Raw genomic sequence first — 41697 nt, 5'->3', positions numbered from 1 at the left:
CCGGCCGCGGACGCGCCGGCGCCGCCGGCCGCCGACGAACCCGCGCCCGCCGCCTCGCCCGAACCGGCGCTGCCGCGCCCGCGCGCGCCGCTGTCCTTGCGCATCCTCGCCGCGCTCGCGGTCGGCTTCACCTTGTGGGCGGCGCAGGAGCTGATCCTGCCGATCCTGCTCGCCGCCTTCTTCGCCCTGGTCGGCAATCCGATCCTGCGCCTGCTGCAGAAGCTGTACCTGCCGCGCTTCGTCGGCGCGGTGCTGGTGCTGGCCGGCGGCCTGGCCGTGTCCGGCGTGCTGGCGCTGCAGTTGGCCGAGCCGGCCGGCGAATGGGTGCGGCAGGTGCCGCGCGAGATGAAGCAGCTCGCGCCCAAGCTGCGGCAGATGACCAAGCCGATGCAGGACGCCAACCGCGCCGCGCAGAACATCGCCCGCGCCGCCGGCGGCGAGAGCACCGCCAAGCCGGTGCAGGTGGTCAAGACCGAGCTCAACGACCCCTATCGCTCGCTGACCGCGACGCCGAAGTACCTGGCGCAGGTGCTGGCGGTGATCCTGCTGACCTTTTTCTTCATGGTGTACGGCGAAACACTGCAGCGCAACGCGATCGCGCTGCTGCCCGGGCCGCAGCAGAAGAAGCTGACCATCGACATCCTGCATTCGATCGAACGCGAGATCTCGCGTTACGTGCTGACCATCAGCCTGATCAACACCGGCCTGGGCCTGGCCCTGGCCGGCGTCCTGTACGCGCTCGGCGTGCCGCTGCCGGAGTCGCTGCTGTGGGGCACGATGGCGGCGATCCTCAACTTCGCGCCCTTCGTCGGCCCGCTGATCGGCATCGTCATCATGCTGTTGATGGGCTTCGTCGCCTTCGACGAGCTGTGGCCCTCGCTGCTGCCGGCCGGCGTCTACCTGCTGCTGCACACGATCGAGTCGCAGGCGGTGACGCCGATCGTGCTCGGCCGGCGCATGCGCCTGTCGCCGTTGGTGCTGATCCTGGCGCTGATGCTGTTCGGCTGGCTGTGGGGCATCGTCGGCCTGTTGCTGGCGGTGCCGCTGCTGGTCTGCGTGAAGCTGGTGCTGGCGCGGATCGACGGCCTGGAGGGCTGGTCGCGGCTGCTGGAATGAATGCGGCGCCGGACTTGCCGAAGCGGGCCGGCCGGCTGGCCCGCACGGGCGCCTGAGGCCACGACCGCGCCGGTCCGCGACCGCGGTGCCGGCCGCCGCGGCCGGGCGCGTTAAACTGCCGGCATGAGCTTTCCCGTCCGCGCCATCACTCTGGACCTCGACGACACCATCTGGCCGATCGCGCCGGTGATGGTGCGCGCCGAGGCGGCCCTCGACGACTGGCTGCGCCGGCACGCGCCGGCCACCGCGGAGCGTTTCCCGGTCCACGCCATGCGCGCGCTGCGCGATCGCATCGCCGCCGAACGCCCGGACCTGGCCCACGATTTCACCCAGCAGCGCCGGCTGACCCTGGAACACGTGCTGCGCGAATCCGGCGACGACGTCGCCCTGGTCGACGCCGCCTTCGACGCGTTCTTCGCCGCGCGCTGCGAGGTCGAGCACTACCCCGACAGCGAGGCCGCACTGGCGCGCCTGGCCGGGCGGGTGCCGCTGGCCGCGCTCAGCAACGGCAACGCCGATCTGCACCGGATCGGGCTGATGCCGCTGTTCCGCTTCCAGCTCGGCGCGCGCGAGCACGGCCGGGCCAAGCCCGACCCGAGCATCTTCCTGGCCGCCTGCGAACGCCTCGGGGTCGAGCCGGCGCAGGTGCTGCACGTCGGCGACGACATCGAGCTGGACATCGTCGGCGGCGCACGCGCCGGGCTGCGTACTTGCTGGATCAACCGCGAAGGCCGCCACTGGCCCCACGCCGGGCTGCGCCCGGACCTGGAATTCACCACCCTCGCCGCGTTGGCCGATTGGCTCGACGCGGGCCACCGCACGGATACCGCTGCCGCATGACTCTGCCCCTGGGTTTCACCGACGACGCCAGCGACGCCCTGCCGCTGGTCCTGGTCAGCCGCAACAGCCTTAAGGCCTGGCGCGAATCGCTGGCCGATACCGCCGCCGCCTGGCTCGACGGCCAGGGCTTCGACGGCTCGCCCGGCACCGCCGCCACCCTGCCCGGCAGCGACGGCCGCATCGTCGCCGGCGTGCTCGGCATCGGCGACCCGCTGGACCCGTATTCCTACGGCCACGCCCCGTTCGCGCTGCCGGCGCGGCGCTGGCGCGCCGAAGGCCAGTACGACGCCGCCACTCTGGATGCGCTGCGCATCGGCTGGGGCCTGGGCAGCTACCGTTTCGACCGCTACAAGGCGGCGCCGCGCGCGCCGGCGCAATTGCTGGTCGAAGCCGGCGCCGACCACGGCGAAAGCTTCGCCCTCATCGCCGCCAGCCTGCGCGTGCGCGACCTGGTCAATACCCCGACCGAGCACATGGGCCCGGACGAGCTGGAAGCGATCGCGCGCGAGATCGGCCAGCGCCACGGCGCCGCGGTCGAAGTGTTCGCCGGCGACGAGCTGCTGAAGCGCAATTTCCCCGCGATCCACGCGGTCGGCCGCGCCTCGCACCGCGCGCCGCGCCTGATCGCGCTGCGCTGGGGCGACGAACGCCATCCGCACATCGCCCTGGTCGGCAAGGGCGTGTGCTTCGACACCGGCGGCCTGGACCTCAAGCCGGCCGACGGCATGCGCTGGATGAAGAAGGACATGGGCGGCGCCGCGCACGCGATCGCCCTGGCCGAGCTGATCATGGCGCGCAAGCTGCCGCTGCGCCTGACCCTGCTGGTGCCGGCGGTGGAGAACGCGGTCGGCCCGAACGCGTTCCGCCCCGGCGAAGTCATCGCCACCCGCCAGGGCGTCAGCGTCGAGATCGACAACACCGACGCCGAGGGCCGGGTCATCCTGTGCGACGCCCTGACCTACGCCGCCGAACAGGCGCCGGAGCTGCTGCTCGACTTCGCCACCCTGACCGGCGCGGCGCGCATCGCCCTGGGTCCGGACCTGCCGGCGCTGTACGCCAACCGCGACGAAGTCGCCGAAGCCTGGCTGCAAGCCGGCCAGACCCAGCGCGACCCGCTGTGGCGGATGCCGCTGTGGCGTCCCTACCTGCGTTACCTGACCAGCCACATCGCCGACCTCGCCAACGGCGGCCCGTCGAAGATGGCCGGCTCGGTGACCGCAGCGCTGTATCTGGAGCGTTTCGTCCCGGCCGAACTGCCGTGGGCGCATCTGGACGTGTACAGCTGGAACGACGCCGACCGCCCGGGCCGTCCCGCCGGCGGCGAAGCGCAGGGCCTGCGCGCCGCGTACGCGATGCTCAAGGCGCGCGCGGCGGTCTAAGCCGCGGGCCGCGGTCACCGGTCGCAACCGCCGGGAACCGCCCCCGCTCTTGCTGTTCCGCTCTTGCTGTTCCTCTTTTGCTGTTCCCCCTTGAAAGAGGGGGCCAGGGAGGATTCGCTTTCCGCCCCTCCCGCGGCAAGCGAATCTCCCTCGCGTCCTCCCCCTCGGAAGCACACTGGGGCCGCGCACCGCTCCCTCGTCCCAACGAGACGGGGTTTCGCGCACGCAACGCGACCCACCCGGCTTCCGCCGTTCCTCCTTGGAAGGGGGCCGGAGAAGTTTGGCTTCTGACCGAGCCCGTTGCGTGACAGATGTCATGAAAAACCGACGACTGCAGGACTGACAGAACCTGACTTTTCACAGGTTGGCGGGTCACCGCGCCGCGGTCACACTAAGCCGGTTCTGGCGTCTTGGTTGAGATCATGAGTGCATCGGCTGATCTGCTGAAAGAACTTCGCATCGACCGCAACCGTCCGCCGGAGCGATCCGGCCCGGGACGCGGCCTGGTCATCGGCCTGATCGGCCTGGTCGTGCTGGTGCTGGGCGTCGCCGCCTGGGCGCTGTTCGGGCGCAATGCCGCGACCCCGGTGGACACCGCCACGGTCACCGCGATCGGTGGCGGCGGCGGGGCCGGCGCCTCGGTGCTCGACGCCACCGGCTACGTGGTCGCGCGGCGCATGGCCACGGTCTCGGCCAAGATCACCGGCAAGGTGCGCGAAGTGCTGATCGAGGAAGGCCAGCGGGTCGAGGAAGGCCAGGTCATGGCCACCCTGGACCCGATCGACGCCAACGCCCAGCGCGAACTCAGCGCCGCCCAGCTCGGTGCCGCGCAGAGCGAAACCGCGCGCGTGCAGGCCCAGCTCAAGGAGGCCGAAGCCAACGCCAACCGCCTGGCCACCCTGGCCAAGCAGCAGTTGGTGTCCAAGGCCCAGTACGACCAGGCGGTGGCCACGCGCGACGCGCTGCGCGCGCAGCTGCTGACCGCGCAGCGCAACGTCGAGGTGTCCGGCGACAGCCTGCGCATCGCCGACATCGGCGTCGACAACACCGTGGTGCGCGCGCCGTTCGCCGGCGTGGTCACCGCCAAGGCGGCGCAGCCGGGCGAGATCGTCTCGCCGCTGTCGGCCGGCGGCGGCTTCACCCGCACCGGCATCGGCACCATCGTCGACATGGACTCGCTGGAGATCGAAGTCGACGTCGGCGAGGCCTACATCGGCCGGGTGAAGCCGAAGATGCCGGTCGAAGCGGTGCTCAACGCCTACCCGGACTGGAAGATCCCGGCCGAGGTCATCGCCATCATCCCCGCCGCCGACCGCGGCAAGGCCACGGTCAAGGTGCGCATCGCGATCAAGCTGCGCGACGCGCGCATCGTCCCCGACATGGGCGTGCGGGTCAGCTTCCTGGAAGCGGCCAAGCCGGTCCAGGCGGTGCAGGCCAAGCCCAGCGCGATGGTGCCGGCCGCGGCGCTGGCCCAGCGCGACGGCCGCGACGTCGTGTTCGTGGTCGAGGGCGAAAAAGCCCGCCAGACCGCGGTGACCCTGGGCCGCAAGCTCGGCGAGGACCGCGAGGTGACCCAGGGTCTGAGCGGCGGCGAGACCGTGGTACTGACGCCGCCCGACCGTTTGAGCGACGGCGCTGCGGTGCGTGTCGAAAACGCCGACTCCGGTTCGTCGGACAACAGCGACTGATCGCAATCGATTCACGCGGACGGCGCGGCAAGCGCGCCCCGCTTCCTTCTCCGCAACATGCACGAGGACTTCGACGATGGCCGACACCTTGGTTTCGATCCAAAACCTCACCAAGACCTACCAGCGCGGGCCGGAAAAGGTCGAAGTCCTGCACGGCATCGATCTGGACATCGCCAAGGGCGATTTCGTCGCCCTGATGGGGCCGTCCGGCTCGGGCAAGACCACCCTGCTCAACCTGATCGGCGGCCTGGACACGCCCAGCAGCGGCGAGATCACCGTCGAAGGCGAGCGCATCGACCGCATGAGCGCCGGCCAGCTATCGCAGTGGCGCAGCCGCCACGTCGGCTTCGTGTTCCAGTTCTACAACCTGATGCCGGCGCTGAACGCGCAGAAGAACGTCGAACTGCCGCTGCTGCTGACCCACCTCGGCGCCGCCCAGCGCCGCCGCAACGCCGAGATCGCGCTGCAGCTGGTGGGCCTGGCCGAACGCGGCAAGCACCGCCCGAACGAACTGTCCGGCGGCCAGCAGCAGCGCGTGGCGATCGCCCGCGCGATCGTCTCCGACCCGACCCTGCTGATCTGCGACGAACCCACCGGCGACCTCGACCGTCATTCGGCCGAGGAAATCCTCAACCTGCTGCAGCTGCTCAATCGCGAACACGGCAAAACCATCGTCATGGTCACCCACGACCCGAAGGCCGCCGAGTACGCCACCCACACCCTGCACCTCGACAAGGGCACCCTGGTCGAGCAGCAGGCGCACGCGGCCTGAGGCAGGAGCGTCCGAGATGAAATACTTCCATCTGATCTGGGCGGAGCTGATGCGGCGCAAGACCCGCACCGCGCTGACCCTGATGTCCATCATCGCCGCGTTCCTGCTGTTCGGCCTGCTCGACGGCGTGCGCGAAAGCTTCGAACAGGCCGGCCAGAGCGCCAACGGCGCCAAGCGCCTGCAGACCGGCTCGCGGCTGTCCTTCATCCAGACCCTGCCGCAGGCCCTGCACGGCCGCATCGGCCAGGTCGACGGCGTCAAGCAGGTCACCTACGCCAACTGGTTCGGCGGCGCCTACCAAGACCCGCACAACCAGATCTTCAGCTTCGCCGTGGCCGACAACTACCTGGACCTGTACCCGGAGATGAGCGTGTCCAAGGCGCAGCGCGCGGCCTTCGCCCAGACCCGCACCGGCATCCTGGTCGGCGAGGGGCTGATGAAGCGCTTCGGCTGGAAGGTGGGGCAGAAGATTCCGCTGCAGTCGACCATCTTCCCCAACCGCGACGGCAGCAAGAACTGGAGCTTCGACATCGTCGGCACGCTCGCCGTCACCGACAAGAAGTCCGGCGGCTGGTACGACCAGATGCTGCTGATGCACTGGAAGTACTTCGACGAGTCCACGCCCTACAACCGCGGCACGGTCGGCTGGTACGTCAGCGAAGTCGCCGACGTCAACCGCGCCGACCGCGTGGCCAAGGCGATCGACGCGCTGTCGGCCAACTCCGACCACGAGACCAAGACCCAGACCGAGCAGGCCGCGACCGCCTCGTGGATGAAGCAGATGGCCGACATCGGCCTGATCGTCGGCTCGATCATGGGCGCGGTGTTCTTCACCCTGGTGCTGCTGACCGGCAACACCATGGCCCAGGCGGTGCGCGAACGCACCTCCGAGCTGGCGGTGCTCAAGACCATGGGCTTCCCCGACCGCAGCGTGCTGCTGCTGGTGCTGGCCGAGTCGGTGCTGCTGATGCTGATCGGCGGCGTGATCGGCGTGGCCATCGCCGGCGCGCTCGGGCCGATCGTCGCCACGATCAGCGGCGGCGCGATCAACGTGCCGCCGATCGGCCTGGGCAGCTGGACCCTGGGCCTGGGCCTGATGCTCGGCATCGGCGTGCTGGTCGGGCTGTTGCCGGCGATCCGCGCGATGCGCCTGAACATCGTCGACGCGCTGGCCGGACGCTGAGGAGAACGCACTCATGAAGAAGCTCAAATCCCTGCTCCGCGGCGCCCTGACCGGCCTGATCCTGGCGATCGCCCTGGTCGCCTGGTCGCTGCTGCCCTGGCCGGCCCTGCTCGGCCTGGCCGTCGCCTTCGCGCTGTGGATGCTGCTGACCCGCAGCGGCCGCCAGGCGGCCTCGGTCGCCGGCGTCGGCATCAGCACGCTGAGCCAGCGCCTGGGTTCGTCGTCGGTGGTGGTGATCGGCATCGCCGGCGTGGTCGCGGTGCTGGTGGCGATGCTGTCGATGGCCGAGGGCTACCAGGAAACCCTGCGCCGCACCGGCAGCGACGACAGCGTGATGGTGTTGCGCGGCGCGTCCGCGGCCGAGGTGATGTCGACCCTGGACCTGGCCAGCATCAACGTGATCGAACAGGCCCCGGGCATCGCCCGCGGCGCCGACGGGCGGCCGCTGGCCTCGCCGGAAACCGTGGTCGCGGCCAACCTGCCGATCAAGGGCGGCGCCCCCGACGAAGACGGCAGCGTGCAGTTGCGCGGCGTCGGCGACCGTGCCTGGCAGGTGCGGCCGCAGGTCAAGATCGTGCAGGGCCGACGCTTCGAAACCGGCAAGCGCGAAGTGGTGGTCGGCAGCGGCGCCCAGCGCCAGTTCGCCGGCCTGGAGGTCGGCAAGCAGATCCGCCTCGGCAACGAACGCTGGACCGTGGTCGGCGTGTTCAAGTCCGGCGACGCGATGGACTCGGAAGTGTGGGCCGACGCGCAGATGGTCGCGGCCACCTACGGCCGCGGCGCTTCGCGCAACTCGGTCGTGGCCAAGCTGTCCGACGCCAAGCAGTTCAAGGCGTTCAAGGCCGCGCTGGCCGGCGACCCGCGGCTGCAGGTCGACACCACCACGACCGCCGAGTACTTCGCCAAGCAGAGCGAGGCGATGACCAAGGTGATCCGCATCATCGGCATCGTGGTCGGTTCGATCATGGCCATCGGCGCGGTGTTCGGCGCGCTCAACACCATGTTCGCCACGGTCGCCACCCGCGCCCGCGAGATCGCCACCCTGCGCGCGATCGGCTTCCGCGGCGTGCCGGTGGTGGTGGCGGTGATGCTGGAGACCATGCTGCTGGCGCTGCTCGGCGGCCTGATCGGCGGCGCCCTGGCCTGGCTGGTGTTCAACGGCTACACCGCCTCGACCATCGCCGGCGGCGTCGGCCAGCTGACCTTCGACTTCCAGGTTACCGGCGCGCTGCTGTGGAGCGGGCTGAAGTGGGCGCTGGCGATCGGCTTCGTCGGCGGCCTGTTCCCGGCCCTGCGCGCGGCGACCCTGCCGGTGACTACGGCGCTGCGCGCGCTGTAAGCCGCAGCGCCGCATCGGTTCGGCATCGGGGCCCTCTTCGCCGGAAGAGGGCCTTGTTGTTTGCGCACAGGCATCGGCCGACCGGCGGCGACGAAACGCGGGGCGGAAGCCAAACCCGATCCCCTGCCTCGTTTTTCCAGCGGAAGCGGCTGTTACTGCAGGACGGGTTGCAGCGGGGGATCGTTGCCGCGCTGCTGGCCGCCCAGGTCCTGGCGCGCGCCGGCTTCGAAGGCCTGCTCGGCTGAGCCGAACGAGCCGCGCGGCTCAGGCCGCCTGCGCCGCCGCCGCGAGCCGGCGCGAGCGCAGCATGCCCTCGCCGACGAACACGATCAGGCCCAGCCAGATGATCGCAAAGCCTATAGCGCGGGTTTCGTCGAACGGCTCGCGCAGCAACCACACGCCGATCAGGAACTGCAGCGACGGCGCCAGGTACTGCAGCAGGCCGATCGCGGTCAGCGACACCCGCCGCACCGCGTAGGCGAAACCGATCAGCGGCAGCGCGGTCAACGCGCCGGCGATCACCAGCAGCAGGTCGGTGCCCAGGCCCCATGCGCCGAAGAAACCGCCCTGGCCGTGGCTTTCGCCCCACAGCATCAGGCCCAGCGCGGGCAGGAACAGGTACACGTTCTCGACTCCCAGGCCGGTCACCGCCTCGACCGCGACCAGCTTGCGCACCAGGCCGTAGATCGCGAACGACACCGCCAGGCCGAGCGCGATCAGCGGCGGCTGGCCGTAGCGCAGGGTCAGCCACAGCACCCCGGCGAAGGCCAGCGCGATCGCGACCCACTGCACCGCGCGCAGGCGTTCGCCGAGGAACAGCACGCCCAGCATCACGCTGACCAGCGGGCCGATGAAGTAACCCAGGCTGCCTTCGAGCACGTGGCCGGCGTTGACCGCCCAGATGTACAGGCCCCAGTTGAACGCGATCAGCACGCCGCTCAGCGCCAGCATCGCCGCCTTGCGCGGCTGCGCCAGCACTTCGCGCAGCCAGTGCCGGCCGACCTTCCAGCACAGCCAGGCGGCGACCAGCAGGGTGCTCCAGACGATGCGATGGGCGACGATCTGCAACGACGGCACCGACTTGAGCAGATGCCAGTACAAGGGCATCACGCCCCACAGCGCGAACGAAGCGATCGCGATCCACAGTCCGCGGCGATCGGCGACGAGATTCATGAGCCTTCCTTTTCTTGCGGCGCCGGCAGCGGCGCCGCCGGCTTGGCCGCGCGCGCGCGGGCCAGGGTGATGATGACCACGCCGACCAGGATCACCGCCATCGCGCCCAGGTCGTGCGAAGTGAAGCGTTCGCCGGCGAGCAGCGCGCCGAACAGCACCGCGATCGGCGGGTTGACGTAGGCGTAGCTGGTCGCCAGCGCCGGGCGCACGTGGTGCAGCAGCCAGATGTAGGCGGTGAAGCCGAAGATCGAACCGGCCACGACCAGGTACAGCAGCGCCGCGGTGGCGCCCGCGGTCGGCACCGCGACGATGCGCTCGCCGGTCAGCGCCGCGGCGCCGAGCATCCACACGCTGCCGGTCAGCATCTGCGCGCTGGCGGCCATGAACGGCGACGGCAGGTCCTGGTCGCGGCTCCAGATCGAGCCCCACGCCCAGGCGATCGGCGCCACGATCAGGCAGACCAGGCCCAGGGTCGAGGCCGACAGTTTGCCGCCGGCATTGAGCCAGACCACGCCGAAGAAGCCGATCGTCAGGCCGACCCATTCGATCTTCGACGGATGGCGCCCGCGCAGCATCGCGAACACGCCGGCGAACAGCGGCATCGACGCCACTGCGATCGCGGCCAGGCCGGAATCGACCTCGGTCTCGGCCAGGTTCACCAGACCGTTCGACAGCAGCACCATCCAGATCGACAGCACCCACAGGGTGCGCCACTGCTTGCGCGTCGGCGGCGCGACGCCGCGCCAGCGCAGCACCGCGTACATGATCGCGCCGGCCAGAGCCATGCGTCCGGCGCCGAGCAGGAACGGCGGATAGCTGGCCAGGGCGAAGCGGATCGCCAGATAGGTCGAGCCCCACAGGATGTAGACCGAGGCCAGGGCGAAGGCGACGGCGAGGGGGCCGGGAGCGAGGCGTTCGGCGGAGGGGGCGGCGGCGCTCATGACGCGAATTTCCGAGGTCGGGGAACGGCGGGAGAAGCCGGCCGACGGAATCGGCCGATAAGCATTGGGCGAAGTCGTGTCGCAGCGGCAGCGGCCGCGCGACGCAGTGCAGCGGTAACTCCACGCCGTCGGCTGCGCTGGCGCGCGTCCGGCGACGGCCGATCAGGGTCGTGATTCGTAGCGCGATACCGCGGTCCGGCGGCTGCCTACGTCGCGGCGCCGCGGGTCGTCGAACACGTCGATGACCACGAAGCCGGCCTTGCGCATCATCCCCGCCGAACCCTCGTTCTCCTCGTGGCGCTCGACGTAGATCTCGCTCAATCCCATCCGCTGCAGGCGCGCGACCGCGGCGGTCAGCAACTGCGAGCCCAGGCCCCGGCCGCGATGCGCGCGGTGGACCACGGCCTCGCGGACATACCCCTGCCATTCGACTTCGCGCCCGGCTGGCTGATAACGATGGAACGCATCGCTCGGCTCGAATGTGACCACGGCCACGATCGCACACTCCTGTACAGCCACCACGGCCTGGGTACGCCCACGCCGGATCGCCGCCAAGTGCTCGGCCAGCTCCAACTCGGGCAGGAAATTCCAGGGGTTGGGCCCGTGCTCGCGGATCAGGGCGAGGATCTCGCCGATCTGCTCGGGCACGGCAGCTTGCGTCACGTACCGGGACATCCCGGGGGCGTCCGTCTTGGGGGTGGGAGCGAACCATCACATAAAAATTCTTCATGCGATGAGATCACGAATAGCGTATCGATGTCAGTCAATTTGCGGTTGAAAATTTGCCCGCAGGAACGCAAAAATCTTGCATGACCGCACCCCTGGCTCTCGACGAGTTCGACCACAAACTGCTGGAACTGCTGCAGCGCGATGCCTCGGCCACGCTCAGCGAGCTCGGCGACGCCGTCGGCCTGTCGCCGAGCGCGGTGCAGCGCCGCATGACCCGCTACCGCCAGGAGGGCCTGATGCGTCAGGTCGCGGTGCTCGACCCGATGGCCCTGGGCAGCACGCTGGCCGCGGTCTGGGTGACGATGGAGCGCGAGTCGGCCGAGCGCCACGCCGCCTTCCACGCCCGCGTGCGCGCCGCCCCGGAGGTGCAGCAGTGCTACACCCTGGCCGGCGAATGGGACTACCTGGTGATCCTGGCCACCACCGGCGTCGCCCACTGCCGCCAAGTGGTCGACCGCCTGTTCCTCGACGAAGGCAACGTCAAGCGCTACGACACCCACCTGGTGTTCGACGTGGTCAAGCACGGCCTGGAGCTGCCGACCCGGGACGCGCCGCGGGCGGCGCGCAAGAGGCGGTAAGCCGGTGAGGCGGGGATTCGGGGTTCGGGATTAGGGATTGGTAACAGCAAGAGCGAAAGCCGCGGCTTTTTGCCGAATCCCTGATCCCGAATCCCCCATCCCGGCTCTAAGCCCTCTCCCGCTCCAGCAGCCGTTCCTTCAAGGGCAAGCCCCAGCGATAACCGCCGAGCGAGCCGTCGCCGCGGACCACGCGGTGGCAGGGCACGACGACCGCGACGCGGTTGTTGGCGCAGGCCTGGGCCACCGCGCGCGCGCCGCGCGGGGCGCCGATCTGTTCGGCGATGGCGGCGTAGCTGCGGGTCTGGCCGGGCGGGATCTTCATCAGCGCGTCCCAGACTTTCTTCTGGAAAGCCGTGCCGATCAGGTCCAGCGGCACCTCCTCGCGCCGGCCGCCGAGGGTGTCGGCGACCGCGCGCAGGCGCGGGGCGAGGAATTCGTCGCGACCGGCATCGACCCGCTCCAGCTGCGCCTGCGGGAACTCGCGCCGCAGTTTGGTTTCCAGCGCCGCCGGATCGTCGCCGAGCTCGACCATGCAGATGCCGCGCACTGTGGTCGCGACCAGGGCGATGCCGATCGCGGTCGGCGCCAGGCTCCAGCGGATCTGCTCGCCGGCGCCGCCGGCGCGGTAACGCGCCGGGGTCATACCGAGCTTGGCGGCGCCGGCCTCGTAGACCCGCGACGGCGAGCCGTAGCCGGCGTCGTACAGCGCCGCGCTGACCTCCTGACCGTCGCGCAGCGCCGAGCGCAGGCTGCCGAGCTTGCGCTGGGCCAGGTACTCGGCCGGGCTCAGTCCGTAGCGCGCGCTGAAGCGACGCTGCAGGTGCGAGGCGCTGAGGCCGACCGCGGCGGCCAGCTCGTGCAGGCTGGGCTCGCCCGCATCGAGCAGGGCGCGGGCGCGTTCGAGCTTGTCGGCGGAAGACGTGCCGGCCGGGGCCGGGCGCAGTGCGGATTTGGCGTTCATGGCGTCCAGACTAGGCCGCGGCGGCAGGTCCGGCTATCCGCTTCTTGCGCGCCGTCGCGGGCGTTCAGTTCGAGCGTATTTCGCGGGCCTGGGCCTGGGCCTCGGCGCTGACGAACACCGCTGCGGTCGTCGCGGCTCACGCCGCTCCTACCAGGGCGGCGGCGTCGTTCCCCTGTAGGAGCGGCGTAAGCCGCGACAGCCGAAGAGGACGAAATACCACGCCGCCGGCAGAAACGATGACGACCGGGCAACAAGCACTCGCGGGACGGTGCTTCGCAGCAAACGCTCGCGCACACCGCTGCGTTTGTCGCGGCTGACGCCGCTCCTACAAGAGCCGGCGGCGCCTCTCCCTGTCGGAGCGGCGTGAGCCGCGACCACCGGAACGGCCGATGGCACCGCAACAACCGCCGCGATGCGGATGCGTCGGACAAAACGAAACGCGCCCGGCGGGCGCGTTTCGCTGGTGCGATGCCCACGCTCGGCGCGGACGTGTTCGGTCGATGCGACGGCCTCAGTCGGCCCAATGCCCCGGGCGGGTCGCGGTCGGCAGCACTTGCGCCGACAGCTGGCGGTCGTTGTTGAGCAAGCGCACCGCGTCGGCCAGGATCGAGGCCGATTCGCGCAGCAGCGGGTCGGGACGCTTCTCGGCCAGCTTCTCGCGTGCCGCGTCCTTGACGATGTCGCGCTCGTTGCCGGACAGGCCGTCGTCGTTGGCGTCGTCGGCCAGCGGGTCCAGGGCCAGGCCCAGTTGCTTGCGCTCGGCCTGGCGCAGCTTGCGCTTGGCGTCGTCGCGGTCGCGCTCGGCGCGGCGCTCGGCCTCGTTGAGCGAGACCGACTTCTTGGCCCGCTCGGCGCGGAATTCGGCCACGTCCTGCGACCACCACTGGAACTCCTTGTCGGAGCCGATGCGGGCGCTGTGCAGGCCCTCCAGCTTCGGCAGCAGCGGCGCGAAATTGCCGTAGCTGGTGTGGTCGACCGCGGCGATCTTGGTCCACGGCAGCGCGTTGTCGTAGGTGCTTTCGCCGTACTCGGTGGCGTCGACCGACACCGGGAAGGCGATGTCCGGCACCACGCCCTTGTTCTGAGTCGAGCCGCCGCTGACGCGGAAGAACTGGGCGATGGTCAGCTTGACCTGGCCGAAGCGCGCGCTCTCGTTGGCCGGCCAGCGGTCGAGGTCGACCAGGTTCTGCACCGTGCCCTTGCCGAAGCTGGTCTCGCCGATGACCAGGCCGCGGCCGTAGTCCTGGATCGCGCCGGCGAAGATCTCCGAGGCCGAGGCCGAACCGCGGTTGATCAGCACCGCCAGCGGGCCTTCCCAGGCGATGCCGGTGTCGCTGTCGCCTTCGACGCTGACCCGGCCGCCGGATTCGCGCACCTGCACCACCGGGCCGCGGTCGATGAACAGACCGGTGAGCTCGATGGCTTCGTTGAGCGAGCCGCCGCCGTTGTTGCGCAGGTCCAGCACCACGCCGTCGACCTTGTCGCCGCGCAGCTTGGTCAGCAGCTTGGCCACGTCGCGAGTCGCCGAGGCGTAGTCGTTGGCGTTCTTGCGCCGGCCTTCGAAGTCCTGGTAGAAGCCCGGCAGCTTGATCACGCCGATGCGCTTGGCCGGCGCGTCGCCGGCCGCCGGGATGTCGATGATCTCCGACTTGGCGGCCTGATCTTCCAGGCGCACCTTGTCGCGCACCAGCACGATGCGGTTGGGCTTGCTGTCCAGGCCGGCCTCGGCCGGAACCACGTCCAGGCGCACCTTGGTGCCCTTGGCGCCGCGGATCTTGGCGACCACGTCGTCGATGCGCCAGCCGATCACGTCCTCCATCGCCCCGCTTTCGCCCTGGCCGACGCCGACGATGCGGTCGCCGGCCTTGAGCAGGTTGCTGCGCGAGGCCGGGCCGCCCGGGATGATCTCGCGGATCGCGACCACGTCGTCCTGCTTCTGCAGCTGCGCGCCGATGCCGTCCAGCGACAGCGACATGGTCATGTTGAAGTTGTCGGCCGACTTCGGAGTCAGATAGTCGGTATGCGGATCGATCGCGTTGGCGTAGCTGTTGACGAAGGTCTGGAACACGTCTTCGCCCTTGAGCTCGGCGATGCCCTTGCTCAGGTTGGCGTAACGCTTGTCCAGGGTCTTGGCGATGTCTTCGCTCTTCTTGCCGGCCAGCTTCAGGCGCAGCCAGTCGTTGCGCACCGACTGCTTCCACAGCGCGTCGAGCGCGGCGGCGTCGGCGACCCACGGCGCGTCCTTGCGGTCGTACTCGTAGCGGTCGCTGCCGTCGAATTCGAAATTGCCCGGCTGCTTGAGCAGGCCGCGCGCGTAGGCGACGCGCTGATCGACGCGCTGCTTGTAGGTGGAGAACATCGCATACGCCGGGCTCAGGTCGCCGCTCTTGATCGCGTCGTCGAGCTTGGTCTTGTAGGCGTCGAAACGGGCGATGTCGGCGGCGGTGAAGAATTGCTTGCCGGCGTCGAGCGCTTCCAGGTAGCGCTTGTACATGTCGGCCGAGAGCGCGTCGTCGAGCGCGCGCGGCCGGTAGGCGTAGCGGCTGTCGGACAACAGGCCGTAGACCAGCTTGGCGGCGGTGGTCTGGTCCGCGGTCGGAGCGGTCGGCAACGCCGCCGAACCGGCGGTCGGCGCCACCGCTTCCGGACGCGCCAGCAGGGCCAGCGGGGCGGTCAGCAGCAGCCCTGCGAACAGGGTAAGGGCACGCGTGTTCTTGGGGGTCATCGCGGAATCTTCTCGGCGTGGGCCGGCGTCGAAAGCATGGTCCGGCCTTGGACAAGCCCACAGTGCCGAAAGTTGCCGGCGCTGTCACGCCCGTCCGGCGCGATTGCGTGTTGCAGCCGTGAAAGCGGTTCAGTTTGGCCGGCCGAAGCGTTAGCGAACGGTTAGACGGCCATTTGCGGGCCTGTCCCGCCCCTGCCCCGGTGCCGTATTAAGGCCAACGGCAGCGGCCGGCCGCTCCGGCCGGGCTTGCGGCGGCGGCGCCGGGCGTGCGCCAATCGCGCGGTCGCGGCCCGGCCGCGTTCCAAGGACCCGGAAATGACCGCTCTACCCTGGCGCCCCCGGCGCGCCGTCCGCTCCGTCGCGCTCGCGACGCTGCCGGTCCTGCTCGGCGCCTGCGCGGGCGATCCGCTCCGCGACGAGGTCCAGGCGCGAATCCAGGCCCTGCTGCGGACGCGGGAGCGCGCACTGGTGCCGGCCGCCGCCCTGACCGGCTTCCGCTGGCGGCAGCTCTGCTTCGGCGAGGACACGCCGCCGCAATTGCGCTTCCGGATCGACGGCGGCGAACGTCTGATCGCGCTGGATGCCGGCTACTACGTCGCCGAGCCCTACGTCGCCGGCTCGCCGGCCGGGCGCTGCCTGCCCCCGGACGCGCGCCTGCAGCTGCGCCGCCGCCCGGGCGGCGGCACGATCGAACTGCGCCTGGCGGACCCGCCGGCTCAGTGATTGGCGGTGTCGGCGAAGCCGGCTTCGATCGCCTGGCGATCGGCGTGGTAGGACGAGCGAACCAGCGGGCCGGAGGCGACGTGGGTGAAGCCCAGCGACAGGCCGTAGACCTCGAGCTGCTTGAACTCGTCCGGGGTCCAGTAGCGCAGCACCGGGTGGTGGTGCGCGGTCGGCTGCAGGTACTGGCCGATGGTGATCATGTCGACGTCGTGGGCGCGCAGGTCGCGCAGGGTCGCCTGCACCTGCTCCATGGTCTCGCCCAGGCCGAGCATGATCCCGGACTTGGTCGCGACCTGCGGGTGCTGGGCCTTGAACTTCTGCAGCAGGGTCAGCGACCACTGGTAATCGGCGCCCGGGCGGACGTTGGCGTACAGGTCCGGCACCGTCTCGACGTTGTGGTTGAACACGTCCGGCGGGTTGTGGGCCAGGATCTCCAGCGCCCGTTCCATGCGGCCCTTGCCGCGGAAATCGGGAGTGAGGATCTCGATCTTGGTGCGCGGGCTTTCGTTGCGCACCGCGGCGATGCAGTCGACGAAGTGCTGGGCGCCGCCGTCGCGCAGGTCGTCGCGGTCGACGCTGGTGATGACCACGTACTTCAGGCCCATGTCGGCGACGGTCCGCGCCAGGTTGGCCGGTTCGCTCGGGTCCGGCGGCTTGGGCCGGCCGTGGGCGACGTCGCAGAACGAGCAGCGGCGGGTGCAGACCTCGCCGAGGATCATGAAGGTCGCGGTGCCGTGGCTGAAGCACTCGTGGATGTTCGGGCAGCTGGCTTCCTCGCACACCGTGACCAGCCGGTTCTCGCGCAGCTTGGCCTTGAGCTGCTGGACCGAGTTGCCGGACGGAATCCGCACCCGGATCCACGACGGCTTGCGCAGCACCGGCGCCTCGGCGAACTGCACCGGCGAACGGTTGATCTTGTCGCCGCCGAGCTGCTTAGCGCCCGGGGTCATGGTGGTGGACTGCAACACCGCCGGGGCCGCGACCGGGTCGGCCGCGCCGACGACGGTGAGCGGGATGGTCTTGGTCGCGGTGTCGCTCATCTGGGCATTCGACTCTTATTCGTTGAACCCCCTCTCCCGCGGGCGGGAGAGGGCTGGGGTGAGGGCATCGGCGGCCGGTGTCATCGCGGCAGCGGGCGGATACGCTTGCCCTCATCCGCCCTGCGGGCACCTTCTCCCGCAAAGCGGGAGCAGGGAAAAACCGGCGGCCTAGGCGAAGCTCGGCGGCGCCGCGTCCTCGACGGTCAGCCCGAACTGGCGCGCGATCTGCGCCACCAGCACCGGCTTGACCTGGTCCATGCCCGAGGGGCCGCCCAAGTCTACCACCGAGGTCACCTGCAGCCCCTGGTAGCCGCAGGGGTTGATCCGGCGGTAGGGCTCCAGGTCCATGGCGATGTTGAAGGCCAGGCCGTGGAAGGTGCAGCCGCGGCGGACCCGGATGCCCAGGGCCATGACCTTGGCCCCGGCCACGTACACGCCCGGTGCGCCGTCGCGGCGCGCGCCTTCGATGTTCCATTCGGCCAGGGTGTCGATCACCGCCTGCTCGATCCGGTCGACGTACTCGCGCACCCCGACCTTGAGCCGGCGCAGGTCCAGCAGCGGGTACAGCACGATCTGGCCGGGGCCGTGGTAGGTCACCTGGCCGCCGCGGTCGACGTGGATCACCGGGATGTCGCCCGGCATCAGCACATGCTCGTCCTTGCCGGCCTGGCCGAGGGTGAACACCGGATCGTGCTCGACCAGCCACAGCTCGTCGGCGGTGCCGCCGTCGCGGGCGTCGGTGAAAGCCTGCATCGCCCGCCACACCGGCTCGTAGGGCTGGCGGCCGAGGTCGCGCAACTGCGCCGGCGGCGGCGCCGCGGCGCCGGCGCCCAACACTTCGGCGACGGTGTCGATCAGAGCGTCCACTTCACTTCCGGATGGTCGCGCAGCACCTGGTGGGCCAGATCGTACTGGGCGCGGTCCTGGGCGCGGAAGCTGATCCGTACCGACACGTATTTGCCGGTCGAGGAATGCTTCCACTGGATGGTTTCGGTCAGCACGTCGAGCCCGGCCTGCAGCAGCCGCTGCGGCAGCTCGCGCTCCAGCCCGGCCTCCGCCGAGCCCATCGCGCTGAGCTCGAACACACCGGGAAACTGGAAGCCGTGGTCGGGATTGTCGGAATGAAGGTCCATGGCGGCCATTATGGGTCCGCCGCCGGGGCAACCCAAGCGCAGCGGTGGGACGGCGGCGTGCCGGCGCTGGAACGGCGGGGGGCGGGGCGTGGATCGCCGGGACGGAGCGCCAGGATCGGCACAGGACCGGGTCGTGCCAGACTCAGGCCATGACTGCCGCCGTCCACGACCGCTTGCTGCTGGTGCTCGATCTCGACGAGACGCTGATCCATGCCAGCGAAGTCGAACTCGACCGGCCCGCGGACTTCTTCGCCCTGCACTACCACGTCTATCGCCGGCCGCATCTGCAGCGCTTCCTCGACCACGTCCTGGCGCGCTACCACGTCGGCGTATGGACCTCGTCGGGCGAGGTCTATGCGGCGGCGGTGGCAGCGATGCTGTTTCCGCACGGTGCGCTGCGCTTCCTGTGGGCGTCGCCGCGCCTGACCCTGCGCCGCGACTGGAACACCGGCGAGTACGAGGGCCGCAAGCAACTGCGCAAGCTCAAGCGCCATGGCTACCGGCTGGAGCGGGTGCTGGCGGTCGACGACAGTCCGTTCAAGCACGCCGACAACTACGGCAACCTGGTGTGCGTGCGCGAGTACCTCGGCGAGGACGAGGACGACGACGAGTTGCTGCGGCTGACCGATTACCTGGACCGGCTCGCCGACGAGCCGAACGTGCGCCGGATCGAGAAGCGGCGCTGGCGAGGGTGACGAGCGGACGATTCGCCCCCCCCTGACGTCGGTTCCGCGAACGCAGGCTGCACGCCGCTTCGCGCAGCCGAACCCCCAGGGCTTCGCCGACGCACGGCTCTGAAGTCTCCGGCGCCCCGCTTTCGCGAAGGTGGCGGCGGGAGCGTCGCTCGCTGAATCGGCCGCGTTCGCGACCCGCTTCTCATTATCCGCCGCGCGTTTCTCAACGCCTGCAATTCCCATCTGTTATCACTGTGGACCTCGGACCGCAGAGCGGCGCCCCCGCGCCGTGGGACATCAGCGCCATGCCTGTCAGCCAATCCACCGCCCTGTCGCTGCGCGGCCAGTTCCGCAGCCTGTACACCTCGCTCAAGCGCACCGGCCTGCTGCAGCGCACGCCGGTGGTGTTCTGCGAGGGCGACTCCTGGTTTTCCACTCCCTTGGCGATGAACCTGCTCGACTGGATTGTCTCGCCGGCGCCGGACGAGGAGGAACGCGGGGTACCGCTGTTCGGCCAGGGCGGGCTGTTTTTCCGGGTCGAACGCAGCGGCGACCACGCCGCGCGCAATCCCGAGGCGCCCAAGCGCTCGATGTTCGTGCGCGAGCACATCGACGATCTGATGGCCTGGTATTCCCGCTTCGAGTTCGACCTGATCCTGCTCAGTGCGGGCGGCAACGATTTCGTCGGTCCTTTCCTGGCCCGCACCTTCGCCGGCCACAGCAGTCTGGATGCGGACGCGGCCTTCCAGCGCGTGCTCGACAGCGGCCAGTACGCGCGCGTGCGCGAGGCCTATGCGCTGTTCCTGCAGGCCGCGATCGCGGCGCGGCCGCGGGTGCCGGTGCTGGCGCATACTTACGACTACCCTCGCCTGATCGGCCGCTCCGGCCCGCTGACCCTGGGCAACATCGGCGTCGCCGCAGCCCTGAAGAAAAGCGTCGGGCCGTGGATCGGCCCGCACCTGGGCGCGATCTCGCGCGGCAATCCCGCCGACACCGCGGCCGAGCGCCGCCGCTTCGCACGCCTGCTGATCGACGGCTTCGAACGCCACGTCCTGCGCGCGCTCAAGGCCGATCCGCGCTTCGCCGCCACCTTCGACTATGTCGACCTGCGCGGCGTGCTGGCCGACGACAGCGACTGGTTCGACGAGATGCATCCCACCGAGGCCGGTTTCCACGACCTGGCGGTCCGTTTCCGCGCTCGCATCATCGCCGCCCTGCCCGCGTCCAAGCGCTGACCGCGCCATGCCGGGCACGTCGCGCTTCACAGGCGCGACGCTCGCGCGCTCCTGCTGATACGCCGCGCGTTCGCGGCGCCATGCGCGCCCGGCGACGGAGGGACGCGCGTCGCCATCACGCGGGAATCCCATCATGAAGAACGTGTTCTTCGGCCTCGGCCTGAAATACGCCGATGCCGGCACCCATCCGCACGTCGCGCTGGGCGACGACGGCCGGGTACTCGCCGTGTGCCAGGACCAGGGCATCACCCTCAGCTACCGCACCGGCCGGCTCGACCAGATGGCCATCGTCTGGGGCGACGGCGCCGACTACGGCCGCGGCCAGCGCCCGGCGATCGCCATGCAGGGCGACTACCTGGTCGAAGTCCATCGCGGCGAAGACCGCGACGGCCTGTACAGCCGCATCGGCGTGTGGAACCGGGACGGCGTGGCCTTCGGCCAGGCCCGCCGCTACGCCAGCGGCACCAAGCCCAGCGTGGCGATGAACCGCGAATGGGTGATCGAAGTGCACGAGTCGTCCTGGAATCGGACGATCTGGTGCAACATCGGCCGCTTCGTGCTGGACCGCGACGAGATCGACTGGAACGGCAATCTGTACCTGGGCGACGGCAACCGCCCCAGCGTCGCGATCAACCAGGCCGGACAGATCGTGACCGCGCACGAATCCGACGACGGCGATCTGTATCTGCGGGTCGGCCGGATCGAGGCGCTCGACGCCGAGCACGGCCAGGACCCGCAAATCGTCTGGGACGCGCCGCAACGCTACGCCGCCGGCGCGCGTCCGTGCGTAGCGCTCAACCACGACGGCGACGTGATCGCGGTGCACGAAGCCGGCGACGGAACGGCGCTGATGCAGATGTTCGGCAGCATCGTCGAGGGCAAGGTCGTGTTCGCCGACGAACCGCAGCCATTCGACGACGGCCAGCGGCCGGCGGTGGCGTGCCGCGGCAACAAGGCGGTGCAGGTGCATCAATCGGAGAACTTCTACACCCTGTGGGCGTCCAGCTCGCGCATCGTCGATCGCTCGCGCTGGATGCAGGACCACCTGGACCGGATCGGCGCGCGCACGTTGCCGCAGTTGACCACCGGCGCCTCGCACGATGCCGGCATGTACCAGCACGGCACGCTGATGACCCTGGGCAAGACTCAGGACCTGAACCTCTATCAGCAGCTCAGCAACGGCATCCGCTATTTCGACCTGCGGCCGAAGTGGAGCGACGGCCGGCTGTACGTCGCCCACGGCCCGATCACCGGCCCCTCGCTGACCCAGATCGTCGACGACATCGCGCGATTCATGGCCGAAGGCCATCGCGAGTTGGTGACCCTCAAGTTCTCCCACTACGCCGGCTTCGACAATCCGGTGTACGAGTACCTGGTCGAACTGCTGCAAAGCAGGCTCGGCGCTTGGCTGTACCGCGGCCTGCCGCGCGGCCGGCGCCTGGCCGAGATCCCGCTGCGCGACTTCGTCCAACACAGCGGCGTGGTGCTGGCGGTCTGCGACGAGGACTATCCGGTGCGGATACCGGCGGCCGGAATCTGGGTCTATCGCGATTCCGAGTCGGCGACGGTCGAGCAAGGCGATCTGCGCGTGTTCGACCGCTACTCCAACACCACCAGTTTCGAACGCATGAGCGCCGACCAGTTGCAGAAGTTCGCCGACTACAACGGCATGTGCGTCGGCGACGAAGCGCTGCCCTGCGACCAGTTCCTGTTGTCCTGGACCCTGACCCCGTTCACCGGCGTCTGGCCGGTGTCCAAGGAGGCCAACCGCCAGCTCGGCGCATGGATGGCCGCCACCCCGCGCGAGAACGAGCACGACCGGGTGATCAACCTGCTCTACGTCGACTACGTCGAGTACGCCCGCGCCACCGACGTGGCGATGAGCATGAACGGCATCGACTAACGCACGCCGCGCGGCGATATGCGCGCCGCCCCAAACGACGACGAGCCGGCAATGCCGGCTCGTCGCCGTTCGCCCCCCGTCGGAAAAGGGGGCCAGGCGGGGATCGCGCTTGCGCTACCTCAGCGCACCAGCCTCACGACTCCCACCACATCCAGAACTCGTCCCACAGGCGCTTGAAGAAACCGCCCTCTTCGACCGCGGCCAATGCCACCAGCGGGCGCTGCGCGACCACCTTGCCGTCGAGCATGACCTTGACCGAACCGATGGCCTGCCCCTTCTTGATCGGCGCGACCAGGGTCTTGGGCACGTCCATGCTCGGCTTCAGCAGCGGGTACTTGCCGCGCGGCACGGTCACCAGCAGCGGCTCGGCGACGCCGAGCTGGATCTCGTCGGACGCGCCCTTCCACACCTTCTGCTTGGCGATGGACTTGCCGGCGTCGTAGAGCTTGTGGGTTTCGTAGAAACGGAAGCCCCAGTTCAGCAGCGCCTGGCTGTCGGTGGCGCGCTGCGCCTCGGAGGTCGAACCCATCACCACCGAGATCAGGCGCTGGTCGCCGCGCTTGGCCGAGGCCATCAGGCAGTAGCCGGCCTTGGAGTGGTGGCCGGTCTTGATGCCGTCGACCGAAGAATCGCGCCACAGCAGCAGGTTGCGGTTGGGCTGGGTGATCGGCCCGACCGTCAGTTCCTTGATCTTGTTGTACGAGTAGGCGACCGGGAAGTCGCGCACCATCGCGCGGCCGAGCAGGGCCAGGTCGCGCGCGGTCGAGTAATGGTTCGGGTCGGACAGGCCGTGCGGATTGACGAAGTGCGAGTTCTTCAGGCCGATGCGCGCGGCGTACTGGTTCATCAACGCGGCGAACGCGTCCTCGCTGCCGGCGACGTGTTCGGCCAGGGCGATCGCGGCGTCGTTGCCGGACTGCACCACCATGCCCTTTTCCATCTCGACCAGCGGTGCGCTCTTGTTGACCTCGAAGCCCGAGTAGCTGCCGTCGGTGCCCGCGCCGCCCTTGCGCCAGGCGTTCTCGGTCATCATCACCTGGTCGGTGTCCTTGACCTTGCCGCCGGCCATTTCGGCGGCGATCACGTAGCTGGTCATGACCTTGGTGATGCTGGCCGGCTCGACCCGCAGGTCGGGGTTGTGGCTGGCCAGGACGTTGCCGCTGGCCGCGTCCATCAGCACCCAGGCGGTGCCCTGGATCGCCGGCGGCGGCGGCACCGGCAACGCGTCGCTGGCCGGCGGTTGCGCGGCGGCCGGCGCGGCGGTCGCCCCCGCAGGCGCCTGCGCGGCGGCCAGGCCGGCGGCGGTGGTGACCAGGAAGGCCGAGGACAGCGCGAGGGCGGCCGCGCGCGGGGTGAAGCGGAATTTCATCGTTGAACTACTCCGGAGGCCGCTACCGGAACGGCCGGGGACGGGAAGGGTCCGGCGCCGCCGTCCTGGCGCACGCTGCGGATCGGGCCGGACCGGGCGCTCCTACCCGGTCCGCGAAACCGTGCATCCTGCCTCAGATCGACCGAGCTTGCAGCCCAAAAGGCCGTTGACGCCCGCCGCGCGCGCTCACTCGCGCACGCGCTGGGGCTGGCCGAACCCCAGACCGACGATGCGCGCGGCAAGTTCCGGCGCGGCTGCGGCCTGCAGTGGACCGACCCGCAGGCGCCAGATCTTCTGGCCGTTGGCGGCGTTGCCGTCGAGCAACCGGGCCTCGTCGATGCCGGCGCCGCGCAGCATCGACAGGGCGCGATCGGCGTTGCTGCGGGCGGAGAAGCTGGCGACCTGCAAGGTCACGTCGCCGTCGCGCGGCGCTGCGGCGGCGACCACCGCGGCGGCCTTGGCCGGGCTCGGCGGCGGCGGCGCGGCAGGCGGTGCCGGCAGGGCCGCGGACGATGCCGCGGTCGCAGCCACGGCGGTCGCCGGAGCGGCCTTGCCGGCCTTGCGCGCGGCCTTTTCGGCTGCGGCCAGCGCGCGCGCCTGTTCCTTCTGCTGCTTGGCCAGGGCGCGCTGCTCGGCCCGGGTCAGCGGTTTCGGCGGCGCAAGCTGCGCGCCCTTGCCGGTGGCGACGCGCACCTGGCGCGACTTCATCCAGGCGTCGAATTCGTCCGCCGTCATCGACTTGCCGTTCTGCATCATGTCGAAGCGGTAGTCGTACGCACCGCCGGCGGGCTTGGCCGCGCTCGCGGTGGCGGTGGCGGTGGCGGCCGTCGCGGCCGCGGCGGCCGGCTTGCCGGTGGCGACCGTGGTCTTGACCGGAGCGGCCGCGGCGACCGGCGCCGGCTTGCCGGTGGCGATGCGCACGCCCGGCGGCAGTTCGCCGGCGTTGGCGCTGGCGATCGGCATGGCCGACACCAGACGGTCGATCGCGCTCGGCTTGGCCGGTTTCTCGCTGCCCGGCGCGGGGTTGTTGGCGGCGCGGGCGTAGACCGGCGGCGGCGCCTCGCCCGGATGCAGGGCGCGCACCTCGACCCGGCCGGTGCCGCGCTGGGTGATGCCGAGCTTGACCGCGGCGGCGTAGCTGAGATCGATCACGCGCCCGTCGTGGAACGGGCCGCGGTCGTTGACCCGCACCGTCACCGCCTTGCCGTTGTCCAGGTTGGTGACCCGGGCGAAGCTCGGCAGCGGCAGCGACTTGTGCGCGGCGGTGAAGGCGTACATGTCGTACACCTCCAGGTTGGAGGTGCGGCGGCCGTGGAATTTCTGGCCGTAGTAGGACGCCGTGCCGGTCTCGACGTAGTCCTCGTGCGAGTCCAACACCTTGTAGCTCTTGCCCAGCACCTTATACGGCGAACGGTTGCCGAACTGCGAGCGCGCCTCGGCGACGACCTCCGGCTCGGGAATCGCATCGACGTCGGGGATGTAGTCCGGCGTGGAGTCCTTGACCCCCGGCGCGTACAGGCCGCCGGCCTTGTAGTTGCCGCGCTTGCTCAGGTCTTCCTGGGCCGGCGCGTAAGGCGATTTCTTGCCGCGTCCCGGCGCGTGCGCCGGCAGGCCGCTGCTGTGGACGCGATCGCGGTCCGGCAGGGCCAGGGCTTCGGAATTGGATTTCTTGGGGGCACTGGCGCAGGCGGCGAGGGCCAGCGGCAGCACGGCGGCGGCGAGCCGCCCGATCGTCGCGATCGGCGGCCGCTTCGTGCCGTGGCCGCTCATGCCTGCGGCGCCTTGGCGGGCGCGGGGCGGGCCGGCGCGGCGGGAACGGCGTTGGATGCGGTATCGGTGGCCAAGGGATTCTCCCGTCCGGCGATCGCTTCCGCCAACTGGTACACCGCCATGCCGTAGTGCTTGGAGATGTTGTAGCGGGTGATCGCGTAGAAATTGCGGAAACCGAGCCAGTATTCGGGACCGTTGACGCCGTCCAGGTTCAGCAGCGTCGCGGTCTCGGTCGACGCCACCGGCGTCAGCGGACGATAGCCGCGCGCGGCCAGATCGCTGAGCGAGTACACCGGGTCCATGTTGTCCGGTACGAAGTCCTGCGCGGTCGCGTCGCGGTTGGCGCGCGCCACCACCGGGCCGCCGCGCACCCAGCCGCCTTTCTTGACGAAGTAATTGGCGACCGAGGCGAACACGTCGTCGAGGTCGGTGAACAGATCGCGCTTGCCGTCGCCGTCGCCGTCCACCGCGAATTCGCGGTAGCTCGAGGGCATGAACTGGCCCCAGCCCATCGCCCCGGCGTAGCTGCCGGTGAGGGTGGCGATGTCGATCTTCTCTTCCTTGCCGAGCGCGAACAGCTGCGCGAGCTCGCCGCGGAAGAAAGCCTCGCGGCGGTTCTCGCGATCGGCCTTGGCCGGGTCGCCGCTGCGCGGATAAGCGAACGCCAGGGTGTACAGCGCATCGACCACGCTGTACTTGCCGGTGTTCTTGCCGAAGCTGGTTTCCACGCCGACGATCGCCACGATCACTTCGCCCGGCACGCCGGTCGCGGCCTCGACCCGCGCCAGTTGCGCGCGATGCTCGGCGAGGAAGGCCTTGCCGCCGTCGATGCGCGCCTGGGTGATGAAGATCGGCCGGTAATCGCGCCACGGCTTGGCCTCGGCCGGCCGCGACATCGCCGCGACGATGCTGTCGCGGATCTGCGCCTTGGCCAGCACCGATTCGATGTAGGCCGGGTCGATCGCGTACTTGGCCGCGGTATCGCGCACGAACTGCGCGCGCGCCTGCTCGATCGGCATCGGCACCACCGGGTCGGGCAAGGCCGGCGTGCCGACCGCCGGAGGCGGCGCCGCGGCCGGAGCCGGGGCTTTCTGCTGGACGGGGGTGGAAGCGATCGGCGCCGTCGGCGCCTGCGTAGCGCAGGCGGCCAACGCCAAGGTGAGGGCGCCGAGCAGGGCGCAACGGGCGTAGGGACGTCGGGTCATCGGGGCGAGGTTAGCATGCGACCGCGACCGAAAAAAACCTTGGGACTTCGGGACTTAACCGATTTTATTCATGTGAGGTTGTCGAAGCGGAACCCGCGGACGCGACGGCCGCGGCGGCCCGCTCGCGACCCGGCAAACATGAACAGGCTGAAGAGGGCTGAAGGGGGCGGAAGGGATTAAGCGTCCGCGACTAATCCCCTCCGTCGCGGTGCGGCGCGGTCTCGATCATCCGCCCGCCCAGTTCCTTGACCAGCTTCGCCGCCACCGCCGCGGTCAGGTTGGCGATATCGCAGCTCGGGTTGTACTCGACGATGTCGCCGGCGACGATCGGCTGGGCGATGCCCTGCAGCAGATCGATCACCTGCCGCGGCGAGGCGCCGCCGGGTTCGCGGTGCGACACGCCCGGCGCATAGGCCGGGTCGAGTCCGTCCAGGTCCAGCGACACGTAGACCGGCGTGTCCAGTTGCAGGCGCAAGCCCTCGCGCCAGGCCGCCGCCTCGATCACCTCGACCCCGAAGCGTTCGAACTGCGCGCGATGTTCGTCGTTGATCGTGCGCAGCCCGATCTGGATCAAGCGGTCGGCCAAACCTTCTTCCATGATCCGCGCGAACGGCGAGGCGTGCGAACGCGGATTGCCCTGATAGGCGTCGTACAAATCGGCATGCGCATCGATATGGACGATGGTCAGGCGCGGCTGATGGCGGCGCACCGCGCGCAGGATCGGATGGGTGACGGCGTGATCGCCGCCCAGGCACAGCAACGGCCCGCCCGCGGCCAGCGCGCGCTCCACCCCGCGCTCGATCGTCTGCCACGGGTCGACGCCGTCGTCGAAGCGCAGGTCGCCGTGATCGAGCAGGCGTCCGGGCGCGCCGAAATCGATCCCGCTTTCGCTGCGGATGCTGTAGGCGTCGCAGTGCAGCTCGCGCCGGATCAGCGGCGGCGCCAACGCGCTGCCTTTCAGGTACGAGGAGTTGTCGTCGTTGGGAATGCCCAGCAGCGATAGCGCGGTCATGGCGGAGGGTCTCGCAAGGCGGTCGAAGCACCGGCGGCGACCTTAGCCCCCGGCCTTTGCGCAGGTCTACTTCGCAAAACTGATCGATACGGTTAGATTTTCTTGATGTTCGATCTGGCCCGCCTGCGCCTGCTGCGCGACCTCGCCCGCCTCGGCACCATGACCGCGGTGGCGCAGGCGCATCGGCTGACCTCGTCGGCGGTATCGCAGCAGCTGGCGACCCTGCAGCGCGAGGCGCGCGCACCGCTGTTCGAGCAGGTCGGCCGCCGCGTGCGCCTGACCGCCGAGGGCGAGCGCCTGGCCGCGCACGCCGAACGCATCCTGCAGGCGGTCGAAGCCGCGGCGCTGGACCTGCGCGGCGCCGCGCAGTCGCCGCAGGGCGAACTGCAGGTCGCCTGCTTCGCCAGCTACGCCAAGCGCCATCTATTGCCGGCCATCCTGCGCCTGCGCGAGCGTCATCCGGCGCTGCGCGTGGTGGTGCGCGAACTCGAACCGCCCGATGCGCTGGATGCCGTGCGCGACGGTCGCTGCGATCTCGCCTTCAGCTTCGCTTACAGCCTGGTGCCGCGCCCCGTCGCCGCCGACCTCGCCTCGCGCACGGTATTCGAAGAGCCGGTCCGACTGGCCTTGCCGCCGTCGTGGCGACGCAGACGCGGCGCGGTCGAACTGCGGGCGCTGGCCGAGGCCGAATGGATCGTCGGCTCGCGCCAGACCGACGACGGCCTGCTCGCCGAGCGCGCCTGCGCCGCCGCCGGCTTCGCGCCGCGGATCAGCCACACCGTCGACGACTACGACCTGATGCTGCGCATGGTCGCGGCCGGTCTCGGGGTCGGCTTCGTGCCGCAACTGGCGCTGGAACCCTCGCGCATCGACGGCGTGGCGGTGCGCACGGCCGCCGGCGCGGCGTTGAGCCGCCGCGTGCAGGCCGCGACCCGCCCGGCCCTGGTCGCCTCGCCGAAGCTGCGCGCATTACTGGCCGAACTGGGCGCGGCGCCGATCGCCTGAGCGCGCGCTCAGAGCACCATCGCGGTCTCGAACACGATCACCGCGTCGCCCCCGATCCGCACCGACACCGGCACGTCGCCTTCGACCGCGACTTCGACCCGCACCCGCCCGGGCCGGCCCATCGCCTCGCCCTGCCCCATCGTCGCCGACAGGCCGTCGCGGTACCGCGCGCGCTCGATCAGGCCGTAGCGCACCAGGTAGGCGCCGAGCGGGCCGTTGGCGTTGCCGGTGACCGGGTCTTCGGCGATGCCGATCGCCGGCGCGAACATGCGTCCGTGCGCGAGCACGCCGGGTTCGGGCGCGTCGAGCGCGAACACGTGAAACCCGTTGCAGCCGATGGCGCGGCTGATCGCCGCCAGCCGGGGGCCGTCCGGCGTCAGCGCGTCCATGCGCCGGCGCGAACGCAGCGGCACCATCACCTTGGAGTGGCCGGTGGACACGACCTGGATCGGGCCCTCGCCGAACTCCGCCGCTGCGATGCCGAGCGCGTCCGCCAGCGCCTGCCGTTGCGCAGCGTCGAATGCATGCTCGAACGAGGGCGGGTTCTGCCGCATCCACACCCGCACCTCGCCCGCTTCGGCCGGCTCGATATCGATCTGCATCACCCCGGCGCCGGTCAGCTGGCGCAGCCGGCCGCGCGCGCCCAGGACCTGCGCGCGCACGTAGTGCGCGGCGACGGTGGCGTGGCCGCACACCGGCACCTCCACGGTCGGGGTGAAGTAGCGGATCCACACCTCGTGGCTGTCGTCGCGCGGCGCCAGCACGAAGGCGGTTTCGGAGTTGTTGAGCTCGCGCGCGATCGCCAGCATCTGCGCCTCGCTCAGGCCGTCGGCGTCGAGCACCACCCCGGCCGGGTTGCCGGCGAAGCGCCGGCGGGTGAAAGCGTCGACTTGGAATACGCGGTAGTTGCGGCTCATGCAGTGGCCGGGACGAGGGGGTTGAGCGAGCTTAACCCCCTGCGTCCCTTTGTGCCGGAAACATGCCCCGCTGCTGCACCTCTTGCGACGCTAGATCTGCGGCAACCCCGTCCGATCGTTAGGGAAGGCATTGCACCAATGAGACCAATCGTTCGGCACCGGCCCCCAGGCCGCCACGTAGGTCGGGCTACCGCACGTCAGCACATCGCCAGCCGGCACCGCCTCGCCGATGAGCTGCAAAAGGTACTCGCGATCGGTTCGCGGCAACTGGTAGCAGCCGGTCGGGTTGCCGCGCGGAGTGATGCACTTCGCGCGGCCGCTGGCGGCGTCCAGCGCCACGACGGTGTTGCGATAGACGTACCAGCCGCTGTTACCGGCGGACTGGCAACTGGCGCTGCCGGCCACGCAGTCCAGCCAGTTGCCGAAGTCCGCGTCGTAGCCGGTCCCGATCGCCGCGATGTGCTGCTTGTAGCGATCGTACTGTCCGGGCCGCAGATAGGACAGGATGGTGCTCACATCGCCGCTGCGCTTCTCGAACATGTAGCGCACGGCCAGATACCCGCCCTGGTAGACCCGCGCTTGGTCGCCGTAGCCGTTCTGGAACAACTGGCTGAGCGTCCAGGGTTTGCGCGCTGCTTGTTCGCGGGCGCGGGTGTTTTCCTGATTCAGATAGGACCATGAAATGTATTCCGCCAGCCCTTCCGTCCACCACACCGTGCCCTGGCTGTAGCCCGTCATGAAGTCGCCGTACAGGTTGTAGCGGCCGTCGAGGTAGTGCACAAACTCGTGCTCCAGATTCCAGATCTGGAACGTCGGCCGGACCCATTCGGCCTCGTAGGCGATGAAGCGGGGCTGATTGCCGGCCACCGCGGGATTGCCTTCCAGATAGACGCCGCCGTTGTTGGAATCGTTGCCGTAGATCGCGCTGGAATACCTTGCGTAGTCGGACGAACTGTTGAAGATCACCATTTCCAGCGCGGTGTTGTTGTCGTTGCCGACCGGCAGGTTCCTAGTGGCCAGGGCGCGATGGAAGTAGGCCTGTTCGCCGGCGACGGAATCGCAGGCGCTGCGCAGTTCATCGGCCGAAATGCTCTGCGCGCGGATGCTGATGGTCGGGCTGCAGGCGTGCTGAACCGGCAACACCGCCGCGCGCAGATCGTCCCTGTAGTTGCACAGGCCGTACCTCTGACAATTATCGCGATCGTAGGTTTCGACGTATTGGCCGAAGATGGTGCGCAACGGCGCCGTCGCATTGTTGAACGCCGTCAGCTCCACCAGCTGGTCGACCTTGGCGGCGGCGTAGTCCTTGATGCCGCCCGGGTACCGCATCTGCCGCGACAGCTCGCGTGCGGCGTTGAGCACCAGATACTCCTTGCCGCCGCCGAGCTTGCCGAGGTTGCTGCGAATGAAGCTCGACAGCGTATCGGCCAAGCCGGAAGCGGCCTGCTCGGTCAGGCCGGGCAGCTCGACGCCTTGGTTGAACAAGACGAAGAAGCAGTTGTTGAGCGCCCGCTCCATGAAGTAGCCGTAGGCATCGTCGTAGTTTGCGAGCAGGGTGCGGACCTGCGGCAGGAACCGGGCGTTCTCACGGGCCGAGTCGATCATGATCACGGCTTCGGCCAGGATTTCGCCGTGCGCGTCGTTCTCCAAAGCCAGGGCCACGTTGTTTGCGAAGAACGCATCGAGCGCGGCGCGCACGGACTGGGCGACGGCCGTGTTGAATGCCCCCAGCCCCTGGTCACGGTACTTAAACTGATTGTAGTAACCGGCGCGAACGAAGATGATCAGCTGCAGGATATCCTGGTCGTTGTCGCCATCGTAGCCCGGCGCGAGCCGGGCGATTTCGTCGGCAACGGCGGCCATCTTCTCGTTGGTGAAGGTCCGCAGCGCGTCGTCCCGGGACAGACCGAACAGGGAGTTCACGCAGGCCGTATCGGCATGCTTGAGCCTTCCCAGCAGATCCGCGCCGGCCGCATCCGCGAACGCGCAACCCTCATCTCCGGCGGCACCCAGCAGCGCGCGGCTGCCGGCGCCCGTGGCTGCGTGCAACGCGTCCTGCCCCGGGTTCGCACGCTTGGCTTGCGCTTTCTGCGACGGACGCTTGCGGTCGAATGCTTCGATCGCGGCTTGCTCCTCGCCGATCTTGACCCGATAGGCCTGCGGGTCACGGCTCGGCGGCACCAGCGCCGGTTCCAGCGGCCGCGCCTGGACATGCGCGCCGCCGAACATCGCTTCGCTCATCGAGGCCGCAGGCCCCGGGCGCGAATACGCGCCGGCCGGAGAGTGTGGGCGCCCCGAACGAGAATGGCTGTGGTCCTCCCCGCCCATCGCGTAGGCATCGCGCGAAGGTAACGGAGTACCGCCGGGACCGAGCAGCGCGTAGTTCCCATCCTGCGCCGACAACCGCCCCGGCTTTTCCGCGCCGAACATCTTCGCCAGCCAGGCATCGGCCACGGCCACCGGACCGGGCGCGCGATCGCGAGCATCCGACACCGCGCTCCCGTCGCCCTCGGTGGACACCCCGACCAGGACGAAACTCAGCAATGCCGCGCCGACCGCCATGAAGCCGACGTTTTTCTTCTTCGAGTGCAACATCGTAACCCTCCTGTTCAGGATCAGGCGATGCTGGCTGCCACCGATGCTGATCGAGGCGCACGGCAGATACGGCCTGAACGTTGCGATTGGAGGCAGTGATCGATCACCGCCCGCGTGCGGCTACGGCAAGCTCGGTCGAGCGGTTCGCCATCGTCGCGACGGCGGTGCCTGAGTCGTGTTCCGGCACCCGCTAAACCCTGCTGCGCCATAACCCGCGAACATTTAGGCACGCACGCGCGGAAAGTCGTATACGGAATACTCCTATAAGAATCTTCCTAGGCCCCCTGCGCAGAGACCGGCGATCGCCCAGCGCTTGCGTTGCCGCCGTCGAGCGCAGCAGACTCGCAGACCCCGCCGACGACGATGCAAGCGGTAGCGCGGTCGAAGCGGTCGGACGCTGGCCCGCCGGCTGCAGATGTTGCGAACCTCGCCGATCCGTCCACACGGCGCGGACGCGCACGTTCGCGGCGTTCGATTCGCCGACGCAGAGGCCGGACCCGAAGCCCCGATGCAGCCGTGCGCAGCGCGCGCCGGCTCTGGAGCGCTCCGTCAGTGCCGCGCCTTGGCCCGCGTCGCCACCGTGTCGGCGCTGGCCGGCTCGCGGAACGGCAGCAGGTACATGCGCCAGATCGACGGCTGCTCCGGACCGATCCCGGTCTGTTCGACCGCGCCGCGGCCGAAGGTGCCGAACACGCGATCCCAGACGATGGCGTTGCAGGCGTAGTTGCTGTTGCTGTGCTCGAACACCTGCGAGTGGTGGCGGCGGTGGTGATGGCCGGCGGTGAAGAACAGGTTCCACAGCGGCGTGTGCAGGCGCAGGTTGGCGTGGGCCAGGGTCGTGTTGAGCAGCGACAGCATCGCCGCCGCCGCGACGATCTGCGCCGAGATCCCGGTCAGCGCCGCGACCAGGCTCAGCGGCAGGGCCAGGAACACCGCTTCGAAGGGATGGTTGCTGCCGACGTTGAGCGCGTGCAGGTTGTGGAAGCCGTGGTGGAAACCGTGCCCGGTCAGCCGCCACAGCCAGACCCAACGGTGGATCGCACGGTGGACCCAGTAATAGATCAGGTCACCGACGAAGAACAGCAGCAGCGCCTGCAGCGGCCACGGCCAATGGTGCGGCCACAGGGCCGCGCCCGCCGGCCCGCGCGCGCCGGCCAGCAGCTGCGGCAGCCAGGCCTCGTACAGCCCGACCAGCAGCGCGGCGACCACGACGCCGAACAGATACACCCCGACCAGCTTGAGCTTGGCGACGCCGCTGAGCCGCCACTGCGGCATCGCCGGCCGCCATCGCTCCAGGCCTTCCATTGCCAGCAATAAGGCGGCCGCGGTCGCCAGCATGGCGCCCTCGCCGCCGCCCAGCGCCCACCACAACGCCAGGCCGGCGGCGATCAGCAAAGGATGGCCACAACGTTCGAACAGGCGCACGAGCAAGGACGATCGAGGCATCGCGGGCGATCCGTCGGCGGTCGCGCGCCACGGCGGCGCGCATCCCTGGCGAGAACGCACGATAGCGCCCGCGCCGGCCGCCGCCTCGGCCTGGGATTGCGGATCGGTGCCGGCTAACCGTTGGCATTGCCGATGGTCAGGTGCAGCGCCGGCTGCGGCTCGCGCGGCAGGCCCAGTTCCTCGCGCAGATCGAGCAAGGCCGGGCAGCGCACCGGGCACCAGACATAGCCCTGCGCCTCGTGCACCTGCGGGTCGTAGTCGAAACCGACCGTCGCCCCGTCCAGGCGCTTCCACGCCGCCGGCCGCGGCGGCGTCTCGCCGCGGATCACCGAGATATGCGGTCCCCACAACGGCGCCTGCAGCACGCGCGTGCGCCGATGGCCGAGCAGGTATTGATGGCGCAGATAACGGCCGAGCTCGGGATCGCAGTCCACGATCAGCCACCACACGGTACTGCCGCCGTCGCGGCGCCGATGGCCGCCGCGGCCCAGTTGCGGGCTGTAGCGCAGGGTGCCGGTGGAGGGGAGCCAGAGAGGCGTCATGGGAATGCGACAGAATGCGACAGGGACGGAGGGATTAAGCGCACGCGCTCAGCCCGCTGCGTCCCTACCGGCGCGCTGGAACGCCGCCTGCACGAAGCCCAGCCCGGCCAGGATCTGCGCCACCCGCTGCGGCGACAGCGCGCCGATGCGCTCGCCCAGCCGCGCCTTGTACAACGACGACACCTGCGACACCACCACCACGCTCTGCCGCGGCAACCCGCCCTCGCCCGGCTCCAGCAACACATTGCCCGGCTCGCTGGCCCGGCCCAGGTTCGAACTCAGCGCGCACACCACCACGGTCGAGATCCGCGAAGCGTTGAACAGATCGTCCTGCACCACTACGTGCGGATGCGGCACCCCGGGTACCGACCCGCGCGAGGGGTCGGCATCGATCCAGAAGAGGTCGCCTTGGCGGATGAGGCTGTGGTGGGGGCGGTCCAGGGCGGCGGGGTCTCGATCCATGGGGACGAAAGATAAGAGAAATCACAGATAAAAAAGCAAGCCAAATCCCTCATCCCTGGCTAGCAGAAACAGGCTAAAGAAGGCAACTATAGGAAGGTGACCCGGACGCCAGCACAATAGATAAAACGCGCACATTTGCTAATAGGAGCCCCCAACCTCATAGCGAGCAGAGATGCTGAGGCATTGCATTCAAAAAATTCAAACTTCCAGAGCGGCCATTGGTCCATGACCCGATGGAGCCAAATTCCTCTTCGTTCAACCAAGCCGGCGCAGAGACCATGAAAACAATTATTCCTTGCCTGACATGTGGCGGGTCAGGAGGCGCTCCGACTCTGTTCTTCGCAGACTACTACGATGACCATACGATCAGGACTAGCTGCCCTAACGGCCATCCTGTTGTTGCAATTGTACAAAACCCGAAGTTCGAAACACTTCTCGAAACAGGAAGCGACTCACTTATCCTAGGCCAAACCCTTCAAGCTTCAGCCGCATTCTCTAGCGCACGAGAACGAGCACTTGAGTTCGCCACGCAAGTATTACTACGAAAGCTCGGCATCTCACGGGGCGATTACCAGGCAATGTTCAAGGACATGTCAAACCAATCCGAGCGACAGCTCGGTGCGTTCCTTACAGCCCATCTAGCCGTTACAAAAACCGCATTCACACTCAACCACAGCATTCCAAAGTTTCGAAACAACGTGATACACAAGGGGAAGATTCCACCTCCTGACGAGGCCCTTTCGTTTTGCTCATCGGTTTTTGATGAAATACGCCTAGCTTGCGAAGCCCTACGCGCCCACTGCAGGGAGCAAATTAGCGCGGTGATCCTTGAGCAGAATTCTGAGCGCGTAAGAGATCTAAAAGGAACACCTGGAATCGTCACAGCCTCACTAAACGCAATTTACTCCATCATCTCCGACCCTACTCCTGACAGCTTCGAAAGCGCATTGGGAAATTACAGAGAATGGAAACAGCAATTCACCGAGAAAAACATTTCCGCACTAATGGATTTTTTGCAAAATAACCAAAAGAAACAGGAAAAATCGTAACTCATTGGGTTCAAAGGGGCACTGTCTGTCGGCGTTCTGAGCAGGGCGACATACCCGGAACCGGCCACAACTTGACTATAGCGCTATCCGTGGGCCGTTCTGTGCCTGCACCGACTCTGGCGATTGCGCTTGGGCACGCTCTTGCGCCTGCTGTTGGTTGATCTGCTCCACCTGTGCGAGGCTCCGCTCAGCAGGAACCTGCGATGCGACATGAGTATCCACGTGAGTGGTGAAGAACGGCCCTTGCTTGCCGAATGGCGCATAGACCGCGAACACGTTCACCCCACCCTGTGAGGTAGGGCGGCCGACCGCCACCTCATCCAGCCGCTTGCTCAGCGGATCGGCCTTGTGCTCCCGCAGCAACGCAGCCGCTATGTTGTCGGACTGCTGTTCGTTCCATCGCCCGTCGCTACGGACGGCTTGTCGGATCAAATCGTAGGCCGCGAAGTCCGGATTCGATGGATGATCCGCACGCGGCTGGCTGGGCACTGCCGGTTGCGCGACCTCGGCCACGTCCTTGCGTGAACCCGACGCGACGCGCGAGTGAGTGTGCGAGATGGCCTCGTAGTTACGCTGCCCGTGGCTGATATCGACATAGGCGAACGACTGCCCCTCCCCACCCAGGTCGACACCGGCCCGCTCGATCTTGCGTGGGTCGAGCTTCAGGGCGGCCAAATCGAGTTCGATGTCCGGCACATGCATCGTCGTCCCCCGGGCATAGTTGCGCCTCGCCTCGTGCAAGGTTTCCATGGCGTAGGCGCCGTAATAGGCCGCGTAGCCGGAATCGCCATGCAGGCCCAGGCGTGACGCTCGATCGGTATAGCACTGCGCCACGGCTTCCACCGCCGGGCTGACCAGCTTGTTGCCGGTTCGCTGGATCCCATCGGGGGAGAGGCGAACCCCGGACGCCAACACGCCGTTCTCCACACAGGGCGTGGAAGGGTCCGCCCGCCGCAGAAACTCCTCCCGATTGAACTCGGCTGCTTGTCCGCCGCTGGTACGGCTGGCCAATGCATTCATGCCCACCAACTCGGCCATCGCCTCGTTGCGTCGCGTGAACTTGAGATAGCGCTCGACCGGGGCGGTTACGTCTGCAGACGTTCCCTCATGCGACGCTTGGCGCACCGCTTCGGTCGCGTTGTAGTTGAGCAGATAGCGCTCGCGCCGCTCGGCCTCCGCCAGCAACGCGTGGCCGGCTTCATGGCCCAGCACCACCGCGATGTTGTCCTGGCGCAATTGCGGGTCGTGCCAGCGCTGGCGGTCGAAATTTTCGGCAACCAGGGAAATGGTGCCCGTCTTGCTGTCGTAGCGCCCTGCTTCGTTGGGATGATTCGAGATCGCCAGATGCTTGAGGTCGCCGCTTTGGATCGACGACGCCAAGACGTTAGCCAAATATGGCGAGCTCGCGATGGCCGTTTCCAGATCCTTCACGGCCCCCGGAGGCAATCCCGGTTGATGGGACAGCTCATCGATCAAGAGGCGGATATCGCCGTGTATTTCAGCCATGCGCCTCGTCCTTGAAGGCGTCGATGCGCAGGCTGCGCACGCAAGACTGGCCCGACACCGTAATCACGTCCGCCAGCAGTGCGATCACGGTGCCTTCGGCGGTGCGTTTGGAGTACGAGGCATGTTCGTCGCCAGCGCGGTCGCGCCAGCCCTCCTTGCCTGCGTAGCCCAGCGGTTGAACGTGGCGACGCAGGCTGTCCAGTTCGAACAGGCAGGCAACCGGTCCTTCGTACACTGTCTGCGACAAACCCACCGTCCATTTGTCCGGCGATTCGCGATACAGCGCGTCCACCCAGACCTTGTACGTGGCTCCGCCCGGCAATAGGCCGGTCGCCTCGTGGCTGCCGTTTCTATCCACCAAGGTCAGCCCTAGCCATTCGGCGACGCGTTCCGGCCGGGTGTCCAGCGGGGTCTTCAGGCCGTCGATGAGCCGCAGGATGCGCGTACGCCAGGCTTCTGCGGTCAGTTCAGGCCCGGGGGGCACCGGCGGCAAAGGCACAGGCGCGATGGAAGGCGTGGACGGCGAAACGGACTGCTCGGCGATGCGATCCAACTGTGCGGCGACGGCATCGGCGGAGGCCTCACCGCCCTGCGGGGCTTGTGTTTGAGTCACGGCGGAGTCCTTTTCCGTATCGGCGGCGGCTTGCGCCGGCTGGCGTGCGCAACCGAGCAAGGCCAGACCGGCGATCAGCGCAGCGGTGGGGTGGAGCCATCGAGCAGGGGGCATGGCAGCGTCCTTCGTCCCAGGTCCTGGCGGCCGCGCGACGGTTGTGTTCAGTGGACGGCCTATCGTTGAGTCTACCTACGCGAATGCCGCGTGGCTGTAGTCGAATGGGCACCGCGCACAATGAAACCGTAGTCGAATTTACGGCAGCCTGTGTTTGTGCTGGCATGCGTGATGGTTCGCGGTCGCGGCTCGCGCCGCTCCTACCCCGGAGAGCCCGGAGCCGGCGCTGCAGCCGGCTCAGCGGCCGCTATGCACCGGGCGATGCGCCTTGACCGCCATCACCACGCCGAGGCCGGCGAGCAACGACACCGCCGAGGTGCCGCCGTAGCTGAGCAGGGGCATCGGCACGCCGACCACCGGCAGCAGGCCGGAGATCATGCCGCCGTTGACGATCACGTAGACGAAGAAGGCCAGTCCCAGGGCGCCGGCGATCAGGCGCGAGTAGCCGTCGCGCGCCTCGGCGGCGATCCACAGGCAGCGGCCGACCACGAACAGATACAAGGCCAGCACCGTAGCCACGCCGACCCAGCCGAACTCTTCGCTGAGCACGGCGAAGATGAAGTCGGTGGTGTGTTCGGGCAGGTAGTTCAAGTGCGACTGCGAGCCCTGCAGCCAGCCCTTGCCGGTCATGCCGCCGGCGCCGATCGCGATCTTGGACTGGATGATGTTCCAGCCGGTGCCGAGCGGGTCGGTTTCCGGGTTGAGGAAGGTCAGGATGCGGTCTTTCTGGTACGGCCGCAGCAGCCAGAACCAGGCCACCGGCGCGATCGCGGCGACCGCGCTGAAGGCGGCGCCGAACCACCACCACGGCAGGCCGGCCAGGTACAGCGCGAACGCGCCGCTGATGCCGACCAGCATCGCGGTGCCGAAGTCGGGCTGGAGCAGGATCAGTCCGGTCGGCGCGCCGATCAGCAGGCCGGCGATCAGCACCGTGCCGACCTTCGGCGGCAGCGCCTGGCGATTGAGGAACCAGGCCACCATCATCGGCAGGCTGAGCTTGAGCAGTTCGGCCGGCTGGAAATAGAACACCTTCAGGTCGATCCAATGGCGGCCGTGCTTGCCGGTGCCGATCAGCAGCACCAGCAGCAGCGGCACCATCGAGAACGCATAGGCCAGCGGCGTCCAGTTGCGCAGTTGCGACGGCGGCAGCCGCGACAGGCCCCACATCGCTCCCAGGCCGACGGCGAAGCGCGAGCCCTGGGCGAAGACCATGCGGGTGGAATGTTCGCCGGCGCTGTACAGCACCGCCAGGCCGATCGCCATCAGCGCCAGCAAGGCGCCCAGCAGCGGCAGGTCGAGGGTGCGGGCGAAGCGTTGGGCCAGGTCCCACAGGTAGCGCAGGATCACTCTCATCGTTGCGGCTCCGTCGCCGGCGCCGCACCGGTGTCGGCGGCGGGCTCGGCCGGCGCTTCGGCGGCGGCATCGGCCCGGCTGGCGTCGCCTGCCGCGCCGGCGCCCGCATCGCGTTCGCCAGGCGCCGGCAGTCCCGGCAAGGCGGGCCGCGCCAGCGCCTGCGGCGCGCGCCCCGGCTGCGCGGCCACGCGCGCGTTGGCCTGCGCGACCGCCGCGGCCCAGGCGCCGTTGACCGCCACCGGCACCACCGCCGGCTCCGCGCCCGCGACCGTGCCGGACTCGACCGAGACGTCGGCGAAGCTGGGCACCGCCGGCGCGTCCTTGGACGGTTCGGTCTCCGGCATCTTGCCGAGCAGCCACGCGTCGAAGATCTTGCGCGCGATCGGCGCGGCGGTGCTGCCGCCGTAGCCGCCGTGCTCGACCACCACCGCGACCGCGATGGTCGGGTTCTCGGCCGGCGCGTAACCGACGAACAGCGCCTGGTGGCGCAGGTGGTACGGCAGCGAATGCGGATTCATGCTGACGTTGCCCTTGCGGCTGACCTTCTGCGCGGTGCCGGTCTTGCCGGCCATGCGGTAGGGCGCGCCGCGGGCCATGATCCGCGCGGTGCCGCGGCCGCCGTGGATGGTCGCCTCCATGCCTTCGCGCACCGCGCGCAGGTGCTGCGGATGGTCGGTGATCAGGCTCGGCGGCTTGACCACGTTCGGCACCCACGGCGCCTCGTAGCCGGTGCGGATTTCGCGCACCAGGTGCAGTTGCTGCAGGTGGCCGCCGTTGGCGATCGCGGCGGTGCCGCGCGCCAGTTGCAGCGCGGTCACCACCCAATAGCCCTGGCCGATGCCGGCGATGACGGTTTCGCCCGGATACCAGCCTTCCTTCTTGTTGCGCTTGGCCTTCCACTCCGGCGACGGCAGGATGCCGGTGTTCTCGCCGGCCAGGTCGATGCCGGTCTGCTGGCCGAAGCCGTAGCGCAGCATGTACTGGTCGAAGCGGGCGATGCCCATCTCCAGCGCCAGCTTGTAGTAGTAGGTGTTGACCGACTGGGCGATCGACTCGCGCAGATCGACCCAACCGTGGCCGCCGCCGTGCGAGTCGCGGTAGCCGCGCTTCTGCCCGGGAATGTGGAACTCGCCGGTCGACAGAGTGCGATCCTCGGGCCGGCGCAAGCCGCTGTCGAGGCCGGCCAGGGCCACGAACGGCTTCATGGTCGAACCCGGCGGACCGCCGCCGAGCACGTTGCGGTTGAACTGCGGCCGCGAGGGGTCTTCGTTGAGGCGCTTGTAGTCGGCGCTGGAGATGCCGTTGACGAACAGGTTGGTGTCGTAGCTGGGCAGGCTGACCATGCCCAGCACTTCGCCGGTGCGCGGGTCGACCGCGACCGCCGAGCCGTCCATTTCGCCGAACGCGGCCACCATGGCGCGCTGCAGGTCCATGTCGATGCTCAAACGCAGGTCGGCGCCGGGCTTGGCCGGGACATGGCCGACCTGGCGGATCGGGCGGCCGTCGACGTTGGTCTCGATCTGCTCGTAGCCGATCTGGCCGCGCAGCTGCGATTCGTAGAAGCGTTCCAGGCCGGTCTTGCCGGTGTGGGTCAGCACGCCGGCGTTGGCGCCCATCGACTCCTGGTCCTTGGTGTCGACCCGGCCGACATAGCCGATCACGTGCGCGAACAGGTCGCCGTAGGGATAACGGCGGTTGAGGTAGGACACCAGCTCGACGCCGGGGAAGCGCCAGCGGTCGACCGCGAACGCGGCGACCTCTTCGTCGCTGACCCGCATCTTCAGCACGATCGGCTTGAAGCCGCGGGTGGCCTTGCGCTCGTTCTCGTAGCGCTTGATGTCCTCCGGCGACAGGTTCACCACCGACGCCAACTGCGGCAGCCACTTGTCGCTGTCGCCGGCCTCCATCGGGGTGACCTCGATCCGGAACGCGGGCACGTTGTCGGCGAGGATGCGGCCCTGGCGGTCGTAGATCAGCCCGCGTCCCGGCACCACCGGGCGCAGCTTGACCCGGTTGGCTTCCGAGCGCATCGCGTAGTCGGCGTGCTGCCAGACCTGCAGGCGGAAATACCAGAAGCCCAGGCCGATCACGCCCGCCAGCACGCAGGCGAAGGCGATCGCGGCGCGGGCGCGGAACTGGTCGGCCTCGGCCGCGTTGTTTTTCAGCACCCGTCGGCGCGGCCGCATCTCAGCGTCTCCGCCAGCTGCCCAGGCGCAGCGCGTCCAGCAGCAGGAAGATCGGCGGCCACAGCAGCATGCCGGCCAGCGGCGCCAGCCAGAACGCCGCCGGCAGGGTCGGCTCGCGCAGCACGGTGTGGATGGCGAAGGTGACGATGCGGTCGTTGAGCATCAGCCCGCCGATCGCCAGCGCCTGCTGCGACAAGGGGAAGAAGCGCAACCGGGCGCGGAAGCGCTGCAGGATGAAGGCCATGATGACCAGCCGCAGCGCCTGCTCGCCGAGCAGGCCGTCGGAGACCAGATCGCCGGCCAGGCCGACCAGGAACGAGAAGCCCAGTCCGACCCGCTCGGGGTCCTCGATCACCCAGTAGGCCAGCACCAGGCCGAGCCAGAACGGCCGCAGCGGCTGCAGCAACTGCGGCAGCGGCAA

The 41697-nt window shown here is 69.0% G+C and carries 36 protein-coding genes and 2 pseudogenes; 16 read left to right on the top strand and 22 right to left on the bottom strand.

The genetic code is table 11. The annotated features are described in order from the left end of the window. From TX83_RS00180 to TX83_RS00145, 8 genes and pseudogenes are all read left to right on the top strand, one after another. Window positions 1-1116, top strand: a 1116-nt coding sequence (locus TX83_RS00180; protein WP_064745884.1) for an AI-2E family transporter, incomplete at its 5' end; no start/stop codon positions are given. Between the two features lie 123 nt (window positions 1117-1239). After that, a pseudogene (locus tag TX83_RS00175) lies at window positions 1240-1967 on the top strand (HAD family hydrolase); the annotation flags it as partial. Next, entirely contained in the window at window positions 1953-3335 is a 1383-nt protein-coding gene (locus TX83_RS00170) for a leucyl aminopeptidase family protein (RefSeq protein ID WP_064745882.1), read from the top strand. The pseudogene TX83_RS00175 and the gene TX83_RS00170, both read left to right, overlap by 15 nt. Window positions 3336-3757: 422 nt before the next feature. Then, window positions 3758-5023, top strand: coding sequence for an efflux RND transporter periplasmic adaptor subunit (locus TX83_RS00165; RefSeq protein ID WP_064745881.1), 1266 nt, complete (start codon window positions 3758-3760; stop codon window positions 5021-5023). Window positions 5024-5099: 76 nt separating this feature from the next. After that, the gene (locus tag TX83_RS00160; protein ID WP_064745880.1) at window positions 5100-5795 is read left to right on the top strand and encodes an ABC transporter ATP-binding protein; all 696 of its coding nucleotides are present in this window, start codon (window positions 5100-5102) and stop codon (window positions 5793-5795) included. A 16-nt stretch (window positions 5796-5811) separates the two neighbouring features. Further along, window positions 5812-6978 carry an ABC transporter permease gene (locus TX83_RS00155; RefSeq protein ID WP_064745879.1) on the top strand — a complete coding sequence of 389 codons (1167 nt, stop codon included), beginning with the start codon at window positions 5812-5814 and terminating at the stop codon, window positions 6976-6978. A gap of 13 nt (window positions 6979-6991) precedes the next feature. Continuing rightward, the gene (locus TX83_RS00150; protein WP_064745877.1) at window positions 6992-8317 is read left to right on the top strand and encodes an ABC transporter permease; all 1326 of its coding nucleotides are present in this window, start codon (window positions 6992-6994) and stop codon (window positions 8315-8317) included. Between the two features lie 53 nt (window positions 8318-8370). Beyond that, complete coding sequence (locus tag TX83_RS00145) at window positions 8371-8562, top strand: hypothetical protein (RefSeq protein ID WP_064745875.1); 192 nt, start codon at window positions 8371-8373, stop codon at window positions 8560-8562. A 19-nt stretch (window positions 8563-8581) separates the two neighbouring features. On the opposite strand, the gene rarD is transcribed toward TX83_RS00145, so the two are convergent. The 3 genes from rarD to TX83_RS00130 all read right to left on the bottom strand — a co-directional run bounded on the left by rarD (window position 8582) and on the right by TX83_RS00130 (window position 11094). Beyond that, window positions 8582-9490: an EamA family transporter RarD gene (gene rarD / locus TX83_RS00140; RefSeq protein WP_064745873.1), complete on the bottom strand. Its 909-nt coding sequence runs from the start codon at window positions 9488-9490 to the stop codon at window positions 8582-8584. After that, window positions 9487-10431, bottom strand: a complete 945-nt coding sequence (gene yedA, locus TX83_RS00135) for a drug/metabolite exporter YedA (RefSeq protein WP_064745871.1) — start codon at window positions 10429-10431, stop codon at window positions 9487-9489. The genes rarD and yedA overlap by 4 nt, the downstream gene beginning before the upstream one ends. Window positions 10432-10593: 162 nt before the next feature. Beyond that, the gene (locus TX83_RS00130; protein WP_222423695.1) at window positions 10594-11094 is read right to left on the bottom strand and encodes a GNAT family N-acetyltransferase; all 501 of its coding nucleotides are present in this window, start codon (window positions 11092-11094) and stop codon (window positions 10594-10596) included. Window positions 11095-11240: 146 nt separating this feature from the next. Here TX83_RS00130 and TX83_RS00125 point away from each other — a divergent pair, with 146 nt between their 5' ends. After that, window positions 11241-11738: an Lrp/AsnC family transcriptional regulator gene (locus TX83_RS00125; protein ID WP_064745868.1), complete on the top strand. Its 498-nt coding sequence runs from the start codon at window positions 11241-11243 to the stop codon at window positions 11736-11738. A 106-nt stretch (window positions 11739-11844) separates the two neighbouring features. On the opposite strand, the gene TX83_RS00120 is transcribed toward TX83_RS00125, so the two are convergent. Together TX83_RS00120 and TX83_RS00115 are read right to left on the bottom strand one after the other, a co-directional pair. Continuing rightward, window positions 11845-12699 (bottom strand): bifunctional transcriptional activator/DNA repair enzyme AdaA, encoded by an 855-nt coding sequence (locus tag TX83_RS00120; RefSeq protein ID WP_064745867.1) that lies wholly within the window; start codon window positions 12697-12699, stop codon window positions 11845-11847. Between the two features lie 511 nt (window positions 12700-13210). Then, window positions 13211-15424: a carboxy terminal-processing peptidase gene (locus TX83_RS00115; RefSeq protein WP_064745866.1), complete on the bottom strand. Its 2214-nt coding sequence runs from the start codon at window positions 15422-15424 to the stop codon at window positions 13211-13213. Window positions 15425-15739: 315 nt separating this feature from the next. On the opposite strand from TX83_RS00115, the gene TX83_RS00110 reads away from it, so the two are divergent. Next, the gene (locus tag TX83_RS00110; protein WP_064745865.1) at window positions 15740-16147 is read left to right on the top strand and encodes a hypothetical protein; all 408 of its coding nucleotides are present in this window, start codon (window positions 15740-15742) and stop codon (window positions 16145-16147) included. Here the strand turns inward: TX83_RS00110 and lipA are convergent. The 3 genes from lipA to TX83_RS00095 form a co-directional block, all read right to left on the bottom strand. Continuing rightward, the gene (gene lipA, locus TX83_RS00105) at window positions 16141-17187 is read right to left on the bottom strand and encodes a lipoyl synthase (protein WP_064745864.1); all 1047 of its coding nucleotides are present in this window, start codon (window positions 17185-17187) and stop codon (window positions 16141-16143) included. The genes TX83_RS00110 and lipA overlap by 7 nt on opposite strands. 168 nt (window positions 17188-17355) lie before the next feature. After that, a complete protein-coding gene (gene lipB, locus TX83_RS00100) occupies window positions 17356-18042 on the bottom strand; it encodes a lipoyl(octanoyl) transferase LipB (RefSeq protein WP_064745885.1) in 687 nt (228 codons plus the stop codon). Continuing rightward, window positions 18042-18320 carry a DUF493 family protein gene (locus TX83_RS00095; RefSeq protein WP_064745863.1) on the bottom strand — a complete coding sequence of 93 codons (279 nt, stop codon included), beginning with the start codon at window positions 18318-18320 and terminating at the stop codon, window positions 18042-18044. The genes lipB and TX83_RS00095 overlap by 1 nt, the downstream gene beginning before the upstream one ends. A gap of 149 nt (window positions 18321-18469) precedes the next feature. Between TX83_RS00095 and TX83_RS00090 the strand changes: the two genes are divergently transcribed. The 3 genes from TX83_RS00090 to TX83_RS00080 all read left to right on the top strand — a co-directional run bounded on the left by TX83_RS00090 (window position 18470) and on the right by TX83_RS00080 (window position 22132). Continuing rightward, the gene (locus TX83_RS00090; RefSeq protein WP_064745862.1) at window positions 18470-19015 is read left to right on the top strand and encodes an HAD family hydrolase; all 546 of its coding nucleotides are present in this window, start codon (window positions 18470-18472) and stop codon (window positions 19013-19015) included. A 284-nt stretch (window positions 19016-19299) separates the two neighbouring features. Further along, a complete protein-coding gene (locus tag TX83_RS00085; protein ID WP_141233291.1) occupies window positions 19300-20229 on the top strand; it encodes a hypothetical protein in 930 nt (309 codons plus the stop codon). Window positions 20230-20362: 133 nt separating this feature from the next. Next, the gene (locus TX83_RS00080) at window positions 20363-22132 is read left to right on the top strand and encodes a hypothetical protein (RefSeq protein WP_064745860.1); all 1770 of its coding nucleotides are present in this window, start codon (window positions 20363-20365) and stop codon (window positions 22130-22132) included. 133 nt (window positions 22133-22265) lie between these two features. Here TX83_RS00080 and TX83_RS00075 read toward each other — a convergent pair whose 3' ends face one another. The 4 genes and pseudogenes from TX83_RS00075 to TX83_RS00060 all read right to left on the bottom strand — a co-directional run bounded on the left by TX83_RS00075 (window position 22266) and on the right by TX83_RS00060 (window position 27488). Beyond that, a complete protein-coding gene (locus TX83_RS00075) occupies window positions 22266-23501 on the bottom strand; it encodes a D-alanyl-D-alanine carboxypeptidase family protein (RefSeq protein WP_064745859.1) in 1236 nt (411 codons plus the stop codon). A gap of 186 nt (window positions 23502-23687) precedes the next feature. Beyond that, window positions 23688-25271, bottom strand: coding sequence for a septal ring lytic transglycosylase RlpA family protein (locus TX83_RS00070; RefSeq protein WP_064745858.1), 1584 nt, complete (start codon window positions 25269-25271; stop codon window positions 23688-23690). Window positions 25272-25339: 68 nt separating this feature from the next. Further along, a pseudogene (gene mltB, locus TX83_RS00065) lies at window positions 25340-26476 on the bottom strand (lytic murein transglycosylase B); the annotation flags it as partial. A 190-nt stretch (window positions 26477-26666) separates the two neighbouring features. Continuing rightward, window positions 26667-27488, bottom strand: a complete 822-nt coding sequence (locus TX83_RS00060) for an agmatinase family protein (protein ID WP_064745857.1) — start codon at window positions 27486-27488, stop codon at window positions 26667-26669. A gap of 105 nt (window positions 27489-27593) precedes the next feature. Here TX83_RS00060 and TX83_RS00055 point away from each other — a divergent pair, with 105 nt between their 5' ends. After that, the gene (locus TX83_RS00055) at window positions 27594-28493 is read left to right on the top strand and encodes a LysR substrate-binding domain-containing protein (protein WP_064745856.1); all 900 of its coding nucleotides are present in this window, start codon (window positions 27594-27596) and stop codon (window positions 28491-28493) included. An 8-nt stretch (window positions 28494-28501) separates the two neighbouring features. Here the strand turns inward: TX83_RS00055 and TX83_RS00050 are convergent, their stop codons facing one another. After that, complete coding sequence (locus TX83_RS00050) at window positions 28502-29410, bottom strand: PhzF family isomerase (protein ID WP_064745855.1); 909 nt, start codon at window positions 29408-29410, stop codon at window positions 28502-28504. A gap of 90 nt (window positions 29411-29500) precedes the next feature. Then, window positions 29501-31972 carry a collagenase gene (locus TX83_RS00045; RefSeq protein WP_186442473.1) on the bottom strand — a complete coding sequence of 824 codons (2472 nt, stop codon included), beginning with the start codon at window positions 31970-31972 and terminating at the stop codon, window positions 29501-29503. Between TX83_RS00045 and TX83_RS23085 the strand changes: the two genes are divergently transcribed. After that, a complete protein-coding gene (locus TX83_RS23085) occupies window positions 31971-32177 on the top strand; it encodes a hypothetical protein (protein WP_186442472.1) in 207 nt (68 codons plus the stop codon). The genes TX83_RS00045 and TX83_RS23085 overlap by 2 nt on opposite strands. Before the next feature lie 377 nt (window positions 32178-32554). Here TX83_RS23085 and TX83_RS00040 read toward each other — a convergent pair whose 3' ends face one another. The 3 genes from TX83_RS00040 to TX83_RS00030 form a co-directional block, all read right to left on the bottom strand. After that, complete coding sequence (locus TX83_RS00040; protein ID WP_079247958.1) at window positions 32555-33451, bottom strand: sterol desaturase family protein; 897 nt, start codon at window positions 33449-33451, stop codon at window positions 32555-32557. Between the two features lie 113 nt (window positions 33452-33564). After that, window positions 33565-33993, bottom strand: a complete 429-nt coding sequence (locus TX83_RS00035) for a hypothetical protein (RefSeq protein ID WP_064745852.1) — start codon at window positions 33991-33993, stop codon at window positions 33565-33567. 48 nt (window positions 33994-34041) lie between these two features. Continuing rightward, complete coding sequence (locus TX83_RS00030) at window positions 34042-34455, bottom strand: type II toxin-antitoxin system PemK/MazF family toxin (protein WP_064745851.1); 414 nt, start codon at window positions 34453-34455, stop codon at window positions 34042-34044. Window positions 34456-34733: 278 nt separating this feature from the next. On the opposite strand from TX83_RS00030, the gene TX83_RS22435 reads away from it, so the two are divergent. After that, on the top strand, window positions 34734-35504 hold the full coding sequence (locus tag TX83_RS22435) for a hypothetical protein (protein ID WP_141233290.1): 771 nt from the start codon (window positions 34734-34736) through the stop codon (window positions 35502-35504). A 75-nt stretch (window positions 35505-35579) separates the two neighbouring features. Here the strand turns inward: TX83_RS22435 and TX83_RS00025 are convergent, their stop codons facing one another. The 5 genes from TX83_RS00025 to mreD all read right to left on the bottom strand — a co-directional run. Further along, complete coding sequence (locus TX83_RS00025) at window positions 35580-37010, bottom strand: XVIPCD domain-containing protein (protein ID WP_064745850.1); 1431 nt, start codon at window positions 37008-37010, stop codon at window positions 35580-35582. Further along, window positions 37003-37737: a hypothetical protein gene (locus TX83_RS00020; RefSeq protein ID WP_141233289.1), complete on the bottom strand. Its 735-nt coding sequence runs from the start codon at window positions 37735-37737 to the stop codon at window positions 37003-37005. Before TX83_RS00020 ends, TX83_RS00025 begins: the two co-directional genes overlap by 8 nt. 237 nt (window positions 37738-37974) lie before the next feature. Further along, window positions 37975-39090 carry a rod shape-determining protein RodA gene (gene rodA / locus TX83_RS00015; RefSeq protein ID WP_064745848.1) on the bottom strand — a complete coding sequence of 372 codons (1116 nt, stop codon included), beginning with the start codon at window positions 39088-39090 and terminating at the stop codon, window positions 37975-37977. Then, window positions 39087-41276: a penicillin-binding protein 2 gene (mrdA, locus tag TX83_RS00010; RefSeq protein WP_064745847.1), complete on the bottom strand. Its 2190-nt coding sequence runs from the start codon at window positions 41274-41276 to the stop codon at window positions 39087-39089. The genes rodA and mrdA overlap by 4 nt, the downstream gene beginning before the upstream one ends. 1 nt (window position 41277) lies before the next feature. Further along, a partial coding sequence (mreD, locus tag TX83_RS00005) for a rod shape-determining protein MreD (protein ID WP_064745846.1) occupies window positions 41278-41697 on the bottom strand: 420 nt, incomplete at its 5' end.

This window comes from Lysobacter antibioticus HS124 (genome assembly GCF_000336385.2).
In the GTDB taxonomy this organism is placed as follows: Bacteria; Pseudomonadota; Gammaproteobacteria; order Xanthomonadales; family Xanthomonadaceae; genus Lysobacter; species Lysobacter firmicutimachus.
Note: the sequence above shows the minus strand (reverse complement) of the source record. Positions and strands in the feature narration are given on the sequence as shown.

Coding starts and splice junctions, on each gene's coding strand:
- TX83_RS00170 (WP_064745882.1), top strand. CDS start 1,953: ATGACTCTGCCCCTGGGTTTCACCGACGACGCCAGCGACGCCCTGCCG.
- TX83_RS00165 (WP_064745881.1), top strand. CDS start 3,758: ATGAGTGCATCGGCTGATCTGCTGAAAGAACTTCGCATCGACCGCAAC.
- TX83_RS00160 (WP_064745880.1), top strand. CDS start 5,100: ATGGCCGACACCTTGGTTTCGATCCAAAACCTCACCAAGACCTACCAG.
- TX83_RS00155 (WP_064745879.1), top strand. CDS start 5,812: ATGAAATACTTCCATCTGATCTGGGCGGAGCTGATGCGGCGCAAGACC.
- TX83_RS00150 (WP_064745877.1), top strand. CDS start 6,992: ATGAAGAAGCTCAAATCCCTGCTCCGCGGCGCCCTGACCGGCCTGATC.
- rarD (WP_064745873.1), bottom strand. CDS start 9,490: ATGAATCTCGTCGCCGATCGCCGCGGACTGTGGATCGCGATCGCTTCG.
- yedA (WP_064745871.1), bottom strand. CDS start 10,431: ATGAGCGCCGCCGCCCCCTCCGCCGAACGCCTCGCTCCCGGCCCCCTC.
- TX83_RS00125 (WP_064745868.1), top strand. CDS start 11,241: ATGACCGCACCCCTGGCTCTCGACGAGTTCGACCACAAACTGCTGGAA.
- TX83_RS00120 (WP_064745867.1), bottom strand. CDS start 12,699: ATGAACGCCAAATCCGCACTGCGCCCGGCCCCGGCCGGCACGTCTTCC.
- TX83_RS00115 (WP_064745866.1), bottom strand. CDS start 15,424: ATGACCCCCAAGAACACGCGTGCCCTTACCCTGTTCGCAGGGCTGCTG.
- TX83_RS00110 (WP_064745865.1), top strand. CDS start 15,740: ATGACCGCTCTACCCTGGCGCCCCCGGCGCGCCGTCCGCTCCGTCGCG.
- lipA (WP_064745864.1), bottom strand. CDS start 17,187: ATGAGCGACACCGCGACCAAGACCATCCCGCTCACCGTCGTCGGCGCG.
- TX83_RS00095 (WP_064745863.1), bottom strand. CDS start 18,320: ATGGACCTTCATTCCGACAATCCCGACCACGGCTTCCAGTTTCCCGGT.
- TX83_RS00090 (WP_064745862.1), top strand. CDS start 18,470: ATGACTGCCGCCGTCCACGACCGCTTGCTGCTGGTGCTCGATCTCGAC.
- TX83_RS00085 (WP_141233291.1), top strand. CDS start 19,300: ATGCCTGTCAGCCAATCCACCGCCCTGTCGCTGCGCGGCCAGTTCCGC.
- TX83_RS00080 (WP_064745860.1), top strand. CDS start 20,363: ATGAAGAACGTGTTCTTCGGCCTCGGCCTGAAATACGCCGATGCCGGC.
- TX83_RS00075 (WP_064745859.1), bottom strand. CDS start 23,501: ATGAAATTCCGCTTCACCCCGCGCGCGGCCGCCCTCGCGCTGTCCTCG.
- TX83_RS00070 (WP_064745858.1), bottom strand. CDS start 25,271: ATGAGCGGCCACGGCACGAAGCGGCCGCCGATCGCGACGATCGGGCGG.
- TX83_RS00060 (WP_064745857.1), bottom strand. CDS start 27,488: ATGACCGCGCTATCGCTGCTGGGCATTCCCAACGACGACAACTCCTCG.
- TX83_RS00055 (WP_064745856.1), top strand. CDS start 27,594: ATGTTCGATCTGGCCCGCCTGCGCCTGCTGCGCGACCTCGCCCGCCTC.
- TX83_RS00050 (WP_064745855.1), bottom strand. CDS start 29,410: ATGAGCCGCAACTACCGCGTATTCCAAGTCGACGCTTTCACCCGCCGG.
- TX83_RS23085 (WP_186442472.1), top strand. CDS start 31,971: ATGAAGCCGACGTTTTTCTTCTTCGAGTGCAACATCGTAACCCTCCTG.
- TX83_RS00045 (WP_186442473.1), bottom strand. CDS start 31,972: ATGGCGGTCGGCGCGGCATTGCTGAGTTTCGTCCTGGTCGGGGTGTCC.
- TX83_RS00040 (WP_079247958.1), bottom strand. CDS start 33,451: ATGCCTCGATCGTCCTTGCTCGTGCGCCTGTTCGAACGTTGTGGCCAT.
- TX83_RS00035 (WP_064745852.1), bottom strand. CDS start 33,993: ATGACGCCTCTCTGGCTCCCCTCCACCGGCACCCTGCGCTACAGCCCG.
- TX83_RS00030 (WP_064745851.1), bottom strand. CDS start 34,455: ATGGATCGAGACCCCGCCGCCCTGGACCGCCCCCACCACAGCCTCATC.
- TX83_RS22435 (WP_141233290.1), top strand. CDS start 34,734: ATGAAAACAATTATTCCTTGCCTGACATGTGGCGGGTCAGGAGGCGCT.
- TX83_RS00025 (WP_064745850.1), bottom strand. CDS start 37,010: ATGGCTGAAATACACGGCGATATCCGCCTCTTGATCGATGAGCTGTCC.
- TX83_RS00020 (WP_141233289.1), bottom strand. CDS start 37,737: ATGCCCCCTGCTCGATGGCTCCACCCCACCGCTGCGCTGATCGCCGGT.
- rodA (WP_064745848.1), bottom strand. CDS start 39,090: ATGAGAGTGATCCTGCGCTACCTGTGGGACCTGGCCCAACGCTTCGCC.
- mrdA (WP_064745847.1), bottom strand. CDS start 41,276: ATGCGGCCGCGCCGACGGGTGCTGAAAAACAACGCGGCCGAGGCCGAC.